Source organism: Kitasatospora viridis (assembly GCF_007829815.1).
GTDB lineage: Bacteria > Actinomycetota > Actinomycetes > Streptomycetales > Streptomycetaceae > Kitasatospora > Kitasatospora viridis.
In genome coordinates, this window is sequence record NZ_VIWT01000004.1 from 621262 (window position 1) to 678608 (window position 57347).

The 57347-nt window shown below is 72.6% G+C and carries 55 protein-coding genes (2 of these 55 only partly in view); 33 read left to right on the plus strand and 22 right to left on the minus strand.

The genetic code is table 11. The annotated features are described in order from the left end of the window. Positions 1-1236 carry the 3' portion of a ricin-type beta-trefoil lectin domain protein gene (locus FHX73_RS45175; RefSeq protein WP_170305240.1) on the plus strand. It extends 150 nt beyond the left edge of the window, so 1236 of the gene's 1386 nt are visible here — the last part of the coding sequence; its start codon lies off the left edge, out of view; its stop codon occupies positions 1234-1236. Between the two features lie 45 nt (positions 1237-1281). On the opposite strand, the gene FHX73_RS36410 is transcribed toward FHX73_RS45175, so the two are convergent. Beyond that, positions 1282-1797 (minus strand): HAD domain-containing protein, encoded by a 516-nt coding sequence (locus FHX73_RS36410; protein ID WP_145910274.1) that lies wholly within the window; start codon positions 1795-1797, stop codon positions 1282-1284. Positions 1798-1958: 161 nt separating this feature from the next. Here FHX73_RS36410 and FHX73_RS36415 point away from each other — a divergent pair, with 161 nt between their 5' ends. After that, a complete protein-coding gene (locus FHX73_RS36415) occupies positions 1959-4028 on the plus strand; it encodes a phosphocholine-specific phospholipase C (RefSeq protein ID WP_145910275.1) in 2070 nt (689 codons plus the stop codon). Positions 4029-4157: 129 nt separating this feature from the next. Here the strand turns inward: FHX73_RS36415 and FHX73_RS36420 are convergent, their stop codons facing one another. The 6 genes from FHX73_RS36420 to FHX73_RS36445 all read right to left on the minus strand — a co-directional run bounded on the left by FHX73_RS36420 (position 4158) and on the right by FHX73_RS36445 (position 10391). Continuing rightward, positions 4158-5552 carry a proline-rich domain-containing protein gene (locus FHX73_RS36420; RefSeq protein WP_145910276.1) on the minus strand — a complete coding sequence of 465 codons (1395 nt, stop codon included), beginning with the start codon at positions 5550-5552 and terminating at the stop codon, positions 4158-4160. 212 nt (positions 5553-5764) lie between these two features. Continuing rightward, complete coding sequence (locus FHX73_RS36425) at positions 5765-6535, minus strand: GNAT family N-acetyltransferase (protein ID WP_145910277.1); 771 nt, start codon at positions 6533-6535, stop codon at positions 5765-5767. Positions 6536-6943: 408 nt separating this feature from the next. Then, positions 6944-7696: a VC0807 family protein gene (locus FHX73_RS36430; RefSeq protein WP_170305241.1), complete on the minus strand. Its 753-nt coding sequence runs from the start codon at positions 7694-7696 to the stop codon at positions 6944-6946. 136 nt (positions 7697-7832) lie between these two features. Then, a complete protein-coding gene (locus tag FHX73_RS36435) occupies positions 7833-8525 on the minus strand; it encodes a CHAP domain-containing protein (RefSeq protein WP_145910279.1) in 693 nt (230 codons plus the stop codon). Further along, on the minus strand, positions 8522-9241 hold the full coding sequence (locus tag FHX73_RS36440; RefSeq protein ID WP_145910280.1) for a hypothetical protein: 720 nt from the start codon (positions 9239-9241) through the stop codon (positions 8522-8524). The genes FHX73_RS36435 and FHX73_RS36440 overlap by 4 nt, the downstream gene beginning before the upstream one ends. Positions 9242-9437: 196 nt before the next feature. Next, positions 9438-10391, minus strand: coding sequence for an ADP-ribosylglycohydrolase family protein (locus FHX73_RS36445; protein ID WP_425461472.1), 954 nt, complete (start codon positions 10389-10391; stop codon positions 9438-9440). 210 nt (positions 10392-10601) lie between these two features. Between FHX73_RS36445 and FHX73_RS36450 the strand changes: the two genes are divergently transcribed. Next, positions 10602-11435 carry a pentapeptide repeat-containing protein gene (locus FHX73_RS36450; RefSeq protein ID WP_246214098.1) on the plus strand — a complete coding sequence of 278 codons (834 nt, stop codon included), beginning with the start codon at positions 10602-10604 and terminating at the stop codon, positions 11433-11435. 150 nt (positions 11436-11585) lie between these two features. Here FHX73_RS36450 and FHX73_RS36455 read toward each other — a convergent pair whose 3' ends face one another. Next, complete coding sequence (locus tag FHX73_RS36455) at positions 11586-12275, minus strand: 4'-phosphopantetheinyl transferase family protein (RefSeq protein WP_145910379.1); 690 nt, start codon at positions 12273-12275, stop codon at positions 11586-11588. A 274-nt stretch (positions 12276-12549) separates the two neighbouring features. Here FHX73_RS36455 and tatA point away from each other — a divergent pair, with 274 nt between their 5' ends. Continuing rightward, a complete protein-coding gene (tatA, locus tag FHX73_RS36460) occupies positions 12550-12858 on the plus strand; it encodes a Sec-independent protein translocase subunit TatA (protein WP_145910283.1) in 309 nt (102 codons plus the stop codon). 52 nt (positions 12859-12910) lie between these two features. Here tatA and FHX73_RS36465 read toward each other — a convergent pair whose 3' ends face one another. Then, positions 12911-14038 carry a glycerate kinase family protein gene (locus FHX73_RS36465; protein ID WP_170305242.1) on the minus strand — a complete coding sequence of 376 codons (1128 nt, stop codon included), beginning with the start codon at positions 14036-14038 and terminating at the stop codon, positions 12911-12913. 90 nt (positions 14039-14128) lie between these two features. Further along, positions 14129-14275, minus strand: a complete 147-nt coding sequence (locus tag FHX73_RS45180; protein WP_170305198.1) for a hypothetical protein — start codon at positions 14273-14275, stop codon at positions 14129-14131. A gap of 154 nt (positions 14276-14429) precedes the next feature. On the opposite strand from FHX73_RS45180, the gene FHX73_RS36470 reads away from it, so the two are divergent. Further along, entirely contained in the window at positions 14430-15080 is a 651-nt protein-coding gene (locus FHX73_RS36470) for a GntR family transcriptional regulator (RefSeq protein ID WP_145910285.1), read from the plus strand. Positions 15081-15359: 279 nt separating this feature from the next. Here the strand turns inward: FHX73_RS36470 and FHX73_RS36475 are convergent, their stop codons facing one another. After that, the gene (locus FHX73_RS36475; RefSeq protein ID WP_145910286.1) at positions 15360-15926 is read right to left on the minus strand and encodes a GlcG/HbpS family heme-binding protein; all 567 of its coding nucleotides are present in this window, start codon (positions 15924-15926) and stop codon (positions 15360-15362) included. A gap of 287 nt (positions 15927-16213) precedes the next feature. On the opposite strand from FHX73_RS36475, the gene FHX73_RS36480 reads away from it, so the two are divergent. From FHX73_RS36480 to FHX73_RS36500, 5 genes are all read left to right on the plus strand, one after another. Beyond that, positions 16214-17401 carry a sensor histidine kinase gene (locus FHX73_RS36480; RefSeq protein ID WP_246214099.1) on the plus strand — a complete coding sequence of 396 codons (1188 nt, stop codon included), beginning with the start codon at positions 16214-16216 and terminating at the stop codon, positions 17399-17401. Then, positions 17398-18057 (plus strand): response regulator, encoded by a 660-nt coding sequence (locus FHX73_RS36485; protein ID WP_145910288.1) that lies wholly within the window; start codon positions 17398-17400, stop codon positions 18055-18057. Before FHX73_RS36480 ends, FHX73_RS36485 begins: the two co-directional genes overlap by 4 nt. 91 nt (positions 18058-18148) lie before the next feature. Further along, entirely contained in the window at positions 18149-18748 is a 600-nt protein-coding gene (locus FHX73_RS36490; RefSeq protein WP_145910289.1) for a hypothetical protein, read from the plus strand. Positions 18749-19138: 390 nt separating this feature from the next. Continuing rightward, positions 19139-20134, plus strand: coding sequence for an NAD-dependent epimerase/dehydratase family protein (locus FHX73_RS36495; RefSeq protein ID WP_211786444.1), 996 nt, complete (start codon positions 19139-19141; stop codon positions 20132-20134). Between the two features lie 418 nt (positions 20135-20552). Continuing rightward, positions 20553-22556 (plus strand): Ig domain-containing protein, encoded by a 2004-nt coding sequence (locus FHX73_RS36500; protein ID WP_145910290.1) that lies wholly within the window; start codon positions 20553-20555, stop codon positions 22554-22556. A 207-nt stretch (positions 22557-22763) separates the two neighbouring features. Here the strand turns inward: FHX73_RS36500 and FHX73_RS36505 are convergent, their stop codons facing one another. Both FHX73_RS36505 and FHX73_RS36510 read right to left on the minus strand, forming a co-directional pair. Further along, positions 22764-23987: a styrene monooxygenase/indole monooxygenase family protein gene (locus FHX73_RS36505; RefSeq protein WP_145910291.1), complete on the minus strand. Its 1224-nt coding sequence runs from the start codon at positions 23985-23987 to the stop codon at positions 22764-22766. Positions 23988-24169: 182 nt separating this feature from the next. Further along, positions 24170-24706 (minus strand): GNAT family N-acetyltransferase, encoded by a 537-nt coding sequence (locus tag FHX73_RS36510; RefSeq protein ID WP_145910292.1) that lies wholly within the window; start codon positions 24704-24706, stop codon positions 24170-24172. Positions 24707-24810: 104 nt separating this feature from the next. Between FHX73_RS36510 and FHX73_RS36515 the strand changes: the two genes are divergently transcribed. From FHX73_RS36515 to FHX73_RS36535, 5 genes are all read left to right on the plus strand, one after another. Continuing rightward, positions 24811-25389 carry a TetR/AcrR family transcriptional regulator gene (locus FHX73_RS36515; protein ID WP_145910293.1) on the plus strand — a complete coding sequence of 193 codons (579 nt, stop codon included), beginning with the start codon at positions 24811-24813 and terminating at the stop codon, positions 25387-25389. Positions 25390-25683: 294 nt separating this feature from the next. Then, entirely contained in the window at positions 25684-26709 is a 1026-nt protein-coding gene (locus FHX73_RS36520; protein WP_145910294.1) for an agmatine deiminase family protein, read from the plus strand. A 170-nt stretch (positions 26710-26879) separates the two neighbouring features. Beyond that, positions 26880-28079, plus strand: a complete 1200-nt coding sequence (locus tag FHX73_RS36525) for an agmatine deiminase family protein (RefSeq protein ID WP_145910295.1) — start codon at positions 26880-26882, stop codon at positions 28077-28079. A 79-nt stretch (positions 28080-28158) separates the two neighbouring features. Continuing rightward, on the plus strand, positions 28159-28968 hold the full coding sequence (ureA, locus tag FHX73_RS36530) for an urease subunit gamma (protein WP_145910296.1): 810 nt from the start codon (positions 28159-28161) through the stop codon (positions 28966-28968). Between the two features lie 8 nt (positions 28969-28976). Then, a complete protein-coding gene (locus FHX73_RS36535) occupies positions 28977-30674 on the plus strand; it encodes an urease subunit alpha (RefSeq protein ID WP_145910380.1) in 1698 nt (565 codons plus the stop codon). Between the two features lie 152 nt (positions 30675-30826). Here the strand turns inward: FHX73_RS36535 and FHX73_RS36540 are convergent, their stop codons facing one another. Beyond that, the gene (locus FHX73_RS36540; RefSeq protein WP_145910297.1) at positions 30827-31372 is read right to left on the minus strand and encodes a TetR/AcrR family transcriptional regulator; all 546 of its coding nucleotides are present in this window, start codon (positions 31370-31372) and stop codon (positions 30827-30829) included. 254 nt (positions 31373-31626) lie between these two features. On the opposite strand from FHX73_RS36540, the gene FHX73_RS36545 reads away from it, so the two are divergent. The 9 genes from FHX73_RS36545 to FHX73_RS36585 are packed head-to-tail and all read left to right on the plus strand — an operon-like array spanning position 31627 to position 41538. After that, positions 31627-32877, plus strand: a complete 1251-nt coding sequence (locus tag FHX73_RS36545; RefSeq protein WP_145910298.1) for an agmatine deiminase family protein — start codon at positions 31627-31629, stop codon at positions 32875-32877. 44 nt (positions 32878-32921) lie between these two features. Further along, positions 32922-33983 carry an agmatine deiminase family protein gene (locus FHX73_RS36550; RefSeq protein WP_281292776.1) on the plus strand — a complete coding sequence of 354 codons (1062 nt, stop codon included), beginning with the start codon at positions 32922-32924 and terminating at the stop codon, positions 33981-33983. Between the two features lie 28 nt (positions 33984-34011). Next, positions 34012-35655 (plus strand): ABC transporter substrate-binding protein, encoded by a 1644-nt coding sequence (locus tag FHX73_RS36555; RefSeq protein WP_145910299.1) that lies wholly within the window; start codon positions 34012-34014, stop codon positions 35653-35655. Then, positions 35652-36611, plus strand: a complete 960-nt coding sequence (locus FHX73_RS36560) for an ABC transporter permease (RefSeq protein WP_145910300.1) — start codon at positions 35652-35654, stop codon at positions 36609-36611. Before FHX73_RS36555 ends, FHX73_RS36560 begins: the two co-directional genes overlap by 4 nt. Next, positions 36608-37465 (plus strand): ABC transporter permease, encoded by an 858-nt coding sequence (locus tag FHX73_RS36565; protein ID WP_145910301.1) that lies wholly within the window; start codon positions 36608-36610, stop codon positions 37463-37465. Before FHX73_RS36560 ends, FHX73_RS36565 begins: the two co-directional genes overlap by 4 nt. Then, positions 37462-38487 (plus strand): ABC transporter ATP-binding protein, encoded by a 1026-nt coding sequence (locus FHX73_RS36570; protein WP_145910302.1) that lies wholly within the window; start codon positions 37462-37464, stop codon positions 38485-38487. Before FHX73_RS36565 ends, FHX73_RS36570 begins: the two co-directional genes overlap by 4 nt. Further along, positions 38480-39400, plus strand: coding sequence for an ABC transporter ATP-binding protein (locus tag FHX73_RS36575; protein WP_145910303.1), 921 nt, complete (start codon positions 38480-38482; stop codon positions 39398-39400). The genes FHX73_RS36570 and FHX73_RS36575 overlap by 8 nt, the downstream gene beginning before the upstream one ends. Before the next feature lie 57 nt (positions 39401-39457). Next, complete coding sequence (locus FHX73_RS36580) at positions 39458-40669, plus strand: agmatine deiminase family protein (RefSeq protein ID WP_145910304.1); 1212 nt, start codon at positions 39458-39460, stop codon at positions 40667-40669. Next, complete coding sequence (locus FHX73_RS36585; RefSeq protein ID WP_145910305.1) at positions 40666-41538, plus strand: DUF4436 family protein; 873 nt, start codon at positions 40666-40668, stop codon at positions 41536-41538. The genes FHX73_RS36580 and FHX73_RS36585 overlap by 4 nt, the downstream gene beginning before the upstream one ends. A gap of 22 nt (positions 41539-41560) precedes the next feature. Here FHX73_RS36585 and FHX73_RS36590 read toward each other — a convergent pair whose 3' ends face one another. Further along, positions 41561-42175 (minus strand): TetR/AcrR family transcriptional regulator, encoded by a 615-nt coding sequence (locus tag FHX73_RS36590; protein WP_145910306.1) that lies wholly within the window; start codon positions 42173-42175, stop codon positions 41561-41563. A gap of 125 nt (positions 42176-42300) precedes the next feature. On the opposite strand from FHX73_RS36590, the gene FHX73_RS36595 reads away from it, so the two are divergent. The 4 genes from FHX73_RS36595 (at position 42301) to FHX73_RS36610 (ending at position 46109) form a co-directional block, all read left to right on the plus strand. Beyond that, positions 42301-43473 carry an agmatine deiminase family protein gene (locus FHX73_RS36595; protein ID WP_145910307.1) on the plus strand — a complete coding sequence of 391 codons (1173 nt, stop codon included), beginning with the start codon at positions 42301-42303 and terminating at the stop codon, positions 43471-43473. 149 nt (positions 43474-43622) lie between these two features. Next, entirely contained in the window at positions 43623-44579 is a 957-nt protein-coding gene (locus tag FHX73_RS36600) for an ROK family protein (RefSeq protein ID WP_145910308.1), read from the plus strand. 301 nt (positions 44580-44880) lie between these two features. After that, the gene (locus FHX73_RS36605; protein ID WP_145910309.1) at positions 44881-45918 is read left to right on the plus strand and encodes a substrate-binding domain-containing protein; all 1038 of its coding nucleotides are present in this window, start codon (positions 44881-44883) and stop codon (positions 45916-45918) included. After that, positions 45915-46109, plus strand: coding sequence for a hypothetical protein (locus tag FHX73_RS36610; RefSeq protein ID WP_145910310.1), 195 nt, complete (start codon positions 45915-45917; stop codon positions 46107-46109). The genes FHX73_RS36605 and FHX73_RS36610 overlap by 4 nt, the downstream gene beginning before the upstream one ends. Positions 46110-46189: 80 nt before the next feature. On the opposite strand, the gene pstS is transcribed toward FHX73_RS36610, so the two are convergent. Further along, on the minus strand, positions 46190-47290 hold the full coding sequence (pstS, locus tag FHX73_RS36615; RefSeq protein WP_246214101.1) for a phosphate ABC transporter substrate-binding protein PstS: 1101 nt from the start codon (positions 47288-47290) through the stop codon (positions 46190-46192). A 155-nt stretch (positions 47291-47445) separates the two neighbouring features. Between pstS and FHX73_RS36620 the strand changes: the two genes are divergently transcribed. The 4 genes from FHX73_RS36620 (at position 47446) to FHX73_RS36635 (ending at position 50204) form a co-directional block, all read left to right on the plus strand. Continuing rightward, complete coding sequence (locus FHX73_RS36620; RefSeq protein WP_145910312.1) at positions 47446-47646, plus strand: hypothetical protein; 201 nt, start codon at positions 47446-47448, stop codon at positions 47644-47646. Between the two features lie 79 nt (positions 47647-47725). Beyond that, positions 47726-48310, plus strand: coding sequence for a GNAT family N-acetyltransferase (locus tag FHX73_RS36625; protein WP_145910382.1), 585 nt, complete (start codon positions 47726-47728; stop codon positions 48308-48310). Positions 48311-48473: 163 nt separating this feature from the next. Then, a complete protein-coding gene (locus tag FHX73_RS36630; protein WP_145910313.1) occupies positions 48474-48707 on the plus strand; it encodes a hypothetical protein in 234 nt (77 codons plus the stop codon). Positions 48708-48743: 36 nt separating this feature from the next. Further along, on the plus strand, positions 48744-50204 hold the full coding sequence (locus FHX73_RS36635) for an MFS transporter (protein ID WP_145910314.1): 1461 nt from the start codon (positions 48744-48746) through the stop codon (positions 50202-50204). A 23-nt stretch (positions 50205-50227) separates the two neighbouring features. Here the strand turns inward: FHX73_RS36635 and FHX73_RS36640 are convergent, their stop codons facing one another. Further along, positions 50228-50770: an MOSC domain-containing protein gene (locus FHX73_RS36640; RefSeq protein ID WP_145910315.1), complete on the minus strand. Its 543-nt coding sequence runs from the start codon at positions 50768-50770 to the stop codon at positions 50228-50230. A gap of 50 nt (positions 50771-50820) precedes the next feature. Further along, a complete protein-coding gene (locus tag FHX73_RS36645; RefSeq protein ID WP_145910316.1) occupies positions 50821-51354 on the minus strand; it encodes a GNAT family N-acetyltransferase in 534 nt (177 codons plus the stop codon). A 348-nt stretch (positions 51355-51702) separates the two neighbouring features. On the opposite strand from FHX73_RS36645, the gene FHX73_RS36650 reads away from it, so the two are divergent. Further along, positions 51703-54552, plus strand: coding sequence for an ATP-binding protein (locus FHX73_RS36650; RefSeq protein ID WP_170305243.1), 2850 nt, complete (start codon positions 51703-51705; stop codon positions 54550-54552). Positions 54553-54574: 22 nt separating this feature from the next. Here the strand turns inward: FHX73_RS36650 and FHX73_RS36655 are convergent, their stop codons facing one another. From FHX73_RS36655 to FHX73_RS36670, 4 genes are all read right to left on the minus strand, one after another. Next, positions 54575-55246, minus strand: a complete 672-nt coding sequence (locus FHX73_RS36655) for a nucleotidyltransferase domain-containing protein (RefSeq protein WP_145910318.1) — start codon at positions 55244-55246, stop codon at positions 54575-54577. An 89-nt stretch (positions 55247-55335) separates the two neighbouring features. Further along, entirely contained in the window at positions 55336-55920 is a 585-nt protein-coding gene (locus FHX73_RS36660; RefSeq protein ID WP_145910383.1) for a DUF4188 domain-containing protein, read from the minus strand. Positions 55921-56026: 106 nt separating this feature from the next. Beyond that, positions 56027-56635, minus strand: a complete 609-nt coding sequence (locus tag FHX73_RS36665) for a TetR/AcrR family transcriptional regulator (RefSeq protein WP_145910319.1) — start codon at positions 56633-56635, stop codon at positions 56027-56029. A 130-nt stretch (positions 56636-56765) separates the two neighbouring features. Beyond that, on the minus strand, positions 56766-57347 hold the final stretch of the coding sequence (locus FHX73_RS36670) for a DUF7927 domain-containing protein (protein ID WP_281292778.1). Its footprint extends 4485 nt past the window's final position; the window shows 582 of its 5067 coding nt (coding positions 4486-5067); its start codon lies beyond the right edge, outside the window — the gene reads right to left on this strand; it ends in the stop codon at positions 56766-56768.

Genomic DNA, 57347 nt, shown 5'->3' on the forward strand with positions numbered 1-57347 from the left:
CTGGTCGGCCCGGCCGGTCCGACACAGGCCGACCCGGTGCCCGGCGCGCCCGCCGGCTGGTCCACGGTGTTCAGCGACAACTTCGCCGGCCCGTCCGGCAGCGCACCGTCCGGCGCCAACTGGACGTACGACACCGGCCCGGGTGCCAACTTCGGCACCGGCGAGATCGAGACCATGACCAACTCGACCGCCAACGTGCACCTCGACGGCAACGGCCACCTGGACATCACGGCGCTGAACAACGGCGGCGCCTGGACCTCCGGCCGGCTCCGCACACCGACCGCGGTGGCCGGCGCACCGGCCGGCGGCAAGCTCCAGGTGACCGCCGAGATCCAGCAGCCCACCGGTGGCCTCGGCTACTGGCCGGCGTTCTGGATGCTCGGCCAGGGCCAGTGGCCGGAGAACGGCGAGGTCGACATCATGGAGGACGTCAACTCGCTCTCCCAGGTGGCCGGCACCATCCACTGCGGCACCTCCCCCGGCGGGGTCTGCAACGAGGGCAACGGCATCGGCAGCGGGCTGCGCGCCTGCACCGGCTGCCAGAGCGGCTACCACACGTACTCGATGGTCCTCGACCGGACCGACACGGCGGCCGAGACCATCACCTGGTACCTGGACGGGACCGCCTACTTCAGCGTGGCGGAGAGCCAGGTCGGCGTCGCCACCTGGCAGCAGGCCTTCGACCACAACCTGCAGATCATCCTGGACCTGGCGATCGGCGGCGGCTTCCCCAACGGCGCCTGCGGCTGCACCACGCCCACCTCCGCCACCGGCTCGGGCGGCACCATGAGCGTGGCCTACGTCGCGGCGTACACCACCACCGGCGGTGGGGGCGGGGGCGGCGGCACCGGCGGCGGTCCGGTGGTCGGCTACGGCGGCCTCTGCCTGGACGACCGGGGCGCGAGCACCGCCGACTTCAACCCCGTCCAGGTGTACACCTGCAACGGCTCCCCGGCCCAGCAGTGGACCTTCGTGCAGGCCGGCACCACCCTGCACGCGCTCGGCAAGTGCCTGGACATCAACGGCGGCGGCACCGCCAACGGCACCACCGTGGACCTCTACACCTGCAACGACACCGCCGCCCAGGTGTGGATCCCGCGCTCGGACGGGTCGCTCTACAACCCGCAGTCCAACCGGTGCCTGGACGACACCAACTGGTCCACCACCCCCGGCACCCAGGTGCAGATCTGGGACTGCTCCGGCACCGCCAACCAGCAGTGGAAGCTGCCGTCCTGACGGGTCGGCACTGCCACCTCCGACCCCCGGGCCCTCGACGGGGGTTCAGCGGCGCCACCACCTCGGCCTGGGCGGCCTGTCCAGCAACAGGTCCACGTGGTGGCGCCGCAGGCCGAACCGGGCGTCGACCGGCAGCAGCAACCGGTCACGGCGCAGCAGCGAGTTGCGCACCAGCCGGTCCGGCATCACGTCGTCCACCCAGGCGAACGGCCGCCCCTCGGCGTAGCGCAGCAGCGGCGCCCACTTCGCCCCGGAGAACAGCTCCATCAGCCGGATCCGCGGGTCGCCCGGCTGGTGCCGGTAGCCGACCACCCGGACCACGGGCAGTCGGGGCACCCCGAGCAGCGGGGCGATCAGTTCGTTCGCCTGCTCCTCCCAGGTGGTCGCCCAGCAGACCTCGTAGACCTCGGCGAGTTCGGCGAGCCACTCACCGTGCCGGGTCGACAGCAGCACGTCGTACCCGGCCAGCCGGTGCGTCTCGAACTCCTCGATCGGCACCGCCTGGGCCGGGTTGAGCACTCCGTCCACATCGAGGAAGAGCAGTGGTCGCACGGTGGGCATCCCTCCACGGTTTCGGTTCCTGGGTTCGCTGTCGAACATCTTGACGGCCAGACGTCCGCTCGGTTTCATCTGACCGCCACATTGTTACCGGCCGGTCGCAACCTGACGGCCGGACAGTCCTCCCTGGCCAAAGTTGTACATCCTTCTTCCCGGAGGCCCTGGTGTCCCCCGTCACCCGCCGCACGTTCCTCGGCTCCGCCGCCGCCCTCGGCGCGGCCGTCGGTCTGGAGGCCCTGCCCGGCACCGCGACCCGCGCGGCCGCCGCCACGGCGACCACCGGCACCATCACGGACGTCAAGCACGTCGTGGTGCTGATGCAGGAGAACCGCAGTTTCGACCACTACTTCGGCACGTTGAAGGGCGTCCGCGGTTTCGGTGACCGCACCGCCATCCAACTGCCGGACGGCAACAGCGTCTTCAACCAGCCGAACGGCAGCGGCCGGCAGTACCCGTGGCAGCTGAGCGCGACCAGCACCTGGTGGTGGGGCGTCAGCAAGGAGCAGCTGGCGCAGTGCGACGGCTCGCTGGACCACTCCTGGTCGACCCAGCACGGCGCCTGGAACGGCGGCAAGATGGACTCCTGGGTCTCGGCCAAGGGCTCCAACCGCACCCTGGGCTTCATGAACCGCTCGGACATCCCGTTCCACTACGCGCTGGCCGACGCCTACACCATCTGCGACGCCTACCACTGCTCGATCCTGTCGGCGACCGGCCCCAACCGCACCTACCTGTGGTCCGGCACGATCGACCCGGCCGGCACCGCGGGCGGCCCCGCCTACGACGGCGGCTCCGAGTCCGGCCTGAAGTGGCAGACCTACGCCGAGTCGCTGCAGAACGCCGGGGTGACCTGGAAGGTCTACCAGAACGCCTCCGACAACTTCGGCGACAACGGTCTGGCCTACTTCTCCCAGTTCAGCAGCGCCCCGAGCTCCAGCCCGCTGAGCCAGTACGGCATGGGCTCGGTGCCGAGCAGCGGCTCGACCCCCGACGACATCGCCAACGCGATCAAGGCCGACTCGGTCAACGGCACCCTGCCGCAGGTCAGTTGGGTGGTCTCCAACCAGCTCTTCTCCGAGCACCCGGACGGCCCGCCGGAGAACGGCGCCCACTTCGTCAACCTGGTGCTGCAGGCCCTGGCCGCCAACCCGGACGTCTTCAACTCCACCGTCCTGTTCCTCAACTACGACGAGAACGACGGCTTCTTCGACCACGTCCCGCCGCCCGTCGCGCCCGCCGGCACCGCCGGCGAGTTCTACAGCGGCACCAACATCGGCCTCGGCTTCCGGGTCCCGATGATCATCGTCTCCCCGTGGACCCGTGGCGGCTTCGTGGACTCCCAGGTCTACGACCACACTTCGGTGATCCAGTTCCTGGAGACCTGGACCGCCGCCCTGGGCACCCCCGCCGCCTGCTCGAACATCAGCGCCTGGCGCCGCCAGGTCTGCGGCGACCTCACCGGTGCCTTCGACTTCACCAACCCGGTCTACGGCCTGCCCGCCCTGCCCGACACCAGCGCGACGATCAGCCAGGCCACGGCCAACCTGCAGATCAACCCGAGCCCGGGCACCAACTCGATGCCCACCCAGGAATCCGGCACCAAGCCCGCCCGTGCGCTGCCCTACCAGCCGAACGCCTGGGTGGACCGGATCGAGTACGACGCCAACAACCAGATCCTGCTCTGGGTCGACATGGCCAACCAGGGCCCGCAGGCCACCGCCTGGGCGCACTACTCCATCTACGCCAACGCCCACAGAACCGGTGGCCCCTGGCAGTACACCGTCGCCCCGTACAACGCCTCGACCGGCGCCGACGGCAGCACCAGCGACTTCTTCAACATCGGTGCCAACTACGGCAACGGCCAGTACGACCTCTCGGTCAACGGCCCCAACCGGTTCCTGCGCCGCTTCACCGGCGACGCCACCGCGGCCGGCAAGACCGCCGAGGCCACCACCACCTACGCGCCCGCGCCGGACACCGGCCAGCAGGCGCTCTGGTTCCACCTGACCAACACCGGCAGCGCGGCGGTCACCTTCACCGTCACCTCGACCAACTACCGCACCGGCACCTGGACCTACCAGGTCGCGCCGGGCGCCACGGTCAGCGACTTCTTCAACAACGTGGCGATCTGCAACGGTTGGTACGACTTCACCGTGACGGTCAGCGGTGACTCCTCGTGGACCCGCCGGGTCACCGGCCACATCGAGACCGGCACCGCGAGCATCAGCGGCTGACGCTCCGTCAATCACCGTACGCCGAACGAACGGGCGGCCCTCCTGAGTCAGGAGGGCCGCCCGTTCGTCCGACACGGACCAGACCGGACCGGTCAGGTCAGGTCAGGCAGGTCAGGCAGGTCAGGCAGGTCAGTTGCAGTCGCAGGCGTTGCAGCAGCAGTCGCAGCCCTCCAGGCCGCAGTTGCAGGTCTCGCAGCCGCACTCGCAGCTGTCGCAGCAGGCGTCGCAGCCGAGGTTCGAGCAGCACAGGTCGTTGCGCAGGCAGGCACCCTTGCGGCGCTGCCGGGAGAACGGGTCGTTGTGGTCGCAGCAGCACAACTGGCACGTGCACGCCATCAGGGCCCACATCGCGCAGCCGCCCAGCGGACCGCGCGGCGGCGGGCCCTGGTGGGGCGGCGGGGTGGGCGGCTGGCCCCAGTTGGGCCCGCCGCCCTGGTACGGGTTCTGACCCTGGTACGGGTTCTGCCCCTGCTGCGGGCCGCCGGGGTACGGGTTCCCCTGGTACGGCCCGCCCGGGTACGGGTTGCCGTACGGGTTCTGGCCGGGCTGCGGGCCGCCCTGGTACGGGTTGCCCTGGTAGGGGTCGTTCTGGTGCGGGCCGCCCTGGTACGGGTTGCCCAACTCCGGTGCGCCGTGCTGCCCGACGGCGCAGCCCGGGCCGTGGCCGCTGCGGAAGACCCGGTCCACCGCCGCCCCGGTCTCGTGCGCGAGCAGCAGGTGGGCGAGCGCCCGCTCGGTCAGCTCGACGTCCTTGAGCGCGAGCCGGATGCCGTGCACCGCGTCGCGGCAGAGCCGCTCGGCCTCCTCGCGGGAGGTGCCGGTGGCGGTCAGCGGGTTCCACGCACCGCTCGCCGCGTCGGCGGCCTGGTCCTCGGCGGCGTCGAGCAGGTGGGCGAGCCGGCCGAAGAGCCGGCCCACCTCGGCCAGCGCGGTGGCGTTGCCCGGACGGTCGGCGAGCACCGCGGTGTGCGCGAAGGCGGCCGCGGTCGCGGTCTCGGTCGGCTCGGTGACCAGCAGGACCGAGCTGCCGAGCCCTGTGACTGCCTCCAACTCGCCCTGCCGGCCCGCCGCGTCGAGCAGCACGGCGGTGTCGAAGCCGACCACCGCGCCGACCCCGGCGCTCTGCCGGTCCCAGCGCCGCGCCACCCGCCGGGCGCCGGCGGCGACCGGGCGGCGGGCGAAGACGCCGTCGGCGTCGAGCACGTGGTCGCGCATCTTCACCGAGGCGAGCGCCAGCGAGACGGCCGCGGCCAGCCGGGCCCCCTCGCCCTTGGCCACCTCGGCGGTGCGCATGCCGCGCAGCGGGCACGGACCGGCGGTGCGCCGGCCGGCCGCGCGGGCCGTGGCCGGGCGCTGGGCCTCCACCAGTACGGAGATGATCAGACCGTCATAGTTGGTGGCCGTGCGCGCCAGCTGCCCGTGGTCGTCCCGCAGCGCGAGGCAGAGCCCGCACAGGTGCGCCATCCAGGAGGTGCGCAGTTTGTCGGACAGCCGATGCTGACACGGCCTGATGATCCCGAACACGATTCAACCCCTCGTTCGCGCCAACGAGGGCGCCCCCATGATCGGCCGTCATCTTACTGATCGTATGAACTGAGGGCGGCCGAAGCCGCCCCCAGTTTTGGCAAAGGCTCGGTCAGCTCCCGACGACCGATCAGCCCTCGACGGCGGTCAGCCCTCGACCACCGTCAGCTCTCGACCGCCGTCAGCGCTCGGCCGCCGTCAGCGCTCGGCAGTCAGCTCTCGACGGCGGCCTCGGGCAGGGAGACGTAGAGCCGGGTGCCCTGCGGACGGAACCCCACCCCCTCGTACACCCGGCGGGAGCCCTCACCCGAGTACTCCAGCCAGACCGACTCGGCGCCCTGGGCGAACAGCGCCGCCGCGCAGGCGGCGGTCACGGCCGCGGCGATCCCCCGGCGGCGGAACTCCGGCCGGGTGCCGACCCCCGACAGCTCCGAGGTCCCGACGGCGGGCGCCGAACAGCCGGCGGCACCCGCGCACCGCCCGTCCGGCGCGCGGACGAAGCGGACGGCGCCGCCGTTCTCCTGGGTGCGGCGCAGCCGGGCCACGCCCTCCGGCGAGGAGGCGAACTCCCCGGAGAACGCCTCGGCCAGCGCCCCGTCGATCGCCGTGTACTCCTCCTCGGTGGCCGGGACCTCGACCAGCGGGAGGTCGTCGCCGGCCGGGACGGCGAGCGTCTGCGGGGTGCAGACCAGGTACTCGTGGGTCGCCTCGACGGTGAACCCGGCGGCGCGCAGCGCGGGTTCGACGGCGGGCGCGGTGTCGGGCGCGAACTCCAGGCGGGGCCGCAGTCCGCGCTCCCGGAAGGCGGCGACCAGTGCGGCGACGTCCGCCGCGGAGGGCTCCGCCCCCGGCAACGGGGTCGCGTAGTTGATGTACGGGCTGGTGGTGCTGGGGTCGAACCCGATGACGAAGCCCCCGGTCTCGACGACCTCGGGACGGCGGCGCAGGTTGGCGACGGCAAAGCTCTGGACGATGGTGTCCACGGTGGTGATGACCTCACGGGAAGACAGGGTGGGGCGCGCCCGGCCGGTACGGCGGGCCGCGCATGACGGTTCGGCCGGCGGACGAAGGGCCGGCGCTCACGCCTCGGGCCGGGGCGACTGCCCGCAGGGTGCCGAGGCGGATTCGACGATGCGTCAGGCACCGTCTCGTGGGGCCACCGTGAGGTGAGCGGTACTGCTGGAACCGCCGCCCGGTCGGGCTGGACGGTTCGGGTGGATCAGTACCGGCGGCGGCCGCTGGCGGGCGCCGAGGTCATTGGTCTTCAGTCCTTCAGAAGGTCGGGAAGGTTCGCGTGGTGCGAAGCCCGGTGATCTTCTCACCCCCGCGCGCCGGGGTGCAAGGGTCCGGCGCCGGTTCGCTCGGACCACCGGCCCCGGCACCGCGACTCCTCACCCCACGGTCTCCCACCGCGCGGCGAGCGGGGCGTAGAGCCGGGAGCGGCCGTCGTACAGCCCCGAGGCGAGGAAGTACGCGTTGGTGGTGACGATCAGCACCAACCCCGTGACCCCGTAGAGCGCCGTGCCCAACGCGGGGACCAGATTGGGCGGCAGCGTGTACGCCATCACCACCCGGGCCGCCGAGTCGCCGAGCAGCGCGAGCCCCCACAGCACGCTGCCGATCCGCCAGACCCGGCGGAACCCGGGCAGCCGGTCCCAGAGTTCGTCCCAGTCCCCCGGTATGACGACCAGCCTGGTGCGGTGCTCCAGCACCGGCCGGGTGTACCGGAAGGCAGGCGGGCGGGCGGCCCGCACCGAGGCGATGAACCAGAGACCGGTGATCCCGGTGAGCCAGGCCCCCCGGGCCAAGAGGAAGCGCGGGCTGCCGTCGAGCAGCGAGACCGCGGTGCTGATCAGCATCACGCTCATCAGGTAGAGGGGCAGGCCCTCGACCTTGCCGTCGCGCAGCAGCCGGACCACCGCCACGGCGACGGGCAGCACGGCGGTGAGCACCAGGGTCAGGTAGATGCCGAACCCGAGGGCGCGCAGCCCGTAGAAGATCGCGGTGGGGATGCCCAGGTCGGCCAGGATCCGCACCGCCCGGCGCCGCCAGAACAACTTGGCCGGCGTGCCCGGGGCCTGCGCGGGATCCGGCGGCCGGGACGGCTGGGGAGGCGGCGCGGGCCGGGACGGCTGCGGGTTCACCGGCGAGGTGCGGAGCCGGCCCCGACGGTCCGGGTCCGCCGGACGGCGCCGGCTGCGGACCGGTCCGGATCACTCACTGGCATGGGTGGAAGCTACCCGGTCGAGCGAGGACAGGAGGGAGCCGACTGGCGAACTGTCAGGGTCGGTTCAGCATCTCCAGGGCGACGTGCCGCGCGGGCCGCGGGGTGACGTACGCCGTGGCGGTGTAGTGCTGCGCCTGCTGGTAGACCCCGACCGGCACCTGCGCCGCTGGCACCTGGTGCAGGACGACCAGCGAGGTCGCGCCGAAGTGCGCCTCCTCGACGGCCTCCGGCACGCCCACGAGGTCCTCGCCGCCCCAGTCGCCGTTGGTGATCTCGATCGAGCCGTCCTCGCCGACCGCGCTGACGATGCCCACGTGGTGCGTCGAGTAGACCACCGCGTCGCCGGGTTGCGGCCGGTAGGCGGGATCGGTGTGCACCGTCGCGCCGTCCTGCGGCGCCGCCTCGACGAAGGAGTGCGCCCAGGCGGTCAGACCCGTAGTGTCCGCACCCGCGTTCCGCCAGACCCACTTGGCGAAGTCCGCGCACCAGTACTCGGGGGCGCCGGAGTTGCCGGTGCAGCTGTCGTCGAAGGCGGTGCCGCCGAGGCTGTTGGGCGCCGGGTTGACCTGCGAGCAGGTCCCGGCGCCCTTGCCCCCGTTGACCCGGGCCAGCTGTGCCGCCACCATGCCGACGCCGGACGAGGCGGACGCCTCCGGCGCGGCGGTCACCACGAGCAGCGGCGCCGTCAGCGCCGCCGCGAGCAGGGTCAGCGAGGCCGGCCGGGTCGGCGCGGGTGCGCTGCTCACGAGATCACCGCCCGGCGACCGCGGACCCAGATGACGGCCGCCACTGCCGTGAGCGCGGCGAGCGCGCCACCGGTCCACCACGGCCAGGCCGGGCTCTCCTCGTGCCCCGCCACCGCGAGGCCGCGGCGACCGGCGGGCAGCGGGTCCAGGTGGCTGGCGCAGACCAGCGGTGTGCTGGAGGTCCCCGCGTAGGCGCAGGCGGTGCTGGCGGTGCCGGCGGAGTCCAGGGTCTCCGGGCCGGCGGGGCCGAGGTCGGCGGTGGAGGTGAGGGTGGTGGGCGTGTCCGGGCGCACCGCCACGTGCTCCCAGACCGGTTTGCCGTCGCGCAGGACGGCGTCGGCGGAGCCGACGGGCTTGGCGCCGTCCGGCAGGTGCTGCTCGATGCGCAGGTCGGTCACCGGCTCCTTGCCCAGGTCACGGACCGTCAGTTTCCAGGTGAGCCGCTCGCCCGGGGCCGCACCGGCCTGGCCGCCGCCGTCGCTGTCGCCACCGTCGTTGCTGTCGAGGGAGAGGGCCAGGTGGGGAGAGGTGGAGGTGGCCTGGCTCGGCTGGCTCACCGGGTTCGCCTGACCGCTGGGGTCAGCGGTGGCGGCGGACGCGTTGCCGAGCAGTGGCCCACCGAGCAGGCTCGTGGTCAGCGCGGTACAGGTGCCGACCTGGAGGGCGAGTGCCACCGCGACGGCGGCGACGGTTGGTAGGCGGCGGGGCGTACGCATGGGGGCAGCTCCGGTCGGCATCGGGCGCGGGGCCGCGAGGGCGGGCCCCGGACGACGCCATCCGATCACCCCGTGTCGGCCCCGGCCGAACAGTGGACACGGGGCGCGTGCGGATCCACCCGTTCGGCCGATGGCGGCTGCGCGCGCCACACGCCCTCCGTGGCCGTGCTCGTGACGCCGGGTCAGCTGCTGCGGATCAGGGCCGGCCTTCCTTCTGGCTCTGGTCCTCCTGCTGCTCCTGGTAGACCCATTCGGGCAACGGCTCCCGGCGGACCAGCCAGTCCTGCGGCACCTCGCCCAGACCCGTCCGGGCGGCGACGACGCCCGCGCTGATGGCACAGGTGGTGTCCACGTCGCCCAGCCCCTCGGCGGTGGTCCAGAGCGCGTCGGTCAGGCTGTCCAGGTGCCACGCGGCGGACCACAGCGCCCAGGGCACGGTGTCGGCCGCCGTGATCCTGCGGCCGTTGCCGAGCACGTCCGCCGCCTGCCACGGCTCCGTCTCCCCGGGCAGCTCCGCCGCGCGCCACAGACCCTCCCGCACCACACCGTCCGGGGTCAGCTCCGCGACCTCGCGCAGCAGGGCCGGTGCCGCCGGCGCCACCCGCCCGCGGCTCCGGGCGGCGAGCGCGGCCGCCACGGCCACGGCGACCGCGCCCGCGATGCCCTCGGGGTGCGCATGGGTCACCTCGGCCGAGCGGGCCGCCTGCTCCACGGTCTCCGCCAGGTCCTCGGCGAACCACGCGCCGAGCGGCGCCACCCGCATCGCCGCCCCGTTGCCGAGACTGCCCTCGCCCTCGAACAGGGCGCGGGCCTGCACGCGCCACTCGCCCGGCGCCGCGGCCAGCGCCGGCATCAGCTTGTGCATGCCGTGGCCGTAGCCCCGGGCGGGGTCGGCGAAATAGGTGGCGGCGAACGCCTCGGCGAGCCGCTCCTGGTCCACCGCCCCGCTCACCCGCAGGCCTCGGTAGAGGGCCAGCGCCATCGCGGTGTCGTCCGTCCAGTGCCAGGGCGTCTCCTGGGGTGTCCGGCGCGCCTTGATCGCGTGCATCGCCTCCCTCGGCGGCCGGAAGCGCTTGAAGAAGCGCTCCCCGAATCCGTCACCGAGGGCCAGGCCCTCCAGGGAGTCACGGGCTGCGATCAGCAGAGTCATGGCCTGCATCCTGCCCGGAGCGCGAACGCCCGCGCCACCAGGTTCCGGACCCGGCCCGGACCGCCCCGGCGCTCTGGGAGAATGGACCGTCCGTCCCGGCCCCGGGCGGGTCGGATCGGTCGGCGCAGTCGCCAGAGTCACCAGAGTCGGCACAGTCGCCGAGTCGGCGCAGGCGCCAGTAATCGGCTAATCGGCAGGAGAGCAAGCACCTTGTCCCAGCAGCACCAAGACCCCGCACCGCCGCAGGACCGCCGGGAACTGCGCGCGGACTGCGCGAACTGCTTCGGGCTCTGCTGCGTCGCGCTCCCCTTCGCCCGCTCCGCCGACTTCGCGGCGAACAAGGACGCCGGCCGCCCCTGCCACAACCTGCAGCAGGACTTCCGCTGCGGCATCCACACCCAGCTGCGCGAGAAGGGGTACTCCGGCTGCACCGTCTTCGACTGCTTCGGTGCGGGCCAGCGGGTCTCCCAAGTGGTCTTCGGCGGCACCAACTGGCGCGAGCAGCCCTCGACCTCCCAGCAGATGTTCCAGGTCTTCCCGGTGATGCGGCACCTGCACGAGCTGCTCTGGTACGTCGCCGAGGCCCTCGACCTCCCGGAGGCCCGGTCCGTCGAACCGCAGTTGCGCCGCGCCTACGCCGAGGTGGACGGCCTGGCCCAGGGCAGCCCCGAGGCGATCCTCGCCATCGACGTGACGGCACTGCGGGGCCGGGTCAACGAGCTGCTGCTCAAGGCGAGCGAACTCGCCCGGGCCAAGGTGCCCGGCAAGAAGCGCAACCACCGCGGGGCCGACCTGATCGGCGCCAAGCTGGCCAAGGCCGACCTGCGCGGCGCCAGCCTGCGGGGCGCCATGCTCATCGCGGCGAACCTCACCGGCGCCGACCTCCGCTCGGCCGACCTGATCGGCGCCGACCTGCGTGACGCCGACCTGCGCGGAGCCGACCTCACCGGGGCGCTCTTCCTCACCCAGGCACAGCTCAACGCCGCCAAGGGCGACCCGACGACCAAGCTGCCCGCGAGCCTCACCCGGCCCACGCACTGGTGACCGGGGGGCGGGTGCGCTCCGACGGAGCGACGGGCTGGCGGGCTGACGGACCGGCGGACCTGCGGACTCGCGGACTCGCAGGACGACGGACTCGCAGGACGACGGGCTGGCAGGACGACGGGCTGCCGAGCCTGACGGGCTGACGGTGCCTCAGGCCGCCATCGTCCCGTCGGGCAGCACTGCGATGGCTGTGCCGATCAGGCCGGCGGTCACCCGCCAACGGCCGCGGAACCCGTCCAGCCGCACCCCGTTGACCACCGGCCCGGGCACCAGCAACCGCGCGGTGAAGGTGCCGTCCGCCGCGGGGATCAGCTCGCACTCCTCGAAGCCGAGCCACCGGCCGGTCAGCGGGAACCAGGCCTTGAAGACGCTCTCCTTGGCGCTGAACAGCAGGCGGTCCCAGTGCACCTCGGGGTGCTCCTTCGCCAACCGGGCGAGCGCCTCGCGGTCCTGAGGAACGGTCACCGCCTCCTCCACGCCCTCCGGGAGCGGCCCGTGCGGCTCGGCGTCGACGCCGACCGAGGCGATGTCGGTCGCGCGGGCCACCGCAGCCCCGTGGAAGCCGTCACAGTGCGTCAGGCTCCCGAGGATCCCGTCCGGCCAGCGCGGCGCCTTGCTCGCCCAGGCCGGCCCCTCGTTGAGGTGCACGATCGGCTGCGGCGCCACACCGAGCCGGCCCAGCGCCTCACGCGCACAGCCCCGCACTCCGGCGAACTCCCGCTTCCGCTTCTCCACCGCATTGGCGACCGCCGCCGCCTCCTCGGGGAAGAGCGTCACCTCGGGCCCCTCCCCGAACGACTCGGCCACCTCGACGATCCCGGGCAACAGCCCCGCCAACAGCCCCTCATCGCCCGCCACCACGTCGGCCACGCCTGCCTCCCGAACAGTCGTTCCAGCTCGCCACGCTAACCCACCAAGGGTGCCGGTCCACCCGCCCGGTGATCAAGGGCCCCCTGCCGGCCCACCTCGGGCCCGAGAACCGCACATCACATTGACTGAAAAATAAGTCAGCCCTACGGTGGGCCCCACACATCCCCGCCGCTGAGCCACTGAGCCACTGGGCTACCTGGGCACGGGACGACGGCGAGACTCGGAAAGGTCAGGTGAGGCAACAGTGCTGCGCAACGGTCTGGAGCCCTGGCACATCCTGGTAGTAGTGGCCGTGGTGGTCCTGCTCTTCGGCTCCAAGAAGCTGCCCGACATGGCCCGCGGACTCGGCAAGTCGATGCGCATCCTGAAGGCCGAAACGGCGGCCCTGCGCGAGGAGGGCTCGGCCCCAGCCACGACGGAGGAAGCGACGACGGGAGCGGAGAACGCCCCATCGTCCGGCGGCCACCCGGCGATCGCGAGGCCCGAACGGCCCGAACGGCCCGCACAGCCCGCCCGTTCCGAGCAGGCCGCTCGCACCGACCGCCCGGCCTGAGTCCACGCTCGCCGCGGCCCCGGGCCCGCGCCCGGCCGTGCCCTCGCGGTGGCTACCCCCGGGTCGGGTGCGCGGCTACCCCGGCACCAGCGAGCCGGCAGACCGCATAGGCCGTCCTGGTGAGGTCGGCGGCGGCCTGCCGCAGCGCGGTGTCGAGGTCTCGGGGACCCGGCCCGATCGGCAACACGGCGGTGGCGCCGCGACCGTAGAGCAGGTCGGCGCCCGGACTGAGCGTGCCGCCGAGCACGACGCAGGGCACGGTTGCGGCCGCGCACGCGTCCACGACTCCGCGGGTGGTCTTGCCCGCGTCGGATCCCGCATCCACCTTGCCTTCAGCGGTGAGGCAGAGGTCGGCGGTGAGCAGCCGCTCCTCGAACCGGGTGAGCTGGCGGATCAGGCCCGCCCCCGCTACCAGTTCGGCGCCCAGCGCGATCAACGCGGCACCCAGGCCGCCGGCCGCACCGGCCCCCTCGGCCGTGGCGGCTCCGGGCAGCAGCGGCGCGAGCCGTCGTAGGCCGTCGTCCAACAGCCCGACCGTCTCCGGGTCCGCGCCCTTCTGCGGACCGAAGACGTGGGCGGCGCCCTCCGGCCCGAAGAGCGGACTGGCGACATCGGCGGCAGCCAGCAGTTCCACCCCCGACAGCCGCCGACGGGCGGGCGCGAGGTCAATGGTGTGGATCCGGGCCAGGTCCGCGCCGCAGCCCCGCAGCCGGTTCCCGGCCTCATCGAGGAGTTCGGCCCCGAGGGCGGCGAGCAGCCCGGTGCCGCCATCCATGGTCGCGGTGCCGCCGAGGAAGACGACGATGCGCCGGGCGCCCCGTTCGACTGCGGCCAGGAGCGGAGGCGCCAGGCCCGCACTGGAGGCGCGCAGCACGTCGGGGCCGGCGGTGGCCAGCGCTTCCCAGCCGATCGTCTCGGCCGCCTCGATCACGGCGTCGCCGCCGTCGAGCAGGCCGACCGGCGCCGTCATGGGACGGCCGAGCGCGTCGACGGTGTCCACCTGGGCGAGCGTGCCGCCGAGAGCCGCCTGCACCGTGGCGCGCGATCCCTCGCCGCCGTCGGCGAGCGGGTGTTCCACCGCTGTGCCGCCCGCCGCGCGGACGCCCGCGGCGAGCGCGGCGGCGGCCTGGGCAGCATCGAGCGAGCCGCGGAGCTTGTCGGGAGCGCAGACAACGCGCATGGTGTGTCCTTTCATCGGGGGTGCCCCTGGTCGGTCGTCGGCGTGGGCCGACCTGTCGGCAATGACGGCGATGACAGCGATGACGGCGGGTCAGACGGTCATCCAACCCAGTACCGGGGCGGACTGCGGGTAGCCGAGCAGGGCGAGTACGGCCCGCAGGAAGGCACCGAGCAGAACGAACAGGGTCAGCAGCGGCAGGGCCGCGCAGAGCGCGGACCACAGCAGTGAGCCGGCCAAGGGATCAAGGACCTCGCGGTACACGGAACCTCCCGGAGCGACCGCATCGTCGCGTGGAGCAGCAAAGTTCCCAAAGTTGTAAGACAAGTATTCAAGACAGTCAAGAGCGCACGTATGGTAACTTCCCGAAGTCACTAGGCACCCAGGAGGCACGATGGCCAGCCGCCCCCAGGCGACGTCCCTCATCGACGCGCTCGTCAGCGAGCTGCGCGAACAGCTCCTCGACGGCCGACTGCCCGGTGGCACGGTGCTCGTCGAGACGGACATCGCCGGGCGCTACGAGGTGGCCCGGCCGACCGCCAAAGCGGCCATCGAACGCCTGACGGGCGAAGGACTGCTGCGGCGCGACGCCCACCGCAGTGCCCGGGTCCCGACATTCGAGGCCGAGGACGTCGCCGACCTCTACTACGTCCGCACCTGTGTCGAGCGCCAGGCCATGCGCGAGCTGGCACAGCGTCAACTCGTACCGGCCGCAGCCCAGGAGGCGCAGGACGAGATCCGCCGGCTCGCCGAGGCGCAGGATTCCGCCGTCGCCTCCGTCGAGCCGGACATCCGCTTCCACCGCGCGCTGATCGACGCCTTGGACAGCCCGCGCCTGAGCCGGACCCACGCCTCGATCATGGCCGAGATGCGGCTGTGCATGGCCCAGGTTCAGACCTACAAGCTGCTCCGCGTCTCCGAGATCGCCGACGAGCACGACGCGATCCTCACCGCGATCACCAGCGGCGACCCGGAACGCGCGGGCCAGGCCCTCACCCTCCACCTCACTCGCGCCAGCGAGCGCCTGCGCACCCGGATCGGCTGACCCGGCACCGTACGGGTGCAGTGCTGACGGCTCCTCAGACCTCGATCGCTGCTCACTGCTCACTGCTCACTGACGCCTGCGTGCACACCCCCGCCGAGGAGCGCTACCGCGCTGGTTCGAGAGCACTGCCCGGCCCGGTAGCCGAGACACCGTCAGGTCATCGCCACCAATCTGACGAGGCGGCCGGCTCCGGTGACGGCCATCGGGGCGGTACCACCCCTGTGTGCCTGCCCGGTCGGGTGCGCCCACCCGGTCGCCGGACGCGCCGGGCCGCTACGGTCAGCCGCCCAGGGTCGCCACCCCCGCCTCGGCGAACTGCTCGTCCTGGTCGCCGCTAGGGGCACCGGCCACGCCGATGGCCGCGATCGGGGCGCCCTTCGACTGGACGGGGGCGCCACCGGCGAGGAACAGCGTGTTCGGGATGTCCTTCAGGCCCGGGGCCTGGGCGAGGCGCTTGGCCAGCTCGGAGGTCGGGGCGTTCCAGGAGACCGCGGTGAACGCCTTGCGGGTGGCCGACTCCGCGGACTGGGGACCGGCTCCGTCGCCCTTGAGCAGGACCCTGGTCACGCCGTCGCGGTCCACCACGGCGACCGAGACGTGCTGGCCGGCCTTGTTCGCCGCGGCGAGCGAGGCCTCGGCGGCCTTGGTCGCCGCATCGATGGTCAGCACCGGCACGGTGGTGACGTTCCGGTCCGAGGTGTTCGCCTTGGCGGCGACGGCCACCGCCGGGGTCTCGGGCTGGTCGGCGTTGGCCGACACGGCGCCGACGGTGACCGTGCCGGCGACCGCCGCGACGAGCGCTCCGGCGATGATCCGGCTGCGCGTACTCATGGTCTTCGGGTTCATCTTTCGCTCCTGCTCTGGTGGGCCGTCCTCGGGCTGTGCTGTCTTGGCACTGCTGCCGTCGGTCGGCCGGGATCCGGCGGTGGTCGGGCTCCCCGGCCCGTTCGCCTGGATCGATCATGCGACCCGCCAGGGCCTCTCCGGATCGGCGTTCCGGCTGCCCTGGCCAGGCAAGATGGATGACAAGGGGGTCAGCCGATCGGCTGATGTACCGGGCTCTGGACCGGGGCAGGATGCGAGTGCACACATGCCGGCGCGAGACAGGAACGCGAGACAGGAAGGAGAGAACCGTGCGGAACCCGATCGACCTGGCCACCGACCGTGACGCCGAGCGCGATGCCCGGTGGCTCGTGATCGCCTTGCAGGCCGCCTTCGTGCTGCTGCTCACCGCGTCGCTCACCCGCTACCTGAGCCACCACGGGGGTTCCGCACTCGCCCCCTGGGTGGTCGCGCTCAGCGCGGCGCTGGCCGCCGTCCAACTCCTCGGCGCCCGCCGGCGTAGCCCGGCGAACCTCGCCGCGGTGGTGGCGCTCTGGGTGCTGCTGGTGCTGCTCGCGCCGAGCTTCGCGTGGTGCGCGGTCCCGCTGATCTACGGCGTGCTGCGCACTCTGCGCGCCCGGGCCGCGATCCCACTGGTCGCCGCGTTCACCGCGCTCGTCGTGGTGGCCGAGCTCCGGCTCGCGAACGGTTTCGACACCTCGGCGCTGCTGGTGCCGACCTCGGTGGCCGGCCTGGCGACCGCCGTCTTCCAGTACATGGAGCGTCAGGCCGACCGGCAGCGCCGACTGATCGTCGACCTGGTGCTGACGAGGCGCGAGCTCGCGGCCACCGAGCGGCGCGAGGGCACCCTGGCCGAACGCGAGCGGCTGGCCCGCGAGATCCACGACACCCTCGCCCAAGGGCTGTCCAGCCAACGGATGCTGCTCCAGGCCGCCGATCGCACCTGGGACCGGGATCCCAAGCTCGCCCGGCGGCACGTCCGCACCGCGACGCAGATCGCCGCACGGAACCTGGCGGAGGCCCGCCGGTTCGTCCGTGACCTGGCCCCGGTCGAGCTCGCCGACGGAAGCCCGCTGGAGGCCGCGCTCCGTGCGCTGGCCGAGCGCGAGAGCACCGAGAGCGGCCTGCCGGTCCGCTTCCAACTCGACGGCATCCCGGTGCCGCTGCCCGCCGCCGCCCGCAACGCCCTCTTCCGGGTCGCCCAGGGCGCCCTCGCCAACATCAGGGAGCACGCAGACGCCTCCACCGCCGCACTGACCCTGTCCTACCTCGACGACCAGACCGTCCTGGACATCACCGACGACGGGCGCGGTCTTCCGCTCACCGGCACCATGCAGTCCGACTCGGAGGAAGACCGCGGCTACGGCCTCCCCGCGATGCAGGCCCGCCTGAAACAGCTGGGCGGTGCACTCGCAATCGAGAGCACACCCGGCGATGGCACTGTCCTGTCCGCGACGATCCCGTTGGAGGTTCCATGACGACAAACCCGCTGGCCGAGACGCCCACGAAGGGCCTGCGGCTGCTCATCTGCGACGACCACGCGGTGGTGCGGGCCGGGTTGCTGGCCCTGCTCGCCAGTGACGAGGCGATCGATGTGGTGGGCGAGGCCAGCAACGGCGAACAGGCCGTCACCCTGGCTGCCCAGCTGCACCCGCAAGTGGTGCTGATGGACCTGCAGCTCGGCCCCGGGATCGACGGGGTCACCGCCACCGCGCAGATCACCTCCGCGCCCAACCCGCCCAACGTGCTGGTCCTGACCACCTACGACACCGACGCCGACATCGCGCGGGCCATTGCCGCGGGCGCCGCCGGCTACCTGCTGAAAGCAGAGCCGCCGGAGGAGCTGTTCAACGCGATCCACGCCGCCGCCCGCGGTCACACCGCCCTGTTCTCCCGGCCGGTCGCCTCCCGGGTGTTGGCCCAGATGCGCTCCCCGTCCCCCAGGCTCACCGACCGCGAGCAGGACATCCTCAACCAGCTCGGCCAGGGCCTGGGCAACCGCGAGATCTCCCGAGCCCTCTACATCAGCGAAGCCACCGTCAAAACCCACCTCAGCCGGATCTACACCAAGCTCGGGGTGGAGACCCGGGCCGGCGCTGTCGCCGTGGCCAAGGAGCGCCGACTCCTGCGGTGACCCCTCCAGCACTGTTCCTTGACAGCTCCACAGAGCGCTGAAATTCCCTCAGACGAGCGGCCGAGCCTGGCTCTACCGCTACCGTTCCAGCGTGACTGACACCAACGCGGCCCGCCTCGGGGCCGATGCCGCTCGCCGCCTCCGCCAGGCAGACTGTTGCACGATCGAACCCGGCCTCAGCGAGGACGAGTTCGGGCGCATAGAGGCCGAGTACGGCTTCCGTTTCTCCGACGACCACCGCGCCTTCCTCACCGCGGGCCTGCCGGTCCATTCACCGCCCGAGGAGGGCGCCACCTGGGAGCACCCGTGGCCCAACTGGCGCGACGGCGACCCCGAGGAACTCCGCTCCCACCTCTCCTGGCCGACCGACGGAGTGCTGGCGGCCATCGAGGACGGCCATTGGCAAGCCTCGTGGGGCGCGCGCCCCACTGACCCGGACGCCGCCCGCGCCACGGCGGCCGAGCACCTGGCGATGGTGCCGAAACTGGTCCCCCTGTACGCCCACCGGTTCCTTCCCGCAGGCAGTGGGACCCACGGGCACCCGGTCCTCTCGATATGGGGAACGGACATCATCTGCTACGGCGAGGACCTCGCCGATTACATCAGCAACGAGTTCGACGCGGACTACGAGTTCCCCGAGGCCTGGAACCCGCAAGCCAGCGTGGCCTTCTGGCGGGACTACCTGCGGTAGTACGGCCGACTTGCCACGGCTCCCGCACCGCAGCCGCCTCACCTCGGGCGACGTTCCGTCAGCGCCGGTCCCGGATCGTGCAACTGGGCGGCGCTGTGCCCAGCACTGCAGCCGATGTCTGCCACCGGTCCGCCTCCCACAGCACGCGCACTGGCCGCGCCACCGCCAAGTTCGGCCCATCCACCGAGCCACCAAAACCCCTCGCGACGTTGCACGTTCAGCGCTATTCTCCCCGCCGTCGAAGTCGATCGAGGAGGTGAGGGTTATGGCTGCCGCACGTCAGCCTCGCCATGCCTTCATCCGGGTCGCCAGCCGAGCCAATCCAGCCGACTGACCGAGCTTCACGCACCGCGCCCCGGGCCGCACCAGTCGATTCCGGAGTCGCACACCGTGCACCTCACCAGCGCTTCCCACTCTGTCAGCACGTCCAGCCCCGCCCGCACCGCCGGCGCCGCCAGCACCCAACCGCTGCGCCTGCTCGTCCTGGGCGGCACCCGCTTCCTCGGCCGCGCCGTCGTCGAGGCCGCGCTCGCCGAGGGCCACCAGGTGACCCTGTTCAACCGGGGCCGTACCAACCCGGGCCTCTTCCCGGAGGTCGAGACCGTCATCGGCGATCGCACCGCTGACCTCTCCGACCTATCCGACCTCTCCACCCCCGCCAACCCGGGCGGGCCGACCGGGCGCCACTGGGACGCGGTCATCGACGTCGCCGGCTACCTCCCCGAGGTGGTGGCCCGCTCGGTCAACGCCCTCCGGGGCCGAGTTGACCGTTACCTCTTCATCTCCTCGCTCTCCGTCCTGGCCGACCAGAGCACCGTGCAGGACGAGGACGGCGAGGTGCTCCGCCTGTGCGAAGGCACGCCGCCGCACGAGCTGTACGGAGCACGCAAGGCCGCCTGCGAGCAGGCCGTGCTCGATGGCTTCGGCTCGCAGGCCACGATCATCCGTCCCGGCATGATCGTCGGGCCGCACGATCCCACGGACCGGTTCGCGTACTGGCCGCGCCGGTTCGCCCGTGGTGGCCGGGTCCTGCTCCCCGGCGATCCGGCGGACGCCGCGCAGTTCATCGACGTCCGCGACCTCGCGGACTGGATCCTGCGGTGCGTCCGCTCCGCTCTCGGCGGCACCTTCAACACCACCGGCCGGCCGATGCACTTCGGGGACTTCTTCGCCGGCTGTAGCACCGTCACCCGCTCGACGGCGGAGCCCGTGTGGGTCTCCAGCGAACGACTGCTCGGCGCCGGAGTCGATCCCTGGATGGGGGTTCCGATGTGGATCGCCGATCCGGCTTGTGCCGCCATCAACCAGGTCGACGTCTCGCGGGCCCTCGGTGCCGGCCTGACGCTGCGTCCGCTGGAACGGACGCTGCTCGACACACTCGCCTGAGACACCGCCCGTGGAGGACCGGCCACCGGTGCCGAAGGGCTCAGCGCGGAGGAGGAGCAGCGGCTCCTGCGCGAACTCGCGGACTGAGCAGACCGGTTGGGCAGCCAGTGAGACCTCCCCGAAGCCTCCCAGGGCGCCCTCCCTCTGACCCCTTGCCAGTTCCCAGTGCCCCGATCGGCAGCGGCCCTCGTGCCGATCGGGGCGGACCGGCCGTGCGGCGGCCGGTCGATGGTCAGGGAGCGACCACGGGGACACACTATCCGACAGCTTCCAACAAGAAACATCAATCACGGGTCTTGACCGGCGTGACAGGTGACATGTGTTATTGCACAGGCGCCGTCGGCTCCTGCTCAGAACAGCGTGCGACGGCAGCCACCAACCTGTCCCCCGCTCCCTCCCACAGAGAGTCAGGACCCCTGTGCCCATCGCACGCTCACGCACCGGCGGCTCGCTGAAGCGCCTGCTACTGACCGTCGTCGCCTTAGGAGTCGCCACCGCCGGCCTGACCGGCACCGCCGGCGCCCAAGCACAGCCGACACCTCCCTCCGCCGGCTCGGCGACCGGCTCCAACACCCACCCCGCGGGCGAGGGCTGGCAGCAGATCAACGGCACCTGGGTGCAGCTCGGCGCCAGCCGCCCGCACGTGATGCCGAACGCCACCACCTTCGCCAAGCAGCAGGCCGCCCAGGCCGCCGCCGCGAAGAGCGGCGGCACCGGTGGCGGCGCCACCGCGCAGGCTGCCACCCCGAACGGGATCGTCACCCCGGACAACAACTACGACCTGCAGATGACCTACCGCGGCGGCCAGGACTCGATCGGTGTCACCACCGGCGCGCCGAAGGTCTACTTGGTCCTCTGGGGGAACCAGTGGGGCAAGCAGGGCACCGACCCGGCCACCGGCGACGCCACCTTCACCGGTGACCCCGACCAGGCAGTGCCCTACCAGCAGGAGTTCTTCAAGGGCCTGGGCAGCAGCACCGACACCTGGTCCAAGGTCATGACGCAGTACTGCGAGGGCATCCCGGCGGCCTCGGACTACTGCCCGACCACCGCCAACCACACCGGCTTCCCGCTGGCCGGTCAGACCCTGGCCGGTATCTGGTACGACAACTCCGCGCCCTCCCCGCAGGCTGCGACCGAGCCGCAGATCGCCGCCGAGGCGGTCGCGGCCGCCAAGCACTTCGGCAACGTCCAGGCGAACCAGAACCGGAACGTCCAGTACGTCATCGACACCCCGCAGGGCGAGGACTCCGACAAGTGGAAGGAGCTCGGCTACTGCGCCTGGCACACCTTCACCCGGACCGCCTCGTCGGGCACCCTGGCCTACACCCTGATGCCGTACCTGACCGACGTCGGCGCCTGCGGCACCAACTGGATCAACCCGGGTCCGCGCGGCCGCCTCGACGGCTACGGCATCATCGGCGGCCACGAGTACGCCGAGACCATCACCGACCAGAACCCGTCCGGTGCCTGGACCGACGCCACCGGCCAGGAGATCGGTGACAAGTGCTCCTGGATCCAGGTCGGCCGCAACGGCGGGATGTTCAACCTCCAGCTCTCCACCGGCAGCTTCCCGGTGCAGACCATGTGGTCCAACTACGACCACCTCTGCATGGGCAACGACCCGCTCTTCACCAACACCCCGCTGCTGGTCACCCAGCCGTGTGAGCAGAGCCTGCAGGTCGGCAAGCCGGTCGACATCCCGGTGCTGGCCTCGGACGCGGCCGGCCGCCCGATCAGCTACAGCGCCAAGGGCCTGCCCAGCGGCCTGAAGATCAACGCGACCACCGGTCACATCACCGGCACCACCAAGGCGACCGGCTGGAAGACCATCACGGTCACCGGCAAGGACGACCAGGGCAACAACCAAAGCCAGACCTTCAAGGCCGGCTTCTTCACGGGCCCGCAGGTCGGTTGCGCCCCGATCGAGCAGCTCAACGACGCCGGCTTCGAGAACGGCACCTCCGACCACTACGACTGGAACCCGTCCGGGTACAACATCATCACCCCGTCCTCGGCGCACCAGGCCCACACCGGCAACGGCTACGCCTGGCTCGGCCAGGACACCGCCACCGACGACTCGATCACCCAGTGGGTCGAGACCACCCCGGGCTACAGCCAGGAGCACTTCTCCTTCTGGCTGAACATCACCGGGAACGCCCAGGGCACCTCGGCCGCGACCGGCGCCCCGCTGGACACCCTCTCGCTGGAGCTCTACGACCAGTACACCGGCAACTACATCGGTACCGTGCGCACCTGGAACAACCTCAACGCGACCAACGGCTACCAGCTCCAGCAGCTGGACCTGACCCCGTTCGTCGCACCGGAGTTCGGCTCCACGGTGGGCATCAAGCTGGTCGCGCACGAGACCAGCGGCAAGACCGCCTTCCTGATCGACGACGCCTCGGTGAAGCTCACCTGACAGCCCACCTGACAACTCGCCGGTCGGTGCCCGGCCCGACGGCGAGACCGTCGGCGCCCGGCACTCGGTAGTCCAGTCGGCTGTGGCCCCGCCCTCCAACGGAGGACGGGGCCACAGCGCCTGACTCGGCATCAGCACCGTCCCGGGCGACACCTCCGACCAACGGTGCAACGTACCAACGGTGCAACGGACCAGCGGTTCAGCGTTTCAGAAGCCGCCCAGGTAAGCCGACGTCAGCTCCGGCGTGGCGAGCCAGTGCGCGTAGTCCGCCGGGTCCGCGTAGGTGTTGGCGAACCGCCGGGCCACCTCCGGGTGCGCGGCCGCGGCCGCGAAGACGGCCTGCAGGTGGTCCGGCACCGTCAGCATCGCCGAGGTGAAGTCCACGGCGTGCCGGGCGTGCTGCTCCCAGAAGGCCTCGAAGGTGTCCTGCATCCACTCGGCGGTGAACGGAGCGCTGCCGTGCTCGACGATCGCGCGCAGGTAGTGTTCGGCCGCCCGGGCCGCACTGTTGGCACCCTGGCCGGTGATCGGGTCGTTCAGCACGACGGTGTCGCCGATCCCCAGCACCGGCAGCTCCGGGGCGAGTTCGGCAACCGGCCGGCGCACCGTCGGGGTCACCGAGCCGTACAGTCCGGCGCCCTTGTCGGTGGGTTCGGCCCCGGCCCACAGCTCGGCCTCCCACGGCACGAACTCGGCCAGCACCTCGCGGATCCGCTTGGCCTGCTCGCGCGGCCCGGGCCGGTCCGCGAAGCAGTCCAGCGGCCCGCCGGGAACCGCCTCCCAGAGCAGGATCGAACACGGCCCGGAGCGGGTGAGCGCGGGCTGCAGGTAGAGCTCGCCGAGGCCGGGCAGCGCGTGCAGCCGCGCCATCGGCTCGGTGGCCGGCTCCGGCGAGCCGACCCCGTGCACGTAGAGGCAGGAGATGGTGCGCAGCGGTCGGTCGTGCCGGGAGCGCGAGGCGTCCCGTTCGAAGAAGGAGGCCGGCTCGCCCCGTCCGGTGGCGACGACGGTCAGTTCGTGGCGCAGCGCCAGCTTGGTCAGGCCGGCGCGATCCAGGGTGCGGTACTCCACGCGGCCGCCGCGTTCCTCCAGCAGTTCCAGCCAACGGGCCATCTTCAGGCGCTGGTCCACCGACTCGGCCGGCTCGTCCGGCACCATGGTGAACTCCAGTGCGCGCACCGCGGGCGGGGCGGCGAGCACCGAGCGGACGGCGCCGACCCGGGGCACCTCGCCGGACCACAGGTCCAGCCCCGCCGCCGCCTCGATCCGCAGGGCCGGGCCGAACATCGCCTGGCTCGACAGCACCGGCCCGCCGCGCACCTCGCCGGGTGTCCGGGCGGCGACCACCGTCACCTCGAACCCGGCGGCCAGCAGTCCCAGCCCCAGCTGCAGTCCTGCCTGGCCGGCCCCCGCGATCGCGATCCGCCGCATACCCTGCCCTCTCCCGGGTGGATGACGAAGTACCTGATGCTACGTCAGTGCGAGTCGCCCCGTACGGGAGTCAGCGATATGTGCCGGTGGCAAGTTCCACTCCGGAGCGCCCCCGCTCCGCGCCGACAGCCCCCACCCGCGCCCGCCCGAACCACGGCCGCCTGAACCACCCGCGCCGCCCGTCAGATCCCGAAGGGCTGCGCGTAGTGCACCAGGCCGGCGGGGAGCGGGTGCGCCGGGTCCAAGGCCAGGGCCATCAGCGCCTCGTCGGGGACGTCGATGGAGATCCGGATCCCGTGCGCGCCGGCCCGGCCGAACCCGAAGCGCGGGTAGTACCCGGGGTGCCCGAGCACCACCACCCACCGCTCTCCCTGCTCCACCGCGGCCGCCAGCGCGGCCCGGACGGCTGCTGAGCCGGCGCCGGTGCGCTGGTACTCCGGGAGCACCGCGCACGGCGCGAGACAGAGCGCGGGTTCCTCACCGATGTGGCAGCGCGTCAGCAGCGCGTGGCCCACCACTGTTCCGTCCCCGCCCCCGGCCCCGCCCCCGGCCCCGTCCACGGCCACGATCGAGAGCCCGTCGATCCAGGCCGCCGGGTCGGCGCGCAGGGCATCCACCAGGTCGGCCTCGTCGGCGGTCGGGAAGGCGGCCAGGTTGACCCCGCGCACGGCGGCCCGGTCGGCGGGGGTCTCGGCTCGGGTGGTCCAGTCGGTGTCCATACGGACGACCATACGACGCTCGCCCGACGGTCCCTCAGCCGCTCCCTGGTATTTCAGTCAGCCGGGCGCACGGCGCCGGACCACGGCCGGTAGGGTGTGGACCCATGGCCGGTCGGAAGACATCAATCCTGGAAGCAGCCGCGCGGGTGATCGCGCGCCGTGGTGTTCGCGGACTGCGGGTCGAGGAGCTCGCCGCCGAGGCGGGGGTCTCGACCGCGCTGATCTACTACCACTTCAAGGACCGCACCGGGATCCTCCGGCAGACCATGGAGTTCATCAGCGACCGGGCCGAGCGCTACACCACCGAACGCACGGACGGGGCGGAGCAGCTCAGCCCGCGCGAGGAGCTCGAACGGACCCTGCTGCTGGAGCTCCAGGACTCGGCCGAAGTGCGCGAGAACAGCACCGCATGGGGAGAGCTGCGAGCCAGCGCGGTCTTCGAGCCGGAGCTCCGGGAGGACCTGGCCCGGGCCACCTTGATCTGGGTCCAGGAGATGGCCGACCTGCTCGGCAGGGTGGTCCCGTTGGCCTCCGCGACGGCGCTCGCCTCCGCCGCGGAGCGGTTGACCGCATTGTTGGAAGGCCTGAGCATGCGCTGGCTCAGCGGTGGCCTGCCGCTCGACCACGCACGCGCCCTGCTGCTGGAGGCGATCGACGCGGAGCTCAGGCGACTCCAGCGGTAGTCGACCGACCCGGCGCAGCGCGAGGGGCATCCGTCCAAGCACCAGGGCGGGTGCCCCTCGCATTTCCGCAGTTCGGCCACCCAAGCCGCCTGGTCGGCGCGCGCCAGGCGCCCGCCAGGCGCCCGCCAGACGCCCGGGCCCGCGCCCCACCCCCGCCCGACACAGACGCCCCACCAACCGATTCTCGCATTTCTTGACTGATTTTTCAGTCAGTGCGAGAGTGGGCCACGTCAGGGCGCGGCACTGGGGGGTGGGCCGACCCCGCCGGAGTCATACTTTGAGCAGGAGAGTGCAATGACTGATCCGAGGATGCAGCTCGCCCGGGTCCCCATGGACGACGTTCCCCACGCGCGGACCTGGATGTCCTGGCCGTCTCGCAAGTCGGTCTGGGGTCGGCGCTTGCGCGGGGTCCAGGAGGACATCGCACTCATCGCCCGGACGATCTCCCGCTACGAGCCCGTGGTGATGTGCGCACCTGACGACTACTCGGTCTCCGAGGCCCGCTCCTACTGCGGCCCGACCGTCTCGGTGATCGGCTCGGTCCCGACCGACGACCTCTGGATGCGCGACATCGCCCCCGTCTTCCGGCGCGACGGCCACGGCCATCTGGAGGCGGTCAGCCTCAACTTCAACGGCTGGGGACACAAGCAGACGCACTCCTACGACAAGCACGTCGCGGAGGAGATCGCCTACCAGAACGGCCAGCGGTTCGTCCGCGCCGACTTCGTCGGCGAGGGCGGCGCGATCGAGACCGACGGCGACGGAACCGTGATGGCGACCGAGAGCAGCCTGGTCAACAAGAACCGCAACCGCGGCATGAGCCGGGACGAGATCGAGGAGGCCGTGCTCTACACGTACGGCGCGCAGCGGATGATCTGGGTGCCCGGCATCAAGGGCAAGGACATCACCGACGACCACATCGACGTGACCTCGCGGTTCGTCCGCCCCGGCGTGGTGATGGTCCAGCTGCCGCCCAACGAGCGCACCGACGAGTGGGCTCGGGACGCCCGTGAGCAGTTCGCCATCCTGGCCGGCGAGACCGACGCGCGCGGGCGCCGGCTGGAGATCATCCGGGTGGACGGCCCGGACAGCGTGCGCTCCCGCAGCGCGGACTTCGTGGACTCGTACCTCAACTTCCACGTCGTCAACGGGGCGGTGATCACCGCGCAGTTCGGCGACGCCTACAAGGACATGGCCGCACGGCGAGCGCTGGAGGCGGCCTTCCCCGGGCGCGAGGTCGTCCAGCTCGACGTCGACCGGCTGATGGAGGGTGGCGGCGGCATCCACTGCTCGACCATGCACGAGCCGCTGCCTTACTGATCGCCCCCAGCGCGGCACATCCCGCCTGCTGCCACGCCACCGCCGCACCCGCACCCGCACAACCCGTCACCCCTGCGCACCCTCTGACGTCTCCTCGCGTTCTCGCGCGCCTCCTGACGCACCCTCAGCGGTCCACAGCCGCACCTGCCACACCGTTCTGGAGATCCCACATGTCCCCTTCCAACTTCTCGCGCCGCACGACGCTCCGCACCCTCGCCGGCGTCGGCCTGCTCGCCCTGGGCGCCGCCGCTTGCGACCGGCCGGACGGTCTCGTCGATCCGACGTCCTCCGGGTCGCCCGATCCCTCCGCCGGCGCCGGCCAGACCGGCAGCAGCCCCGCCGCCCCCGGGTCCAACCCCGCCACGGCCACGCGACGCCTCGGCGCCGAGTGGGAGAAGCACGCACGGACGTTCATGGCCTGGCCCGCCTCCGAGGACGTCTGGGGCAACCAGCTGGCCGGCGTCCGCAAGGACATCGCGGGGGTGGCGCAGGCGATCGGCAGTCGCGAGCCGGTGGTGCTGCTGGTCCGGCCCGGTCAGGAGGACTCCGCCAGGAACGCGTGCGGCTCCGACGTCGAGATCTTCTCCACCCCCGTGGACGACCTGTGGGCCCGCGACACCGTTCCGGTGTTCGTCGAGGAGGGCGGCAAGGTCAAGGGCGTCGACTTCAACTTCAGCGGCTGGGGCGGCAAGCAGCAGCACGCCAACGACGCGCAGATCGCCCGCGCCGTGCTCGGCAAGTACGGCCTGGAGCGGATCCAGACCCCGATCGTCGCCGAGGGCGGTTCGTTCGAGAGCGACGGCCAGGGCACCCTGTTGATCACCGAGAGCTCGGTGGTCAACGCGAACCGCAACCCGGGCAAGAGCCGCGACCAGGTCGAGGCGGAGCTGAAGCAGGCGCTCGGCGTGACCAAGGTGATCTGGCTGGCCGGTGTGCGCGGCAAGGACATCACCGACGCCCACGTGGACTGCCTGGCCCGGTTCGCCGCGCCCGGCGTGATCTTCCTGGACCGTGCCTTCCCCGGCAGCCCGGCCGACGTCTGGTCCCGGTCCGCCGACCAGGCCCGCGCCGTGCTGGCCGACGCGACCGATGCCACCGGCAAGAAGCTGAAGGTGGTCGAGATCTCCCAGCCCGACCCGGACCAGATCACCGGTCGCGGCGACGCGTTCGTGTCCTCGTACATGAACTTCTACATCGGCAACAAGGGCGTCTACCTGCCGCTGTTCGGCGACGCGAAGGCCGACGGCCAGGCCCAGGAAATCATGAAGGACACCTTCCCGGGCCGCGAGATCGTGCCGATCCAGATCGACACCATCGCCTCCGGCGGCGGCGGCATCCACTGCTCGACCCACGACCAGCCGGCGGGCTGATGCTCCCTCGCTTTTCCCTCCTTTCCCTCCCTCACCTCCCCCGACAGGAGAACCACGTGGGACCCACCTGGGAGTCGCCGTGCAGCTGACACCCACAGAGCGCGACCGACTGCTGATCTTCACCGCCGCCGAGCTGGCCCGGGCCCGCCGGGCCCGGGGCCTGCGGCTCAATGTGCCGGAGGCCACCGCGCTGATCGCCGACACCGTCTGCGAGGCGGCCCGGGACGGGGTGCGCCTGGCCGAGGCGATCGAGCGGGCGCGATCGGTGCTCGGTGCCGAGGACGTGCTGCCCGGTGTACCGGACCTGGTGACCGAGGTCTACGTCGAGGCGGTGTTCGAGGACGGGACCCGGCTCGCCGTGGTCGGCGACCCGTTCCACGGCGCCGGCACGCTCGGCGAGGCCGCGCCGGGCGCGGTGCTCACGGACGGTGCGGACGGCCACCTCCCCGAGCCGGTGCGAACGTTGACGGTGCGCAACACCGCGAGCGTGCCGGTGAGCGTGACCTCGCACTTCCACTTCTTCGAGGCCAATCCGCGCCTCGACTTCGACCGTGCCGCCGCCTACGGCATGCGGCTGGCGGCCCCGGCCGGGTCCGCCACGCGCTTCGATCCCGGTGCCGCCAGCGAGGTCGGCCTGGTGCCGATCGGCGGCGCCCGGATCGCGATCGGTTTCGCCGGCCTGGTGGACGGGCCGCTGGACGCCCCCGGCGCCAAGCGCGAGGCACTGCGCCGGGCCGCCGCCTGCGGCTACCTGGGCGCCATCGCCGCCCCGGACTCCACCGACCTGGACACCATCGCTGCCCCGGACACCACCGACCCGGACACCACCAACCCGGACCCCATCCCGCCGCACACCGCCGCCGACGATGACCGGGAGGACGCGTCGTGAGCAGCAGCATCGAACCGCAGGAGTACGCCGCGGTGCACGGCCCGCGCGCAGGCGACCGGATCCGCCTGGGCGACAGCGGACTGGTGGTCCGGGTCGAGTCGGATTCGCAGCAGCCCGGGGAGGAGTTCCTGGTCGGCTTCGGCAAAACCGCCCGGGACGGGCTGCACCTGAAGGCCGCCGCCGTGCGCGACACCTGCGACCTGGTGATCAGCAACGTGGTGGTGATCGACGCGGTCCAGGGCATCCGGAAGACCTCGATCGGCATCCGGGAGGGGCGGATCGTCTCGATCGGCCGGGCCGGCAATCCGGACACCCTCGACGGTGTGGATGTCGTGGTCGGCACCGGGACGACGATCGTGCCGGGCGAGGGCCTGATCGCGATGGCCGGCGCCATCGACACCCATGTGCACCTGCTCTCGCCGCGGATCATGGAGGCCTCGCTCGCCTCCGGCGTCACCACGATCATCGGCCAGGAGACCGGTCCGGCCTGGGGCGTGGGCGTCAACTCGCCCTGGGCGCTGCGGCACGCGTTCAACGCCTTCGACGCCTGGCCGGTCAACATCGGCTTCCTCGGCCGCGGCTCCTCCTCCGACCCGGCCCCGCTGGTCGAGGCCCTGGTCGAGGGCGGCGCCAGCGGCTTCAAGGTGCACGAGGACATGGGCGCCCACACCCGCGCGCTGGACACCGCGCTGCGGGTCGCCGAGGAGCACGACGTGCAGGTCGCCCTGCACACCGACGGCCTCAACGAGTGCCTCTCCGTCGAGGACACCCTCGCCGTGCTGGAGGGCCGCACCATCCACGCCTTCCACATCGAGGGCTGCGGCGGCGGCCACGTGCCCAACGTGCTCAAGATGGCCGGCGTCGCCAACGTGATCGGCTCCTCCACCAACCCCACCCTCCCGTTCGGCCGGGACGCGGTCGCGGAGCACTACGGGATGATCGTCTCGGTGCACGCGCTGAAGACCGATCTGCCCGGCGACGCCGCGATGGCCCGCGACCGGATCCGGGCCGGCACCATGGGCGCCGAGGACGTGCTGCATGACCTCGGGGTCATCGGCATCACCTCCTCCGACGCCCAGGGCATGGGCCGGGCGGGCGAGACGGTGCGCCGCACCTTCGCGGTGGCGGGCAAGATGAAGGCCGAGCTCGGTCCGCTGACGGGCGACGGGCCCGCGGACGACAACGAGCGGGTGCTGCGCTACGTCGCCAAGCTCACCATCAACCCGGCCATCGCGCACGGCCTTTCGCACGAGGTCGGCTCGATCGAGATCGGCAAGCTGGCCGACATCGTGCTCTGGCGGCCGGCCTCGTTCGGTGCCAAGCCGCAGATGGTGCTCAAGGCGGGCTTCCCCGCCTACGGCGTCACCGGCGACCCGAACGCCGCGACCGACAACTGCCAGCCGCTGGTGTTCGGTCCGCTCTTCGGCGGCCACGGTGCGACGCCGGCCGACCTCTCGGTGGCGTTCGTCAGCCGGGCGGCGGCCGAGTCCGGCTCCGCCGGCCGGGCGTACGACACCATGACCACCCGTCGCCGACGGGTCGCCGTGCGGGGCACCCGGGGGATCGGGCCGCGCTCGATGGTCCGCAACGCCCAGATCGGCCAGGTGGACGTGGACAACCGCACCGGGACCGTCTCGCTGGACGGCGAGGTGCTGCGCTCGGAGCCCGCGGACCGGGTGCCGCTCTCCAGGCTGTACTTCCTCTGAGAGCTCCGCTCCCCCTGACGCCGCGTCACTTCACCACCTGACAGCGCGCCAGAAGCCGGTCGACCGGGTGGCCCGCCAACGCGGGCCACCCGGTCGACCGACGTGCGCTGGTCAACGCGCGCCGGTCAACGTGCGCCGGCCACCGTGCGCGATCACCGTCCGTCGAGCTCCGCGTCGATGGCCTCACTGACCAGCCGTCGGGCGTGTTCGAGGGAGAGCGAGCCGCTGAGCCAGCGCACGCTGAAGCCCTCGATCAGCGCGGTCAGCCGCTCGGCGGCGGCCGCGTGCGCGGGTGCGGTGCGGGCGGGCTGGGCGCGCGCCAGCAGTTCGGCGATCTCCAGCACCCAGGTGTGGGTGGCCCGGGAGAGGTCCTCGCGCAGCCCGGCCTCGAAGACCGCGCTCGCTCTCAACTCGCCCCAGGCGGTGCTGTTCTCGCGCACCTCCGGGGTGTCCTGGAGCTCCAGCAGCAGCACCTGCTCCAGTTCGCCGCGCGGGTCGTCCGGGCGCTGTTCGGGTGGCCGCTCGGCGGTGTAGCGGTCGGCCCGGTCGCTGATGAACTCCAGCGTGCGGCGCAGGATCCCGGCGCGGTCGGTGAAGTGGTAGTAGATCAGCGAGGTGGACACGCCGGCTTCCGCCGCCAGTTCCCCGACCCGCAGCCCCCGCACGCCCCGGCGCGCGATGACGCGGGTCGCGGCCATGACTATCTCTGTTCGACGGTCTGACACGAGCGCTCACTCTACCCGTCACAAGCTCGCCACACAGCCATTTCCTGACCAGATTATCAGTCACAACTTCCCAGGCTGACGGCCTTTCAGGTCGCCCCTGACGCCACGGTCCGGTCTCGATGGCAGCTGGTCGCCTCAGATGTATTGACTGAATTTTCAGTTGGGGGAAGGATGCGGGGCACACCCCACCTCCCCTCCCCCGTTTCGGGACCCACCAGGGAGCATCGATGGACACCTCGATCCACACCCCCACCCCCACCCCCTCCCGCCGCCGGCTGCTGCAGTTCGGCGCGACCGCCCTCCCCCTGCTGGCCCTGGGCGCCGCCCTGCCCGGCACCGCCAGCGCGGCGAGCCCCACCGACGCCAGCAGCGCCGATAGCACCAGCACCGGCACCAGCGCCACCACCACCGCCGCCAACGCCACCCCGGCCGGTACCCCCACCCTGCGGATGCCGGCGGAGACCGACCGCCACGACCGGACCTTCATGGCCTGGCCCGCGCTCTCCTCGATCTGGGGCAACCAGCTCTCGGGCGTGCGCAACGACGTCGCCAACGTCGCCTACCAGATCTCCCGCTACGAACCGGTGGTGCTGGTCGCCCGTCCCGAGCAGGTGGCCGACGCGCAGTACGCCTGCGGCTCCGGCGCCTACTACCCGATCACCGTGCTCCCGATCGCCAACGACGACCTGTGGATCCGTGACTTCGGCCCGACCTTCGTGGTCGGCCCGGGCGCGATCGCCGGCGTGGACACCAACTTCAACGGCTGGGGCAAGACCGGCACTTCCTACTACCAGCCGTTCGCCGAGGACGCCGCGGTCGCCGCCACCCTGCTCGCCCAGTACGGGGTGAACCGGATCCAGGCCCCGTTCACCGGCGAGGGCGGCGCGTTGGAGACCGACGGCCAGGGCACCCTGCTGGCCACCGTCAGCTCGCTGGTCAACCCCAACCGCAACCCTGGCATGACGCAGGACCAGGTCGAGCAGGCGCTGAAGAGCGCCCTCGGGCAGGACAAGGTGATCTGGCTCGCCGGACTGGCCGGCCAGGACATCACCGACGACCACGTGGACTGCCTGGCCCGCTTCACCAGCCCCGGCCGGGTGATCCTCGACAAGCCGGGCCCGGGCACCGAGGCCCTGTGGGTCAACGTCTACAACCAGGCCAAGCAGGTGCTGCAGTCCGCCACCGACGCGCAGGGCCGCGCGCTGACCGTGATCGAACTCCCCGGCCCGGACCGCTCGTTGATCCGCGGCACCGGCAAGGACTTCCTGTCCAGCTACACCAACTTCTACACCGCCAACGGCGCCGTCTTCGTGCCGCAGTTCGGCGACAGCGCCGCGGACGCCACCGCCTACTCGATCCTCCAGGCCGAGTTCCCCGGCCGGGACATCGTCCAGCTGAACATCGACAACATCGCCTCCGGCGGCGGCGGCATCCACTGCTCGACCCAGTCGCAGCCCAGCGTGCCCCCGGCCGTCTGAGCGCCCCACAGACCCACAACAACCACCGCAGGGAGAGAACCACCGTGAGTTTCCGCATGCCCGCCGAGTGGACCGAGCACCAGGGCTGCCTGATGGCCTGGCCGGTCCGACCCGACCTGTGGGAAGGCGTGCTCGCCGAGACCAAGCAGGAGTACGCCGAGGTCGCCCGCGCCATCGCCCAGTTCGAACCGGTCACCATGGTCGCCCCGCCCGGTCACGGCGCCGAGGCCCAGGAGCTGTGCGGCGACGGGGTCACCGTGCTGGAGCTGCCGACCGACGACTCCTGGTTCCGCGACTCCGCGCCGATCTTCGTGCTCGACCAGGACGGCCGCCGGGCCGGCGTGGACTTCCGCTTCAACGCCTGGGGCCGCAAGCACCACCCCTTCGACGCCGACGACCGGATCAGCGCCCTGCTGCTGGAGCAGCTCGGCGACCCGGCGATCCGCTCCGAGATGATCCTCGAAGGCGGCGCGATCACGGTGGACGGCGAGGGCACCCTGATCACCACCGAGCAGTGCCTGCTCCACCCCAACCGCAACCCGGACCTGACCCGGGAGCAGATCGAGGCGGAGCTGAAGGACCGACTGGGCGTCAGCAAGGTGATCTGGCTGCCGTACGGCGGCCTGCTGGACGCCGAGACCGACGGCCACGTGGACGGGGTCTGCGCGTTCGTCGGCCCGGCCAAGGTCGTGGTGCAGCTCCCCGCCGACCCGAACCACCCGGACTACGTCCGGATGCGCGCCAACCGCGCCGTGCTGGAGCACTCCACCGACGCCAAGGGGCGCCCCTTCGAGATCGTCGACCTCCCGCAGGCCGCCTTCGTCGAGGTGGCCGGGCACGAGGTCGAGGTCGGCTACCTGAACTTCTACCTCGCCAACGGCGGGGTCGTCGTCCCGGTCGCGGACCACCCGGAGGACCGGGGCGCCCTCGACGTGATCGCCGCGGCCTGTCCCGGGCGCAAGGTGGTGGGCGTGCGGGCCCGCCTGCTGGCCCACGGCGGCGGCGGCATCCACTGCATCACCCAGCAGATCCCCGCCACCACCGGCACCACCAGCACCACCAGCACCGCCGCCGCCACCGAGCAGTCCCCCGCCCCCGGCGCCTGACCCACCCTCACCTGCCAAGGATCCGCCGATGACCCTCACCCCACGCCGCCCCGCCCGGGGCGGAAGAGCCGTCAGCCTGGCCCTCGCGTCGCTCAGCGCGTTCGCGCTGGTGACCGCCTGCGCCGGCCCGCCCCGGCAGAGCGGTGACCAACTGCCCTTCAAGCTCTCCGCCGGCACCCCCGCCGCGAAGGGCGAGATCGACTCGTTCAGCTGGGCCACCTACGCCGAGCCGCCGACCCTGGACTACATCCAGGCGTTCGACTACCCGCAGAACACCATCCTCTCCAACGTCTGCGAAAGCCTGATGCGGTGGACCCCGCAGCTGACCGAGCAGCCGGGGCTGGCCGAGCAGGCCACCAACCCGGACCCGAACACCTGGGTCTTCGACCTGCGGCCGAACGTGCGGTTCCACGACGGCGGCACGATGACCGCCGACGACGTGGTCTTCAGCCTGAACCGGCAGATGGACCCGAACAACAGCTCCGCCTGGGCCAGCGTCTTCCAGAACGTCGACTCGATCACCAAGACCGGCCCGCTCCAGGTGACCGTCAAGCTCAAGTCGCCGGACTCGCAGTTCCTCCAGTACATGGCGACCACGGCCGGAGTGGTCGCGAGCGCCCAGGGCGTGCAGGCGGCCGGCAAGGACTACGGCACCACCGGCAGCCTGGACTGCACCGGCCCGTTCAAGCTGGGCACCTGGACCAAGGGGCAGTCCCTGAACCTGGACCGGTTCGACGGCTACTGGGGCACCAAGGCGAAGGCCAAGCAGGTCGTCTTCAAGTTCCTCACCGACTCCTCGGCCCGCACCAACGCGCTGCTCACCGGCGACGTCGACGGCGGTTACCTGATCCCCTCGGAGAGCTACGCCCACCTGCGCAACACCAGCGCCGGCACGCTCTACTTCGGCGAGGGCCTGAGCACCGTCAACGTCAACATCACCAACATGCAGGGGGCGCTCGGCGACGTCCGGGTCCGCAAGGCGCTCTCGCTGGCGCTGGACCGCTCCGGCTTCGTCAACACCGGCCTGGGCGGGGCCGGCACGGTGACCACCTCGCTGACCGCGAAGGCCGCCTGGAGCGCCGACCCGAACGCGCAGGCCGCCGCCTTCAACGGCCTGCCGCCGACCGCCGCGGACATCGCGCAGGCCACCCAGCTGGTCAAGGACGCCGGCGCCACCGGCAAGACGCTGACCATGGCGACCAGCTCGATCGGCCAGGACGTCTCGCTGCTGGCCACCGCCGTGCAGTCGGCCGGCGCCCGGATCGGGCTGAACATCCAGCTGAAGACGATCGCCCCGAACGCCTTCACCGCGCTCTTCACCGACCCCAAGGCGCGGGACGGGATCGACATGTTCCCGGAGACCTACTACCTGTCCATCACCGACCCGATGGACCTGCTCACCAACTTCCAGACCGGCTCCTACCAGAACTACTCCGGCTACAGCGACAAGTCCTACGACGACCTGGCCAAGCAGGCCATCGGGACCTACGACCCGGCCCAGCGGCTGTCCCTGGAAGCCCAGTTGAACCAGAAGGCGGCCGACCAGGTGCTCTGGATCCCGGTCGCCGAGTGGCCCACCTCGCTCTTCCTGAACAAGCGGATCACCGGCGCCCCGACGACCATCTCCTACCTCTACTACCCGTGGGCGGCCGACGTGGGGGCCGCGCAGTGAGCTTCCTGAGGTTCGCCCTCCGGCGGCTGCTGGAGATGGCCGTCACCCTGCTCGGCGCCTCCTTCGTCATCTTCGGTGCGATGTACCTGGCGCCGGGCGACCCGGCGAGTTTCCTCCTGTCCGGGCGGTCGGCCTCGCCGGCCGCCCTGGCGGCGATCAACGCGCAGTACCACCTGAACGACCCGTTCGCGGTGCGCTACTTCCGCTGGCTCGGCCAGATCGCGCACGGCGACTTCGGCCGCTCGATCGAGTACCGCACCGACGTCTCCCGGCTGCTCGCCGACCGGCTGCCCAGCACGCTGACCCTGGTCGCCATGTCGCTGCTGCTGGTGCTGGCCATCGGCCTGCTGCTCGGCTGGGTCGGCGCGGTGCGCGGCGGCGCGACCGACTCGACCATCCTGGTCACCACCACGGTGGCGGTCGGCACCCCGTCCTTCGTCGCGGCGGTGCTGCTCCAGGGCCTGTTCGCGGTCCGGCTGGGCTGGTTCCCGACCGGCGGCACCGGCCAGGGCTTCGCCGACACCGTCTGGCACCTCACCCTGCCGGCCGTGGCGCTGGCCCTCTACCTGATCGGCATGCTAGCCCGGGTCACCCGGGCGGCGATGCTGGAGCAGCTGGCGGGCGAGCACGTCGCGGTGGCCCGCAGCCGCGGGGTGCCGGAGCGTCAGGTGATCTGGCGTCACGTCTTCCGCAACGCGCTCGGCACCGTGCTCACCACCGCCGGCCTGATCGTCTCCACCCTGCTGATCTGCACCGTGCTGGTGGAGTCCGCGTTCAGCATCGGCGGCATCGGCCAGCTCCTCGAACTGGCCACCACCACCAAGGACTTCCCCACCGTGCAGGCCATCTCCCTGCTGATCGTCGCACTCTTCATGGTGGTGAACCTGGTGGTCGATCTGCTCCACCCGCTGGTCGATCCCCGGATCACCCTGAACGACCGGAGGTCGGCCGGATGACCCTGGCCCTCACCCGCCGCCGCGGCCTCGGCAGGCTGCGCACCGCCCGGCAGCCGCTCTACCTGGTCTGCCTCGGCTTCGTGGTGCTGGTGGTGCTGGCCGCGCTGCTGGCCCCCTGGCTGGCACCGAGCGACCCGAACGCGGTCGACCTCGGCAACGCGCTGGCCGGTCCCACCGGCGGCCACCCGCTCGGCGTGGACGCCTCCGGGCGGGACACCCTCTCGCGGCTGCTGCTCGGCGCCCGCACCTCACTGCTCGGCCCGCTCGGCGTGGTGGTCTTCTCCACCGTGGCCGGGCTCGCCGTCGGGGTGGCGGCCGGCTGGCGCGGCGGTTGGCTGGACTCGGTGCTCTCCCGGGCCACCGAGCTGGTCTTCGCCTTCCCCGGGATGCTGCTGGCGATCCTGGTCGTCTCGATCTACGGCGAGGGCCTGCTCGCCCCGGTGCTCGCCCTCGCGCTGGCCTACCTGCCGTACGTGGCGCGGCTGGCCCGCGCGCTGGTGCTCGCCGAGCGCGAGCGCCCCTACGTCGCCGCCTACCGGGTGCAGGGCCACTCGGTCTGGCAGATCTGCCTGCGGCACGTGATCCCCAACATCGCCCCGGTGGTGCTCGCCCAGTCCACCATCAACTTCGGCTACGCCCTGATCGACCTCGCCGGCCTGTCGTTCCTCGGGGTCGGGGTGCCCGCGCTCACCCCCGACTGGGGGCGGATGGTCTTCGACGGCCAGACCGCGATCCAGCGCGGCTACCCGCTCTCCGCGGTGCTGCCGTGCCTGGCGATCGTGCTGACCGTGGTCGCGTTCAACGTGGTCGGCGAGCGCTGGGCCGACCAGGTCGCCAGGAGGGATGACCGATGACCCCCACCCTCGACACCCGCACGGTCGAGGACCGCGGCTCCCGGGCCCGCACCCTCGACGTCCACGGGCTGCGGCTGCGCCTGCCCGGCACCGCCCGGCCGGTGCTGGACGGGGTCGACCTGCACGTCGGGCCCGGCGAGACCGTCGCCCTGGTCGGCGAGTCGGGCTCCGGCAAGACCCTCACCTCGCGCGCCGTGCTGCGGCTGCTGCCCAGCGGCGCCGTGGCCGAGGGCGAGGTGGCGGTGGCCGGCGAGGACGTGCTGACGATGGATCAGCAACGCCTGCGCCTGCTGCGGGCCGGCCAGGTCGCCATGGTGTTCCAGGATCCGCGGGCCGCCGTCAACCCGCTGCGCAAGGTCGGCGACTTCCTCACCGAGTCGCTGCGCCTGACCGGCGGCGTGGACCGGGCGGCGGCCGACCGGCGGGCCACCGAGCTGCTGGAGGCCGTCGGGCTGACCGGGGCGGTGCTCGACCGCTACCCGGGCCAGCTCTCCGGCGGCATGCTGCAGCGCGTGGTGATCGCCGCGGCGCTGATGGGCGACCCGATCCTGCTGCTCGCCGACGAGCCGACCACCGCGCTCGACGTCACCAGTCAGGCCGAAGTCGTCGCCCTGCTCGGCGAGTTGCAGGAGCGCTTCGGCACCGCACTGCTCTTCGTGACGCACGACCTGGGGCTGGCCGCCGCGATCAGCGACCGGGTCTGCGTGATGTACGCGGGGCGGATCGTGGAGACCGGGCCGGCCGGGGCGTTGTTCGCCGCGCCGCGCCACCCGTACACCATGGCCCTGCTCGCGGCCACTCCGCACCTGGCCGGGCCGACCGGTCGGCTCGCCGCGATCGACGGGCAACCGCCCGATCTGCGCGAGGAGTTGACGGGCTGTTCGTTCGCCCCGCGGTGCCGGTTCGCGACCGCGATCTGCCGCGAGCAGGCCCCCGAGCCGCGACCGGCGCCCGGCGAGCCGGGCCGGCTGGCCGCCTGCCACCACAGCGACAGCCTCGAAGGGAGCGCCGCCGATGCCTGAGCCGACGACTGAGCGGACGACTGAGCCGACGACTGGACCGACGACTGCGGCCGTACTCGAAGTCACCGGCCTGCGAAGGACGTTCGGCACCGTCCGGGCCGTGGACGAGGTCTCCTTCACGCTCGCCGCGGGCGGCTCGCTCGGGATCGTCGGCGAGTCCGGCTCGGGCAAGACCAGCACCGCGAAGATCATCGTCGGACTGGACCGGGCCGACGGCGGACAGGTGCTGCTGAACGGGCGGGACCGCACCGCGCGGGCCCGGGGCAAGGCCCAGCGGCTGGCCCGGGCCCGGGAGATCCAGATGGTCTTCCAAGACCCGTTCCTCTCGCTGGACCCGCGCACCAGCGTCGAGGGGGTGCTCCGCGAGACCCTGCGGCTGCACTTCCCCGGCACCGACCACGCGGGCCGGATCGCCGAACTCCTCGACCAGGTGGGCCTCGGCACCCGCGCCGCCTCGGCGCTGCCCCGCCAACTCTCCGGCGGCCAGCGCCAGCGCGTGGCGATCGCCCGCGCGCTGGCCGTGCAGCCGACCGTGATGGTGCTGGACGAGGCGGTGGCCGCGCTGGACGTCTCGGTGCAGGCGCAGGTGCTCAACCTGCTGGCCGACATCCGCGAACAGACCGGGATCGGCTACCTGTTCATCACCCACGACCTGGGCGTGGTGCGCTGCGTCACCGAGCAGGTGATCGTGATGCGGCACGGCCGGATCGTCGAACAGGGCCGCACGGCCGAGGTGCTGGCCGAGCCCCGGCACCCGTACACCCGGCTGCTGCTGGAGTCCGTGCCGCGACCCGGCTGGGATCCGCAGCAGATCGCCGCCGCCCGCCGGGCGCTGCGGGACGGGGAAACGGGCAGGGAACCTGACGGAGAACCGATTCGCCCGGATGGCGGGGTGCGGCGCGCCGAATCCTGACCCGGCGCTCCGTATCGTGCAGCGGGTAGCCGTCACCGACCCGCACCCGAGGCCGCCATGGAGTACCCCCCGCCGTCCCGCCGCGCACTGCTGCGCTCCGGGCTGACGCTCGCCGGGCTGGCACTGGTCGAGGGCTGCTCGTCGAGTTCCTCGGACTCATCGGGCTCCTCGGGCGGGCAGCAGCCGAGCGGCTCGTCGGCCCCGACCGGCGAGAACCCCTCGGCCCCGGCCTCCACCTCGACCGCCGCGGCTGCGACGATGCCGGCCGAGTCACAGCCCCACACCCGCACCTTCATGGCCTGGCCGGCCCTGGAGGAGGCGTGGGGCGACCAACTCGGCGGCGTGCGGCAGGACATCGCGGGCCTGGCCCAGGCCATCGCCGGCTTCGAGCCGGTGGTGCTGATGGCCCGCAGCGACCAGGCCGACCAGGCCCGGCAGATGTGCGGCTCCTCGGTCGAGGTGATCGAGCTGACCGTCGACGACCTGTGGGCCCGCGACACCGGGCCGACCTTCGTGCTCGGCCCGCAGGGCCTGAGCGGAGTGGACCTCAACTTCAACGGCTGGGGCAACAAGCAGACCCACGCCAACGACAGCCAGGTGGCCCAGAACCTGCTCGCGCACTACAAGATCCCGCGCACCCAGGCGCCGATCACCGGCGAGGGCGGCGGCATCGAGGTGGACGGCGAGGGCACCCTGATGGCCTGTGAGAGCTCCTGGGTGAACGACAACCGCAACCCCGGGAAGTCCCGCGACCAGATCGAGGCCGCCTTCAAGGACCTGTTCGGGGTGACCAAGGTGGTCTGGGTCAAGGGCGTGGCGGGACAGGACATCACCGACTGCCACATCGACGCGCTGGCCCGGTTCGGCTCCACCGGTACGGTGCTGCTGCACCGGCCCGGTGCCAACACCCCGCCGGACGTCTGGAGCCAGGCCTCCGACCAGGCCCTCCAGGTGCTGAACTCGGCCACCGACGCCAAGGGCCGCAGCCTGAAGGTGGTGCAGGTCCCGGAACCGGACTTCAACCTGATCTCGGGCTCCGGCAAGAACTTCCTGGCCACCTACATCAACTACTACGTGGTCAACGGCGGGGTGATCGTGCCGAAGTTCGGCGACCAGTCGGCTGACGCCAACGCGGCGGGCATCATCCAGGACCAGTACCCGGGCCGGAAGGTCGTCCAGGTGTCGATCGACCACATCGCCTCCGGCGGCGGCGGCATCCACTGCTCCACCCAGCAGCAGCCGGCCGTGCCCAACTCCTCGGGTTCATGAGCCCGTTCGGCCGGCTGCGGCACAACCGGTTCGCGCTGCTGACACTCCTGCTGCTGGTGCTGGTCGGCGCCGGCCTGGCGCTCTACTTCAACGAGCGGGACACCCGCCAGCAGACCCGGGAGCTCTCGCTGCCCACGGTGGCCGACTGGGTGGAACTGGACATCACCGCCCAGGACATCGACTCCTCCACCCAGCAACTCACGCTCTACGTCACGGCGGTGCCGCACGGCGCACTGGCCGAGGCGACCGACTCGCCGGTCTTCGCCAAGCAGGTGGAGATCACCGCGGAGTCGGCGGCGACCGGCAGCGTGAAGACGGTGCCCGGCCGGGGCGCGAACCCGCTGCCCGTGCAGGCCGTCCTCTACGACGGCACGGAGACCGACTACCCGTTCGACCGCTACCGGTTCTCCGCCGCCTTCACCGCGAACGACGCCGACGGCGCGGTGCCGGTCGGCCTGGTCTTCGGCGACACCGACCCGTTCTTCTTCGTCCGGCCGACCAGCACGCCCGCCGCGGCCGGCTCGACCTTCCTGGACGCCAAGGTGACCCGGGCCCGCAGCACCTTCATCCTCGCCTACTTCATGATGGCGGCGATGTGGGCGCTGGCACTGGCGGTGATGGCCGGGGCCGAGGTGCTCTACCGCAGTCGGCAGGGCCTGGTCTGGCCCTCCTTGGGCTGGATGGCCGCGACGCTCTTCGCCCTGGTCGGCATGCGCAACGCGGCGCCCGGCTCGCCGCCGATCGGCTCGCTGATCGACTACGTCGCGTTCTTCTGGGCGGAGGCGATCATCGCCACCAGCCTGGTGGTCACGGTGGTCACCGGGTTCCGGGTGGAGGGCCGCAAACGCCGCGAGGCACTACTGACCTGACGATCCGTCAGTCTGCTCCCCGTCAGCCACTCGCCAGCGAGACCATCAGGGTGCGCAGCACCGCCCCCGCCTCGACCTCGGAGCCGAGCGAGCGGATCGCGGCGAGCCCGTCCACGGCGGCCGCGAAGGCCTCGCCCAGCGGCCCGGGTTCGACGCCGGCGCCGCGCTCCTCGGCGAGCACCTCGAAGAGCCGCACGAAGCAGCGCCGCCAGCGCCGGTACTCCTGCTCCAGGGCGACCCGGACCCGGTCGTCGTTGAGGGCGAGCCAGTGCAGCGCCGAGTGCAGGTGCGCCACGTCCCGGTCCTCGGTGGGGGTGAGCAGACCGATCACCCGCTCGGCACGCTCGGCGAAGTCGCCCGGCCCGTCCACCGCCTCCTCCAGCGGGGTGATCCACTCCGGCCGGATGTCCTCGATCACTGCGACGATCAGCTCGGTGCGGTCCTGGAAGTGGTAGTGGCACATGCCGTGCGAGATGCCGCAGAGCGCGGCCACGTTGCGGGTGGTGAAGCGCGCCGCGCCCTCGCCGGCCAGCAGGGTGCGGGCGGCCGCGACCAGCCGGGCCCGGGTCTGCTCGCCCTTGGCCGAGGAGCGCGAGCGGGTGACCGGGGGCAGTTGGTCCTTCGCACGAGTCGCCATGGCGGCCACTCTAACGACACCCGGGCCGGGCGAATCCTGCGCAAACAATTGACCGAGCGCTTGGTCAGTTCTAGCCTTCAGTCAATCCCGTTACCCCCAGCGCGAGTTGACTGGAGAACCCCCACATGAGCAGCCCCCACCGGCTCGACCGGCGCAGATTCCTCACCGCCGCCGGCCTGACCGCGGCCGGTCTGGCCGTCACGGCGGCGAGCGCCGGCCCGGCCACGGCCGCCACCGCCGCCACCGCCGGACGCCCCCGGACCCGGACCCGGTCGCCGCGGGCCGGCGCGATGACCGTGCCGATCGACAGCGCCCCGCACACCCGCACCTGGATGGCCTGGCCGGACAGCACCGCGATCTACGGCCGCAAACTCAGCGGCATGCAGGCGAACATCGCACTGATCGCCAACTCCATCGCCCAGTACGAACCGGTGTTCGTGCTCGCCAACTCCGCGAGCGTGTCCGCCGCCCGGCGCGCCTGCAGCAACTCCAACGTCACCGTGATCGGCTCCATCCCGGTGGACGACTGCTGGATGCGCGACAGCGGACCGGTCTTCCGCACCGACGGGGCGGGCGGGCTGGACGCCGTCGGCCTCAACTTCAACGGCTGGGGCAACAAGCAGACGCACGCCAAGGACGCGCTGGTCGCCCAGCGGGTCGCCGCCTACCTCGGCATCACCTTCACCGCGGCCGGCCTGGTCAGCGAGGGCGGTGCGATCGAGACCGACGGCGCGGGCACCCTGATGGCGACCAGCAGCAGCATCGTCAACCCGAACCGCAACCCCAACCTGACGCAGAGCCAGATCGAGCAGGCGATGTGCGCGGCCTACGGGGCGAGCGAGGTGATCTGGTTCACCGGCATCAGCGGCCAGGACATCACCGACGACCACGTGGACGCCACCTCGCGGTTCCTCGCGCCCGGCGGCGGCCTGGTGCAGACCCCCAACCCGGCGGACCCGCCGGACATCTGGTCCAACGACGAGCAGCAGCAGTACAACGCCCTCTCCTCGGCCACCGACGCCCTGGGCGGCCCGATCTCGGTCACCGCGCTCCAGTCCCCGGACTACAACCTGATCCGCGCGACCAGCGTCAACTTCGTCGACTCGTACGCCAATTACTACGTCTGCAACGGTGCGGTGATCTCCGCGCAGTTCGGCGACAGCTCGGCGGACGCCAACGCGCGGTCAGTGCTGCGCAGCCTGTTCCCCGGGCGCACGGTGGTGCAGCTCAACATCGACAACCTGGGCAACCAGGGCGGCGGCATCCACTGCGTCACCCAGCAGCAGCCGGCGGTCTGAGCCGGCCGGGCTGCGGCGCACCTCGACCGGGGGCGCCGCAGCCCACCGGCACGTGGACAGACCTCGGCGAGACAGGCGGGGCAACGTAGACAACGTTGTCAAAGGGCGCCAGAATCGAGCCCCCGACCCCCGCCCCTCAAGGAACGACCATGACGCTCCACCAGGCCACCGGCACCCCCGACACGCCCTTGGCGGCCGCGCTGGACATCGGCGGCACCAAGATCGCCGCCGGCCTGGTCAGCGCCACCGGCGAGCTGATCCACCGCCACCAGGTGCCCACCCCCGCCACCGCCGCGGCGCACACCGTCTTCGCCGCCGTCGCCGAGGCCCTGGACGCGCTCACCGGGCACCCGCTCTGGGAGCGGGTCGGCGCGATCGGCGTCGGCAGCGCCGGCCCGGTGGACGCCCGGCGCGGCACCGTCAGCCCCGTCAACATCCCGCACTGGCGCGACTTCCCGCTGGTCGAACAGGTCCGCAAGCAGCCGGGCGTCGGCGAGCGGCCCGTGGTGCTCGGCGGCGACGCCGTCGCGATGGCCGCCGCCGAGCACTGGCGCGGCGCGGCGCGGGAGTACCGCGACGCGCTGTGCATCGTCGTCTCCACCGGCGTCGGCGCCGGGCTGGTCCTCGACGGCCGGGTCCGCCCCGGCCCGAGCGGCAACGCCGGCCACCTCGGCCACATCAGCCTCGACCCCGACGGCGACCCCTGCCCCTGCGGCTCCCGCGGCTGCCTCGAAGGCCTCGCCAGCGGCACCGCGATCGCCCGCCGGGCCCGCGAGGCCGGCTGGCACGCCACCGGCGACGGGAGCGCCGCCGCAGTCGCCGAAGCGGCCCGGGCCGGCGACCCCGTCGCGCTGGCCGCCTTCGACCGTGCCGCCCGCGCCCTCGCCGTCGGCATCGCCAACACCGCCGCCCTGGTCGACCTGGAGGCCGTGGTCATCGGCGGTGGCGTGGCCCAGTCCGGCGAGCTCTTCCTCGCCCCGCTGCGCCGTCACCTCGCCGACTACGCCACGCTCTCGTACACCCGCGACCTCGCGGTGCTGCCCGCCGCGCTCGGCACCGACGCCGGCGTGATCGGCGCCGCCGCCCTCGCCTTCGCGAACGACTGAGCGACGGCCGAGCGGCGGCCACGCGGCGGCTGACCCGGCCTCACCCGTCCAACCTCACCCCACCCGTCCCGTCGGCGAGCGCGCCAGGCGGGGCGGGTTGCGTGTGCGAAAACGTGCAATGTCACCGGTGACATAACGAGAGCGTCTCGATACCCCCCGGACCGTGCGCGAGATCTTGACGCTGCGCGCCACCCTGCGTTTCCTACTGTGACATCTCGTTCGATCCCTGTTGCTTCTGATTGATTGTGTCACCAGGGCCTGTCACCAGGGCCTAGCGGCTCATCCACCCCCAGGAACCCTCATGCACCCCTCCCGCAGCCTGGTCCCCGCCGCAGCGCTGGGCCTGTCCGCAGTCCTCGGACTCACCGCCTGCTCCAGCGGCCAGTCGGGCTCCTCCGCCGACTCCGTCGGCAAGGTGACCGGCAAGATCTCCCTGACCTACCTGCAGAAGCAGGGCGACCAGCAGTACTTCATCGACGAGGCCGCCGGCGCCAAGGCCAAGGCGGCCCAACTCGGCGTCGACCTCAAGGTGGTGAACCTGGGCACCGACGCCAACAGAGCCGTCGGCGAGGCCCAGGCCGCCATCGCCCAGAAGACCAACGGCCTGATCGCCGTGCTGCCGGACCCCTCGGTCGGCCCCCAGGTCGTGCAGAGCGCCCGGGACGCCAAGATCGCCCTGCTCACCTCCGACGACCAGGTCTGCGCCACCGGCCCCGATCCGGCCGGCTGCGCGCACCAGGACCTGCTGCCCCGGGTCGGCTTCAGCGGCGACCAGATGGGCCAGCAGGTCGGCCAGAAGGCCGCCGCGCTCTTCAAGAGCAGCGGCTGGGACCCCTCCGACACCCGGATCATCTCGGCCTGGCAGCAGGACGTGACGGTCTGCAGCGACCGGGTCAAGGCCGCCGACGAGCAGTTCGCCGCCGACGGCACCCGGGTCCAGGTGATCGACGTGCCGACCGACAACACCCCCACCGGCGCCCAGGACAAGGTCGCCGCCACCCTCACCGCCAACCCCGGCGTGAAGCACTGGATCATCTGGGGCTGCAACGACGAGAACGTCCAGGGCGGGGTGACGGCCATGCAGAACGCGGGCATCTCCCCCGACAACATCATCGGCGTCGGCCTGGGCGCCTACCTCGCCTGCAAGGACTGGGCGGCGGGCAAGCCCTCCGGGATGAAGGCGGCGCTGTTCATCAACGGCAAGGACGTCGGCGCGCTCGCCGTGCAGACCATGTACGACAAGCTCAGGAACGGCACCGACTTCCCGCCCGAGACCTTCGCGCCGACCACCATGGTGGACGCGAGCAACTGGCAGTCCTCCGGCATGACCTGCACGTGACGGTGCGCCACTGCGGCCGGCGCGCCCACCCCGCGCGCCGCCGCTGCACCCGCTACCGGCCCACACTCCCCACCGCGCCGCTCCAGCCACCCCAGCCGCCCCCGCGGGCCCGGCACCGCCCGGCCGCCGTCGACCTGGTCCTGTTCACCGTGGTCGGCGCCGCCGCCGTCTTCCACCTGTTCCTCGGCTGAGCCACGGGCCACCCCCTGACCCTCGCCGACCCTCGCCGACTTTCGCCGACGAGCCGGTCCCACCACCGCCTGACCCCGGGTCAGCCCAGCTTGTCGATGACGCCCTTCACCCGCCCCGTGAGCGCGTTCGGCAGCGGCACGTAGCCCGCGCCGGCGATCGCCTGCTGGCCGGCGGCGGAGGCGGTGTAGCCGAGGAATGCCTTCACCGCCGGCAGGGTCGCCGGCTTGTTGCCCTTGTCGCAGACCACCTCGTAGGTGACCAGCACGATCGGGTAGGCGTCGGCCGCCGTGGTGCCGTAGTCGAGCCGGAGCGCGAGGTCGGCGCCGGTGCCCGCCACCGAGGAGGCGGCGATCGTGGTGGCCGCGTCGGCCGCGCTCGCGGCGACCGCCCGGCCGGGCGCGGTGGCGATCTTCGCGGCGTTCAGCTTGTCCTGCTGGGCGTAGGAGAGTTCGACGTAGCCGATCGAGTTCTTCACCCGCTCGACCTGGGCGGAGACGCCCGCGCTCCCGGTGGCCGACTGCCCGCCCTCGCCCTTCCAGGTCTTGTTGCCCGGGGCCGGCCAGGCGCCGCCGGAGGTCGCGGCGAAGTACGAGGTCAGGTTGAAGGTCGTGCCGGAGTCGTCCGAGCGGTGGAAGGAGGTGATGTCGGCGTCCGGGAGTGCGACGCCCGGGTTGAGCGCGGCGATCCGCGAGTCGTTCCACTTCTTGATCTGCGAGTCGAAGATCTTCGCGGTGGTCGCCCCGTCCAGGGTCAGCCCGGTCACCCCGTCGACGTTGAAGACGATCGCCACCAGGCCGCCCACCATCGGCAGGTCGATCCCCTGGCCGCCGGGGCAGGCGGCCTTGGTGGCGGCGGTGTCACCGGCCGTCAGGGCGGCGTCGGTGCCCGCGAAGGCGAGCCGGCCGGCCTCGAACTGCTGGACGCCCGCGCCGGAGCCGCCGCCCCCGTAACTGACGCTCAGTCCGGGGCAGGCGCGCTGGAACTGGTTGCGCCACAGGTCCATGGCCGGCGCCTGCGCCGTCGAGCCGGCGGCGAGCAGGGTGCCCGGGCCGCCGGGGCAGGCGATCGCCCCGCCGCCACCACCGCCCTTGCCGCCGTCGCTGCCGCACCCCGCCAGGGTGAGGACGCCGGCCAGCACCAGCGCACCGCTGTTCGCCACGACCCGGGTGATGCTCTTCACCACGACTCCTCCCCGTCCGGCGACACGCTAGGGGCCGCAGGCGTCCGGCCGCCCGAAGCGGGCGTGAACCAGGGGCAAATGGCGGTCGACCGGACCCGCCCAGATACCCCATGGGGTATTCTCGAAGGCAACAGCACCCCGAAGGAGTCCCTGACATGTGCCGACGCACCACCTGCCGCACCTGCGGAAAGCCCAGCTACGCCGGTTGCGGCATGCACGTCGAGCAGGTCCTGGCCGACGTCCCGCGCGCGCAGCGCTGCCCCGGCGACCACCGGTCCGCGAAGGCCGAGCAGGCGTCGGAGGCGGGGCGCACGGGCCGGGCGGGCTTCTTCCGCAGGCTCTTCGGCCGGGGCTGACCGGGCGCGCACCGAGGCGGTAGAGTCCCCCGAGTACGTACCAAACGTTTGTTATGTACTCATGGAGGAGAAACCCCCGGTGTTCAGCCTGCCCCTGTCCGACGCGCACCCGGCCGAGCTGCGGCCGCTCGAACCCTGCCACGCCGAGGAGTTCCTGGCCCACATGGACCGGGCCCGGGCCAACCTGGACCGGTTCATCGGCTTCGCCTCGGCCAGCACCGACCGCGACTCGGCCCGCGCCACCCTGCAGCGGTACGCCGACCGGGCCGCCGCCGACACCGCCCGGATCTACGGCATCTGGCTGGCCGGCACCCTGGTCGGCGGCGTGATGTACCCGCGCTTCGACGCCGAGCTCGGGGTCGCCGAGATCGGCGTCTGGGCCGAGCCGGCCGGCGAGGGCCTCGGGCTGGTCTCCGCCGGCGTGCGGCACCTGATCGAGTACGCGCTGGTCGAGCGCGGCCTGCACCGCGTCGAGTGGGTGACCAGCAGCGAGAACGCGCGCAGCCGCGCCGTCGCCGAGCGGGCCGGCATGCGGCTGGACGCGGTGCGCCGCTCCGCCTACCCGCACAACGGGGTCCGGCACGACAAGCAGGTCTGGTCGCTGCTCACCGAGGAGTGGCTGGCCTCCGACCAGCGCGCCCGGCACCTGACCCGCGCCGCCTGACTGCCCGACCATCTGACCGCCTGACCGGCTGACCACTGGACCGCCCGGAACCCCGGGTCCCGGGCTGCGGGTGCCGGGCGGCGCGGCACGTGCTTCGCTGCGAGTAAGGGCCCTTCCGCCCGATCGACGCAGCACCCGGACGGCGCAATCCCAGGAGGCCGCCATGGACCGCAGGCACGACGGCGGCACGCACGGACCCGGCCGCGCCGGCTCCACCGGTTGCCAGGCGGTCGCACCCGTGCCGGTGCCCTGGCTCTGCCGCTGGCAGTCCGCCGACCGGGCCGACCATCCGGCCGGTGTCACCCGGACGGCGGACAACACGGCCCGGCGACACGCCCCGGAGGGTTACCGCTACTGCGTCTACCCCCGCCCCGGGCAGCAGGTCTGGGAGAACTGAGCCCAGCAGCCGCACCCCGCCCCGCCGGAGGCCAGCATGAGCCCCACCCCTCCCCCGAGCACCACCCGGAGCACGGACGCGGACGACGCGCGCTCCGAGGCCGAGCGGATCGAGCGGCGCCGCTGGCAGGCGCTGGCCGTCTGCCTCCTGGTCGGCTTCATGAGCCTGCTCGACGTCTCGATCGTGAACGTCGCGCTGCCCTCGATCGAGCAGGGCCTGCGGGCCTCTCCGGCCGACCTCTCCTGGGTGCTCTCCGGCTACGCGCTGACCTTCGGCCTGACCCTGATCCCGGCCGGGGTGCTCGGCGACTTCTGGGGGCGGCGCACCGCCTTCCTGGCCGGGCTGGCGCTCTTCACGGTCGCCTCGGGCGCCTGCGGGCTGGCGCCGAGCGCGACCGCGCTGGTGGTGTCCCGGCTGGTGCAGGGCATGGCGAGCGGCCTACTCGGGCCGCAGATCTCCGGGCTGATCCAGGAGATGTTCAGCGGCGCGGTGCGGGCCCGGGCGTTCGGCTACTTCGGCACCACGGTCGGCCTGGCCACCGCCGTCGGGCCGCTGGCGGGCGGTCTGCTGATCAACGCGGCCGGGGCGCACGACGGTTGGCGCTGGGTGTTCTTCGTCAACCTGCCGATCGGCGTGGTCGCGTTCGCGCTGGCGCTCAAGCTGATCCCGACCCGGGGCCGGGCCGTCGAGGCGGTGCTGGAACGGCGGATCGACCTGGTGGGCGTGGGGCTGCTGGCGGCCGGCCTGCTGGCGATCCTGCTGCCGCTGGTGCAGGAGCAGCAGTGGCAGGGCGACACCAAGTGGCTGCTGATCCCGCTCGGGCTGGTGCTGCTGTCCGTGTTCGTCGTCTGGGAGCGGCGCTGCCGCACCCCGCTGGTGGACCTGACGCTGTTCCGACTGCGGTCCTACACCTTCGGCACCCTGCTCGGGCTGCTCTACTTCGCCGGGTTTACCACGATCTTCTTCATCTTCACGCTCTACCTGCAGCGCGGGCTGGGGTACACCGCCCTCCAGGCGGGCGCGGCGATCACGCCGTTCGCGCTGGGTTCGGCGGTCTCGGCCGCGCTCGGCGGGCGGCTGGTCAGCCGGCACGGCCGGCTGGTGATCATCGTCGGCCTGGTCACGGTGATCATCGGGACGGCGTTCGCGGCGTTCGCCGTGCACCTGGTGCCGGGGCACGGCGCGGCGCTCGCGACGGCCGCGCCGCTGCTGGTGGCCGGGATCGGCTCGGGCCTGGTGATCGCGCCGAACCAGAGCCTGGCGCTGGCCTGTGTCCCGGTGGCCCGGGCGGGCACGGCCGGCGGGATCCTGCAGACCGCCCAGCGGCTGGGCACCGCGACCGGCGTGGCCTGCGTGGGCGCCGTCTTCTTCGCACACCTGGCGGCGCACGGCAGTTGGGCGGGGGCGTTCCAGCTCGGGGTGCTGGTGGCGCTCGGCTTCGAGCTGGCGGCGCTGGTCTGCGCGCTCGCCGACTTCCGCTCGCGCCGTCACCAGTGAGCGCCTGACGGTCCGAGGCGGCGTCAGACCATGTCGAGCGGCCGGTGCGGCCCGGCCGGCAGCTCGATCCGGATGTCGTCATCGGGCCGGACCTCGCCGCCCTCGCGGACCACGCCCATGATCCCGGCCCGGCGCACCACCGCGCCCCGCTCGTCGCGGTGGACCACCTGCTTCAGCAGACCGGGCTGGAAGGCGTCGATCTGCGCGCAGGGGTTGCGCAGGCCGGTCACCTCGACCACCGCGGTCGGGCCGATGTGCAGCAGGGTGCCGACCGGCAGGCCGAGCAGGTCGACGCCGGTGGTGGTGATGTTCTCGCCGAGGTCGCCGGGCCGGACGGTGAAGCCGGCCCCGGCGACCTCGGTGAAGAGTTCCTCGTGGATCAGGTGGACCTGACGCAGGTTCGGCACGGTCGGGTCCCGCAGGATCCGGGAGCGGTGCTTGACCGTGACCCCGGCGTGCACGTCGCCCGCCACCCCGAGGCCGGCCAGCAGCGTGATCGCCGGCCGGTTCGGCTTGGTGAAGGCGTACTCGCCGTTGCTGCTGACCGCCCTGACCGTGCCGCCCATCGAGACCCCCTCAACCCGAACATCCGTCCGGGCCGGAGTCTACGCCCCGGCTACCCGGTGACCAGGTCGGCGGTGATGGCCCAGCGCTCGTGGTCGCGCCAGGCGCCGTCGATGAACAGCATGTCCGGCGACACGCCCTCCAGCCGGAAGCCGAGCCGCTTGGCCACCGCGATCGAGCCGGTGTTGGCCGGCTGCACGTTGATCTCCAGCCGGTGCAGCCCGAGGGTGTCGAAGGCGTGCCGCAGCAGCAGGCCGACGCCCTCGGTGACCAGGCCGCGCCCGGAGACGAAGGCGCCGTAGCCGAGCGTCCCGTTCTGGAAGGCGTTGCGGACGATGTTGCTGATCGAGACGTAGCCGACCAGCTCGTCGGTCTCCGGGAGGCAGATCACGAAGCCCTGCCGCACCTCGTGGTCGGCGAACCGGGCCAGCAGGGCGTCGAACTCCTCGTCGGTGCGGGCCAGCGAGATCCAGGGGTGGTGCAGTTCGCGGTTCTCCTGGGCGAGCCGGGTGAACTCGGCCCGGTCGGCGGGCGTCAGGTGGCGGATGGCGACGCGGTCACCGCGTTGGAAGTAGTCGATGGACATCGGGCGATGCTAGCCCCGGGCGGTTGCGCCGCTCACCGGGTTTTCCGGGGCTCCCCCGCCGCGCGGCGCGGGTCGGGGCGGACCCGTCCCCTGTTCGGGTCCGCCCCGAGACTGTCGCGCCGGGCGACCGGCCGGTGCAGGTCAGCGCGCCTCCCCCGTGGACGCGCCCCCGGTGACCCGCACCGCCGCCAAGATGATGCTGATTCCGCGACGCCCCTGCCAGAGGGGAACGCGTGTGTGTGACAATCACACACACCGTCAGCCGCCTGAGCTGCGGTGTGTGTCGCCGTTACAGAACAGCGGTGACGCACGGGACACCGGTGTCGCGCTGGTCCGGAGGGATTGGTCTTGCCGTACTGGACTGCGCTGCCCGACGGGCTGGAGCCCGCCGAGCGGCAGCTGGTGGAGCGGCTGCGCGCCCTCAAGGACGAGCGGCAGCTGACGCTGAAGCAGTTGGAGGGTCTGACCCACTACAGTCACGCCTCCTGGCAGCGCTGGCTGAACGGCCGGCGCCCGATCACCCGGGAGGCGCTGGAATCCCTGATCGGCGCGCTCGACGTGGACGGCACCGGGCTGCGGCAGCTGTTCCACGCGGCACAGCCCGCCGACGAGGAGCCGCAAGCGCCGCGGGCCGAACGGACCGAGCACGCACAGGAGCCGGACGAACCGCCCGCGCCGCCCGCGACACCCGGGACACCCGCGCGTGACACCGCCCCGTGCCAACTGCCCGCCGACACCCGCGCCTTCACCGGTCGCACCCGGGAGCTCGCCGACCTGCTCGACCGCGCCCGGGAGGCCGCCGGCGGCGGCCCCGACGGGCCCGTGGTGGTCTGCGCGATCGACGGGATGGGCGGCGTCGGCAAGTCCGCGCTGGCGGTGCACGCCGCCCACCGGGTCCGCCGGCACTTCCCGGACGGCCAGCTCTTCATCGACCTGCACGGCCACACCGACCTGGAGCCGGTCAGCGCGGCCGACGCGCTGGACTGGCTGCTGCGCTCGCTCGACGTCCCGGCCCAGACGATCCCCGCCGACCAGGACCAGCGGGCCGCGCTCTACCGCGAGCGGCTGGCCGGCACCCGGACCCTGATCGTGCTGGACAACGCGATCGGCGCCGCCCAGATCCGCCCGCTGCTGCCCGGCCTGCCCGGCTGCCTGGTGCTGGTCACCAGCCGCAAGCGCCTCACCGGCCTGGACGACGCACACTCCGTCAGCCTCGCCACCCTGCCGCCGGACGAGGCCGCCGGCCTGCTGCTGGACGTCGCCGGGCTCACCCGGCTCTCCCCGGACGCGCCGGCGATCCGCGCCGCCGTCGGCCTGTGCGGGAACCTGCCGCTGGCCCTGCGGATCGTCGCGGCCCGGCTGCGGCACCGGGGCGTGCAGGCGGTCGACGGGCTGGTCGCCCGGCTGCACGACGAGAACGCCCGGCTGGTCACGCTGCAGGACGAGGACCGCAACCTGGCGGCCGTCTTCGAGGCCTCCTACGGCGCGCTGCCGGCCGCCGAGCAGCGGCTCTTCCGCCTGCTCGGCCAGCTGCCCGGCACCGAGTTCGACGTCTGGACCGCCGCCAACCTGGCCGGCACCGACCTCTGGGAGGGCGAGCGGCTGCTCGACTCGCTGCTGGACCACAACCTGCTGATCCAGCACGCCCCGGAGCGCTACCACTTCCACGACCTGGTCCGGCTGTACGCCCGGACGCTGGCCGAGCTCGACCCGCCGGCCGAGCGCGCCGCCGCGCTGGACCGGCTGCTCGGCTACTACGTGCACACCGCGCGGCAGGCCGACCGCCACCTGAACCGGTTCACCCGCCCCGGCCTGCCCGCCGCCCTGCCCGCCGGCCCGCCGGTCGGCCCCGAACTGCCGGACCGCGCCGCCGCCTTGGACTGGCTGCGGGCCGAGCAGGAGAACCTGCTGACCCTCGTCCGGCACGCCCGCGCGCACCAGCGCCCGGACGCGGCCGGCGCGCTCACCGGCGAGCTGAGCGTCTTCCTGCGCTTCGAGGGCCGCTGGCAGGAGTGCGTCAGCCTGCAACGGGCGGTGATCACCACCGCGCGGGAGACCGGGGACGGCTGGGCCGAGGCGAACGCGCTGTGCGACATCAGCCGGATCAGCCTGGTGAGCGGCGACTTCCCGCAGGCCGTCGAGGCCTGCGAGCTGGCGCTGGCCGTCTACCTGGGGCTCGGCGACCGGCTGGGCGAGGCCAACGCCCTGCACGAGCTCGGCCGGGTGCGGTACCTGACCGGCGAGTTCGAGAGCATGGCCGAGGTGCACGGGCGGGCGCTGGCCCTCTACCGCGACCTCGGGGACCGGCGCGGGCAGGCCAACACCCTGCACGAGCTGGGCAGTCGGGCCGTGCTGGTGGGCGACTACGCGGCGGCGGCCACCCTGCTCCAGGAGGCCATGGCGATCCACCGCGAACTGGACGACCCGCTGGGCCGGGCGCACGTGCTGGTCCAACTGGGCCGCACCACCCACTCCACCGGCGACTCGGCCGCCGCGGCCGACATGCTGGCCGGCGCCGTGGCCACCTACCAGGAGCTGGGCCTGCGCCAGGGCGAGGCCTCCGCGGCCAAGGACCTGGGCACGGTGCTGCGGGCGACCGGCGACCACCAGGCCGCGGCCGAGTTGCAGGAGCGGTCGCTGCGGATCTACCGGGAGCTCGGCAACCGCCACGGCATCGCCGGCGCGACCGAGGAGCTCGGCCTGGCCCGGCTCGCGGCCGGCGAACTCGCCCCTGCCACCGAGCTGTTGGAGGCGGCCGTCGCGATCTTCCAGGAACTCGGCGCCCAGCAGGCCGGGGCGAACGCGCTGACCGCCCTGGCCCGGGCCCGGCACCGGCTCGGCGAGCACGGCTCGTCCGAGGCACTGCTGGAGCGCAGCCTGGCGACCCACCGGACGATCGGCGACCACCACGGCGAGGCCCAGGCCCTGCTCGGACTGGCCGAGGTGCGCACCGACTCCACCGGCCCGCGGGTCGGCCTGCCGCTGTACCGGGAGGCCCACGCGATGGCGCAGCGGATCGGCAGCCCGGCCGACGAGGCCCGGGCCCTGGACGGCGCGGCCCACTGCCTGGAACTGCTCGGTGACGGAGCCGCCGCGATCGCCGCCCTGCGCGAGGCCGTGACGCTCTACCAGCGCACCAATCCGAGCCTCGCGGTCTCGGCGGCGCTGCGCCTGGCCGGCCTGGAGCATGCGAACTGACGACGCGTCAGTTGATCCGGTCTCAGTAGAAGGCGGCCCGGACCCGCCGCAGCCAGGCCTCGGCCGCCCGCTCGTCCGGGTACTCCGGCAGCACCCCCGGCTTGCTGAACTCCTGCTCGGCGCGGGCCAGGCGGGTCTCCCCGACGGTGGGGTCGGCGACCATCCGGACGGCCTCGGCGCGGATCGCCGCCGGGTCGGGCAGCCGCACCTCCAGGGTGCCGGTGCGGTGCAGGCCGGTGCCCTGGCGCAGCAGCCGCAGCACGTGGCGGGCGTGCTTCTCGCTGCGGCGGCGGGCCTCCTCGTCGAGCGGGCCGCGCTCGGCCCGGGAGCGCAACTTGCGGACCTGCTGGGCGGCGTAGCCGAGGTAGGCGCCGCGGACCGCACCGGCGGAGAGGAAGGAGGCGCGGATGCCGATCAGTTCGTCGCCGAGCGGGGTGCGCCGCTCGTAGAGCTCGGTCGGCAGCCAGGCCAGCTCGGTCGCGGTGGGGTTGCAACCCAGCGCCAGCCGGCACCACTTGGCGGCCTCGTGCATGGTGCGGTCGGGCCGGCTGGTGACCTGGGACTCGGCCGGCCGGTGCAGGCCGTGCAACTCCTCGGTGGGCACGGCGAACAGGCCGAGCCGGTCGAGGTCGGAGCCGGCGTGCGCCAGGCCGTAGGCGGTGGAGCCGACGATGCCGCTGAGCAGGACGTGCACGATGACGGCGCTCCTTCGCGTCCGGTGGGTGGCGGTGCCGAGGATCGTAGGCCGCCACCCGGGCGGTGCGCCAAGGGTTTCCGTGGCGGTCAGTGGCTCTGCTCGACGGGGCTCTCGTCGACGGCCCTGCTCTCGTCGGCAGCGTTCACCTCGGCTGTGGTCCCCTTCGCGCTGGTCCCCTTCGCGCCGGAGCGGTGGGCCAGCCGCTGGGAGGCGTGCCGCCCGCGGGCCTCCACCGGCAGCATGCCCGTGGCGCCGGCCAGGCCGAACGGCGGCATGTCGAAGTAGATCGACTCGTAGCCGCCCTCCGGCACGATGTAGGTCTCGTGCCAGAGCCCCACGTGCTGGCGGGCCTTGCCGGCCTTCACCTTGCGGTTGGCGAAGGCCCACACCGTGCGGTGGAACCCCTCCTGGGCGTAGGTGTAGAGCTTCTCCTTGGACTCCCAGTACTGGACCACGTAGTAGGTGCGCGGCGAGGCGGTGAGCAGGACCCGGCCGCGCAGCCCGCGTTCGGGGGCCCGGCGCAGTTCGGCCAGCATCTTGAGCATCGAGAAGAACACCGGCCCCCAGTGGTGCACGGCCCAGAAGTGGTTGATCCGCATGCCGATCAGCACCACCACCGTGTCGCCGGTGGCACCGGCCGTGGTGTAGCCCGGCTCCGGCTTGGCGAACATCGATCCCTTGGACACGCCGACCTCCCCGTCACGCTGATGTAATCGGTGATTACATCAGCGTGGTGACATTCCGTCAATAAGCGTCACACGGTCAATTCGGCCCTGTTCAGCCGATATTGGCGACGCCGTACCCGAACGTGTCGATCACCTGCACGGCCAGCTGCTCGGCCTGGTCGGTCGGCAGGTACCCGTCCACGATCATCTGCACCAGCCCGTACACCAACGCCTGCCCGGCCAGCGCGACCAGCGCCGGGTCGCCCGGGCGCAGCCGGCCGTGTTCCTGGTCGGTCACGATCACCTCGGCGAACAGCTTGTCGATGCCGTCGAGTTGCTCGCGCAGCGCGGGCTCCCGGGTCGCCGCGAAGACCCGCGAGCGGACCAGCTCGAAGCGGTGCGGGTGGCGGATCGCGTACCGCACGACGCCGATCCCGACCGCCCGCAGCGCCGCCAGCTCGACCTCCGCCGCCGCCAGCTGGGCCTGCTGCCAGGACACGAAGTCGGCCAGCACCCGGTCCGCGAGCGCCGTCAGCAGCGCCTGCCGGTCCGGGAAGTGACGGAACGGCGCGCCTGCCGAGACCCCGGCCCGGCGGGCCACCTCCCGCATCGTCACCTTCGCCTGCCCGTGCTCGTCCAGCAGCTCGAAGGCCGCGGCGACCAGCGCCTGCGGCAGTGATCCGTGGTGGTACGAGTCGCGCCCGCCATGCCGTTCCGTCATGGCAGCAGTGCTATCACAGCCGCCCGGGCGGGTCAGCCGGGGTCGCGCGCACCGGCACCGGGTGGTCGGTGCCGGTGCGCGCGGACGGGCGGACAGCCGGTGAACGGAAGGCTGGTGAACGGACGACCGGTCAGCGCAGGCTGCGCCGGCGGATCGTCAGGAACGCGGTGCCGAGGGTGAGCAGCAGGGTCACTCCGAGGAGCAGCAGCCGGGAGTCGGGCGAGCCGGTCTTGGGGAGCGGCCCCGGCGTGGGCCGCACCGTCGGGCTCGGGCTGGGGGTCGGGCTCGGCTGCGGCGGGACCACGGTGATGCCGGTCCGGCCGCCGCCGAAGCAGTTGTCCGAGAGCTGGCCGTCGGCCGGGCAGTTGGTGCCGCCGCCGGTCGAGGTCACCCGGTTGAGCAGCCGCTTGCCGCCCGCGTCCGCCCGCACGGTGAAGGTGTACCGCAGGGTCACGGTCTCTCCGGGGCGGATGTCGCCGGTCCAACTGAGCCTGGGCTGCTGGTAGGAGAGGGTGCCGGTGGTGGCGGTCGCGTCGCCGTTGTAGGCGGCCGCGTCCAGCACGCCGGTGAAGTCGTCGACCAGCACCGCGTCGTGGTAGGTGCCGCTGGCGTGGTTGGTGGCGGTGACGGTGTAGGTCACCGTGTCACCGGGCCGGGGGTCGGTCGGACCGACCTGCTTGTTCACCCGCAGGTCGGGCTCGACGGTGATGGG

Bases quoted from the DNA above. Each gene is read 5' to 3' on its own strand.
- FHX73_RS36410 (WP_145910274.1), bottom strand. From the start codon at position 1,797: ATGCCCACCGTGCGACCACTGCTCTTCCTCGATGTGGACGGAGTGCTC.
- FHX73_RS36440 (WP_145910280.1), bottom strand. From the start codon at position 9,241: ATGCGTACGCCCCGCCGCCTACCAACCGTCGCCGCCGTCGCGGTGGCA.
- FHX73_RS36445 (WP_425461472.1), bottom strand. From the start codon at position 10,391: ATGACTCTGCTGATCGCAGCCCGTGACTCCCTGGAGGGCCTGGCCCTC.
- FHX73_RS36465 (WP_170305242.1), bottom strand. From the start codon at position 14,038: ATGCGCGTTGTCTGCGCTCCCGACAAGCTCCGCGGCTCGCTCGATGCT.
- FHX73_RS36470 (WP_145910285.1), top strand. From the start codon at position 14,430: ATGGCCAGCCGCCCCCAGGCGACGTCCCTCATCGACGCGCTCGTCAGC.
- FHX73_RS36475 (WP_145910286.1), bottom strand. From the start codon at position 15,926: ATGAACCCGAAGACCATGAGTACGCGCAGCCGGATCATCGCCGGAGCG.
- FHX73_RS36485 (WP_145910288.1), top strand. From the start codon at position 17,398: ATGACGACAAACCCGCTGGCCGAGACGCCCACGAAGGGCCTGCGGCTG.
- FHX73_RS36505 (WP_145910291.1), bottom strand. From the start codon at position 23,987: ATGCGGCGGATCGCGATCGCGGGGGCCGGCCAGGCAGGACTGCAGCTG.
- FHX73_RS36510 (WP_145910292.1), bottom strand. From the start codon at position 24,706: ATGGACACCGACTGGACCACCCGAGCCGAGACCCCCGCCGACCGGGCC.
- FHX73_RS36515 (WP_145910293.1), top strand. From the start codon at position 24,811: ATGGCCGGTCGGAAGACATCAATCCTGGAAGCAGCCGCGCGGGTGATC.
- FHX73_RS36520 (WP_145910294.1), top strand. From the start codon at position 25,684: ATGACTGATCCGAGGATGCAGCTCGCCCGGGTCCCCATGGACGACGTT.
- FHX73_RS36525 (WP_145910295.1), top strand. From the start codon at position 26,880: ATGTCCCCTTCCAACTTCTCGCGCCGCACGACGCTCCGCACCCTCGCC.
- FHX73_RS36540 (WP_145910297.1), bottom strand. From the start codon at position 31,372: ATGGCCGCGACCCGCGTCATCGCGCGCCGGGGCGTGCGGGGGCTGCGG.
- FHX73_RS36545 (WP_145910298.1), top strand. From the start codon at position 31,627: ATGGACACCTCGATCCACACCCCCACCCCCACCCCCTCCCGCCGCCGG.
- FHX73_RS36555 (WP_145910299.1), top strand. From the start codon at position 34,012: ATGACCCTCACCCCACGCCGCCCCGCCCGGGGCGGAAGAGCCGTCAGC.
- FHX73_RS36565 (WP_145910301.1), top strand. From the start codon at position 36,608: ATGACCCTGGCCCTCACCCGCCGCCGCGGCCTCGGCAGGCTGCGCACC.
- FHX73_RS36570 (WP_145910302.1), top strand. From the start codon at position 37,462: ATGACCCCCACCCTCGACACCCGCACGGTCGAGGACCGCGGCTCCCGG.
- FHX73_RS36575 (WP_145910303.1), top strand. From the start codon at position 38,480: ATGCCTGAGCCGACGACTGAGCGGACGACTGAGCCGACGACTGGACCG.
- FHX73_RS36580 (WP_145910304.1), top strand. From the start codon at position 39,458: ATGGAGTACCCCCCGCCGTCCCGCCGCGCACTGCTGCGCTCCGGGCTG.
- FHX73_RS36585 (WP_145910305.1), top strand. From the start codon at position 40,666: ATGAGCCCGTTCGGCCGGCTGCGGCACAACCGGTTCGCGCTGCTGACA.
- FHX73_RS36590 (WP_145910306.1), bottom strand. From the start codon at position 42,175: ATGGCGACTCGTGCGAAGGACCAACTGCCCCCGGTCACCCGCTCGCGC.
- FHX73_RS36595 (WP_145910307.1), top strand. From the start codon at position 42,301: ATGAGCAGCCCCCACCGGCTCGACCGGCGCAGATTCCTCACCGCCGCC.
- FHX73_RS36600 (WP_145910308.1), top strand. From the start codon at position 43,623: ATGACGCTCCACCAGGCCACCGGCACCCCCGACACGCCCTTGGCGGCC.
- FHX73_RS36605 (WP_145910309.1), top strand. From the start codon at position 44,881: ATGCACCCCTCCCGCAGCCTGGTCCCCGCCGCAGCGCTGGGCCTGTCC.
- FHX73_RS36620 (WP_145910312.1), top strand. From the start codon at position 47,446: ATGTGCCGACGCACCACCTGCCGCACCTGCGGAAAGCCCAGCTACGCC.
- FHX73_RS36630 (WP_145910313.1), top strand. From the start codon at position 48,474: ATGGACCGCAGGCACGACGGCGGCACGCACGGACCCGGCCGCGCCGGC.
- FHX73_RS36635 (WP_145910314.1), top strand. From the start codon at position 48,744: ATGAGCCCCACCCCTCCCCCGAGCACCACCCGGAGCACGGACGCGGAC.
- FHX73_RS36640 (WP_145910315.1), bottom strand. From the start codon at position 50,770: ATGGGCGGCACGGTCAGGGCGGTCAGCAGCAACGGCGAGTACGCCTTC.
- FHX73_RS36645 (WP_145910316.1), bottom strand. From the start codon at position 51,354: ATGTCCATCGACTACTTCCAACGCGGTGACCGCGTCGCCATCCGCCAC.
- FHX73_RS36660 (WP_145910383.1), bottom strand. From the start codon at position 55,920: ATGTTCGCCAAGCCGGAGCCGGGCTACACCACGGCCGGTGCCACCGGC.
- FHX73_RS36665 (WP_145910319.1), bottom strand. From the start codon at position 56,635: ATGACGGAACGGCATGGCGGGCGCGACTCGTACCACCACGGATCACTG.